General features: G+C 70.6%; 59 protein-coding genes (2 of these 59 cut by a window edge). 35 read left to right on the top strand and 24 right to left on the bottom strand.

The window, feature by feature from the left end:
- The 4 genes from NUT86_RS19210 to NUT86_RS19195 form a co-directional block, all read right to left on the bottom strand.
- On the bottom strand, window positions 1-81 hold the 5' portion of the coding sequence (locus NUT86_RS19210) for a hypothetical protein (RefSeq protein WP_274736658.1). The gene continues 225 nt to the left of window position 1, outside the view; the window shows 81 of its 306 coding nt (coding positions 1-81); it begins with the start codon at window positions 79-81; its stop codon lies off the left edge, out of view.
- Complete coding sequence (locus tag NUT86_RS19205; protein ID WP_274736656.1) at window positions 81-263, bottom strand: hypothetical protein; 183 nt, start codon at window positions 261-263, stop codon at window positions 81-83. The genes NUT86_RS19210 and NUT86_RS19205 overlap by 1 nt, the downstream gene beginning before the upstream one ends.
- A gap of 110 nt (window positions 264-373) precedes the next feature.
- Window positions 374-1,132 carry an SDR family oxidoreductase gene (locus NUT86_RS19200; RefSeq protein ID WP_127151766.1) on the bottom strand — a complete coding sequence of 253 codons (759 nt, stop codon included), beginning with the start codon at window positions 1,130-1,132 and terminating at the stop codon, window positions 374-376.
- A gap of 79 nt (window positions 1,133-1,211) precedes the next feature.
- Entirely contained in the window at window positions 1,212-1,547 is a 336-nt protein-coding gene (locus tag NUT86_RS19195; RefSeq protein WP_018091021.1) for a YnfA family protein, read from the bottom strand.
- Between the two features lie 138 nt (window positions 1,548-1,685).
- Here NUT86_RS19195 and NUT86_RS19190 point away from each other — a divergent pair, with 138 nt between their 5' ends.
- A complete protein-coding gene (locus NUT86_RS19190; RefSeq protein ID WP_266450141.1) occupies window positions 1,686-2,426 on the top strand; it encodes an AAA family ATPase in 741 nt (246 codons plus the stop codon).
- Here NUT86_RS19190 and NUT86_RS19185 read toward each other — a convergent pair.
- Entirely contained in the window at window positions 2,383-3,993 is a 1,611-nt protein-coding gene (locus NUT86_RS19185) for an FAD-dependent monooxygenase (RefSeq protein WP_274740545.1), read from the bottom strand. The genes NUT86_RS19190 and NUT86_RS19185 overlap by 44 nt on opposite strands.
- 149 nt (window positions 3,994-4,142) lie before the next feature.
- Between NUT86_RS19185 and NUT86_RS19180 the strand changes: the two genes are divergently transcribed.
- Complete coding sequence (locus NUT86_RS19180) at window positions 4,143-4,844, top strand: TetR/AcrR family transcriptional regulator (protein WP_274736652.1); 702 nt, start codon at window positions 4,143-4,145, stop codon at window positions 4,842-4,844.
- Window positions 4,845-4,880: 36 nt separating this feature from the next.
- On the opposite strand, the gene NUT86_RS19175 is transcribed toward NUT86_RS19180, so the two are convergent.
- Window positions 4,881-5,687 (bottom strand): helix-turn-helix domain-containing protein, encoded by an 807-nt coding sequence (locus NUT86_RS19175; RefSeq protein WP_274736650.1) that lies wholly within the window; start codon window positions 5,685-5,687, stop codon window positions 4,881-4,883.
- A gap of 91 nt (window positions 5,688-5,778) precedes the next feature.
- On the opposite strand from NUT86_RS19175, the gene NUT86_RS19170 reads away from it, so the two are divergent.
- The 3 genes from NUT86_RS19170 to NUT86_RS19160 all read left to right on the top strand — a co-directional run bounded on the left by NUT86_RS19170 (window position 5,779) and on the right by NUT86_RS19160 (window position 7,974).
- Complete coding sequence (locus NUT86_RS19170) at window positions 5,779-6,483, top strand: TIGR03086 family metal-binding protein (RefSeq protein ID WP_274736648.1); 705 nt, start codon at window positions 5,779-5,781, stop codon at window positions 6,481-6,483.
- Between the two features lie 157 nt (window positions 6,484-6,640).
- Window positions 6,641-7,156 carry a cupin domain-containing protein gene (locus NUT86_RS19165; protein ID WP_159487677.1) on the top strand — a complete coding sequence of 172 codons (516 nt, stop codon included), beginning with the start codon at window positions 6,641-6,643 and terminating at the stop codon, window positions 7,154-7,156.
- The gene (locus NUT86_RS19160; protein WP_274740543.1) at window positions 7,153-7,974 is read left to right on the top strand and encodes an SDR family NAD(P)-dependent oxidoreductase; all 822 of its coding nucleotides are present in this window, start codon (window positions 7,153-7,155) and stop codon (window positions 7,972-7,974) included. The genes NUT86_RS19165 and NUT86_RS19160 overlap by 4 nt, the downstream gene beginning before the upstream one ends.
- A gap of 66 nt (window positions 7,975-8,040) precedes the next feature.
- Here the strand turns inward: NUT86_RS19160 and NUT86_RS19155 are convergent, their stop codons facing one another.
- A complete protein-coding gene (locus NUT86_RS19155) occupies window positions 8,041-8,637 on the bottom strand; it encodes a hypothetical protein (protein WP_093645005.1) in 597 nt (198 codons plus the stop codon).
- 325 nt (window positions 8,638-8,962) lie between these two features.
- Between NUT86_RS19155 and hemL the strand changes: the two genes are divergently transcribed.
- The 7 genes from hemL to ccsB all read left to right on the top strand — a co-directional run bounded on the left by hemL (window position 8,963) and on the right by ccsB (window position 16,715).
- Complete coding sequence (gene hemL / locus NUT86_RS19150) at window positions 8,963-10,270, top strand: glutamate-1-semialdehyde 2,1-aminomutase (protein WP_266450150.1); 1,308 nt, start codon at window positions 8,963-8,965, stop codon at window positions 10,268-10,270.
- A gap of 57 nt (window positions 10,271-10,327) precedes the next feature.
- The gene (locus NUT86_RS19145; RefSeq protein WP_127151759.1) at window positions 10,328-11,008 is read left to right on the top strand and encodes a histidine phosphatase family protein; all 681 of its coding nucleotides are present in this window, start codon (window positions 10,328-10,330) and stop codon (window positions 11,006-11,008) included.
- 146 nt (window positions 11,009-11,154) lie between these two features.
- On the top strand, window positions 11,155-12,378 hold the full coding sequence (locus NUT86_RS19140) for a hypothetical protein (RefSeq protein ID WP_093645011.1): 1,224 nt from the start codon (window positions 11,155-11,157) through the stop codon (window positions 12,376-12,378).
- Between the two features lie 77 nt (window positions 12,379-12,455).
- Window positions 12,456-13,070 carry a TlpA family protein disulfide reductase gene (locus NUT86_RS19135; protein WP_093645013.1) on the top strand — a complete coding sequence of 205 codons (615 nt, stop codon included), beginning with the start codon at window positions 12,456-12,458 and terminating at the stop codon, window positions 13,068-13,070.
- 4 nt (window positions 13,071-13,074) lie between these two features.
- Window positions 13,075-13,836, top strand: a complete 762-nt coding sequence (locus NUT86_RS19130; RefSeq protein WP_093645015.1) for a cytochrome c biogenesis CcdA family protein — start codon at window positions 13,075-13,077, stop codon at window positions 13,834-13,836.
- Between the two features lie 3 nt (window positions 13,837-13,839).
- A complete protein-coding gene (gene resB / locus NUT86_RS19125) occupies window positions 13,840-15,627 on the top strand; it encodes a cytochrome c biogenesis protein ResB (RefSeq protein WP_274736643.1) in 1,788 nt (595 codons plus the stop codon).
- Complete coding sequence (gene ccsB / locus NUT86_RS19120) at window positions 15,624-16,715, top strand: c-type cytochrome biogenesis protein CcsB (RefSeq protein WP_266450160.1); 1,092 nt, start codon at window positions 15,624-15,626, stop codon at window positions 16,713-16,715. Before resB ends, ccsB begins: the two co-directional genes overlap by 4 nt.
- Before the next feature lie 172 nt (window positions 16,716-16,887).
- Here the strand turns inward: ccsB and NUT86_RS19115 are convergent, their stop codons facing one another.
- The 4 genes from NUT86_RS19115 to NUT86_RS19100 all read right to left on the bottom strand — a co-directional run bounded on the left by NUT86_RS19115 (window position 16,888) and on the right by NUT86_RS19100 (window position 20,466).
- Complete coding sequence (locus NUT86_RS19115; RefSeq protein ID WP_274736641.1) at window positions 16,888-18,315, bottom strand: alkaline phosphatase family protein; 1,428 nt, start codon at window positions 18,313-18,315, stop codon at window positions 16,888-16,890.
- 213 nt (window positions 18,316-18,528) lie between these two features.
- On the bottom strand, window positions 18,529-19,185 hold the full coding sequence (locus NUT86_RS19110; protein ID WP_274736639.1) for a DUF4291 domain-containing protein: 657 nt from the start codon (window positions 19,183-19,185) through the stop codon (window positions 18,529-18,531).
- Window positions 19,186-19,277: 92 nt separating this feature from the next.
- Window positions 19,278-19,823, bottom strand: a complete 546-nt coding sequence (locus NUT86_RS19105) for a nucleoside deaminase (protein WP_323182535.1) — start codon at window positions 19,821-19,823, stop codon at window positions 19,278-19,280.
- A gap of 214 nt (window positions 19,824-20,037) precedes the next feature.
- Window positions 20,038-20,466, bottom strand: a complete 429-nt coding sequence (locus NUT86_RS19100; RefSeq protein ID WP_274736637.1) for a PLD nuclease N-terminal domain-containing protein — start codon at window positions 20,464-20,466, stop codon at window positions 20,038-20,040.
- An 88-nt stretch (window positions 20,467-20,554) separates the two neighbouring features.
- Here NUT86_RS19100 and NUT86_RS19095 point away from each other — a divergent pair, with 88 nt between their 5' ends.
- Complete coding sequence (locus tag NUT86_RS19095) at window positions 20,555-22,009, top strand: menaquinone biosynthesis decarboxylase (RefSeq protein ID WP_018091001.1); 1,455 nt, start codon at window positions 20,555-20,557, stop codon at window positions 22,007-22,009.
- Window positions 22,006-22,908: a menaquinone biosynthesis prenyltransferase MqnP gene (gene mqnP, locus NUT86_RS19090; RefSeq protein WP_274736634.1), complete on the top strand. Its 903-nt coding sequence runs from the start codon at window positions 22,006-22,008 to the stop codon at window positions 22,906-22,908. The genes NUT86_RS19095 and mqnP overlap by 4 nt, the downstream gene beginning before the upstream one ends.
- Window positions 22,909-23,211: 303 nt before the next feature.
- Here mqnP and NUT86_RS19085 read toward each other — a convergent pair whose 3' ends face one another.
- Both NUT86_RS19085 and NUT86_RS19080 read right to left on the bottom strand, forming a co-directional pair.
- Window positions 23,212-23,814 (bottom strand): DUF4870 domain-containing protein, encoded by a 603-nt coding sequence (locus NUT86_RS19085; protein WP_274736632.1) that lies wholly within the window; start codon window positions 23,812-23,814, stop codon window positions 23,212-23,214.
- Window positions 23,815-23,906: 92 nt separating this feature from the next.
- Window positions 23,907-24,500, bottom strand: a complete 594-nt coding sequence (locus NUT86_RS19080; RefSeq protein ID WP_093645029.1) for a rhomboid family intramembrane serine protease — start codon at window positions 24,498-24,500, stop codon at window positions 23,907-23,909.
- A gap of 117 nt (window positions 24,501-24,617) precedes the next feature.
- On the opposite strand from NUT86_RS19080, the gene NUT86_RS19075 reads away from it, so the two are divergent.
- Complete coding sequence (locus NUT86_RS19075; RefSeq protein WP_093645031.1) at window positions 24,618-25,346, top strand: UbiX family flavin prenyltransferase; 729 nt, start codon at window positions 24,618-24,620, stop codon at window positions 25,344-25,346.
- Here the strand turns inward: NUT86_RS19075 and NUT86_RS19070 are convergent.
- Window positions 25,343-25,474, bottom strand: a complete 132-nt coding sequence (locus tag NUT86_RS19070) for a hypothetical protein (protein WP_018090996.1) — start codon at window positions 25,472-25,474, stop codon at window positions 25,343-25,345. The two genes, NUT86_RS19075 and NUT86_RS19070, sit on opposite strands and share 4 nt — an antisense overlap.
- A 121-nt stretch (window positions 25,475-25,595) precedes the next feature.
- Between NUT86_RS19070 and NUT86_RS19065 the strand changes: the two genes are divergently transcribed.
- The 5 genes from NUT86_RS19065 to NUT86_RS19045 all read left to right on the top strand — a co-directional run bounded on the left by NUT86_RS19065 (window position 25,596) and on the right by NUT86_RS19045 (window position 30,180).
- On the top strand, window positions 25,596-26,054 hold the full coding sequence (locus NUT86_RS19065; protein ID WP_018090995.1) for an Lrp/AsnC family transcriptional regulator: 459 nt from the start codon (window positions 25,596-25,598) through the stop codon (window positions 26,052-26,054).
- A 157-nt stretch (window positions 26,055-26,211) separates the two neighbouring features.
- Window positions 26,212-27,375, top strand: coding sequence for an aminofutalosine synthase MqnE (mqnE, locus tag NUT86_RS19060; protein WP_018090994.1), 1,164 nt, complete (start codon window positions 26,212-26,214; stop codon window positions 27,373-27,375).
- A gap of 44 nt (window positions 27,376-27,419) precedes the next feature.
- Entirely contained in the window at window positions 27,420-27,944 is a 525-nt protein-coding gene (locus NUT86_RS19055; protein ID WP_274736628.1) for a GNAT family N-acetyltransferase, read from the top strand.
- A 147-nt stretch (window positions 27,945-28,091) separates the two neighbouring features.
- Window positions 28,092-28,382, top strand: a complete 291-nt coding sequence (locus NUT86_RS19050; protein ID WP_093645035.1) for a DUF4229 domain-containing protein — start codon at window positions 28,092-28,094, stop codon at window positions 28,380-28,382.
- A 436-nt stretch (window positions 28,383-28,818) separates the two neighbouring features.
- The gene (locus NUT86_RS19045) at window positions 28,819-30,180 is read left to right on the top strand and encodes a dicarboxylate/amino acid:cation symporter (protein WP_109890664.1); all 1,362 of its coding nucleotides are present in this window, start codon (window positions 28,819-28,821) and stop codon (window positions 30,178-30,180) included.
- 121 nt (window positions 30,181-30,301) lie between these two features.
- On the opposite strand, the gene NUT86_RS19040 is transcribed toward NUT86_RS19045, so the two are convergent.
- The 4 genes from NUT86_RS19040 to NUT86_RS19025 form a co-directional block, all read right to left on the bottom strand.
- Entirely contained in the window at window positions 30,302-30,931 is a 630-nt protein-coding gene (locus NUT86_RS19040) for a hypothetical protein (RefSeq protein WP_274736624.1), read from the bottom strand.
- The gene (locus tag NUT86_RS19035; protein WP_266450173.1) at window positions 30,928-31,992 is read right to left on the bottom strand and encodes a WXG100 family type VII secretion target; all 1,065 of its coding nucleotides are present in this window, start codon (window positions 31,990-31,992) and stop codon (window positions 30,928-30,930) included. Before NUT86_RS19035 ends, NUT86_RS19040 begins: the two co-directional genes overlap by 4 nt.
- Window positions 31,989-32,306 carry a DUF2563 family protein gene (locus NUT86_RS19030; protein ID WP_018090988.1) on the bottom strand — a complete coding sequence of 106 codons (318 nt, stop codon included), beginning with the start codon at window positions 32,304-32,306 and terminating at the stop codon, window positions 31,989-31,991. The genes NUT86_RS19035 and NUT86_RS19030 overlap by 4 nt, the downstream gene beginning before the upstream one ends.
- A gap of 244 nt (window positions 32,307-32,550) precedes the next feature.
- On the bottom strand, window positions 32,551-33,429 hold the full coding sequence (locus tag NUT86_RS19025) for an alpha/beta fold hydrolase (protein WP_274736621.1): 879 nt from the start codon (window positions 33,427-33,429) through the stop codon (window positions 32,551-32,553).
- Between the two features lie 164 nt (window positions 33,430-33,593).
- Between NUT86_RS19025 and NUT86_RS19020 the strand changes: the two genes are divergently transcribed.
- Window positions 33,594-34,298 carry a TetR/AcrR family transcriptional regulator gene (locus NUT86_RS19020; protein ID WP_274736619.1) on the top strand — a complete coding sequence of 235 codons (705 nt, stop codon included), beginning with the start codon at window positions 33,594-33,596 and terminating at the stop codon, window positions 34,296-34,298.
- Window positions 34,299-35,352: 1,054 nt separating this feature from the next.
- Window positions 35,353-37,305 (top strand): AMP-dependent synthetase/ligase, encoded by a 1,953-nt coding sequence (locus NUT86_RS19015; protein WP_446750769.1) that lies wholly within the window; start codon window positions 35,353-35,355, stop codon window positions 37,303-37,305.
- Window positions 37,306-37,629: 324 nt separating this feature from the next.
- Here the strand turns inward: NUT86_RS19015 and NUT86_RS19010 are convergent, their stop codons facing one another.
- The 3 genes from NUT86_RS19010 to NUT86_RS19000 form a co-directional block, all read right to left on the bottom strand.
- Window positions 37,630-37,941 (bottom strand): hypothetical protein, encoded by a 312-nt coding sequence (locus tag NUT86_RS19010; RefSeq protein ID WP_018090984.1) that lies wholly within the window; start codon window positions 37,939-37,941, stop codon window positions 37,630-37,632.
- Window positions 37,942-37,957: 16 nt separating this feature from the next.
- A complete protein-coding gene (locus NUT86_RS19005) occupies window positions 37,958-38,095 on the bottom strand; it encodes a hypothetical protein (RefSeq protein ID WP_158686046.1) in 138 nt (45 codons plus the stop codon).
- Between the two features lie 487 nt (window positions 38,096-38,582).
- A complete protein-coding gene (locus NUT86_RS19000) occupies window positions 38,583-38,786 on the bottom strand; it encodes a cold-shock protein (RefSeq protein WP_003984261.1) in 204 nt (67 codons plus the stop codon).
- Between the two features lie 249 nt (window positions 38,787-39,035).
- Between NUT86_RS19000 and NUT86_RS18995 the strand changes: the two genes are divergently transcribed.
- The 5 genes from NUT86_RS18995 to NUT86_RS18975 all read left to right on the top strand — a co-directional run bounded on the left by NUT86_RS18995 (window position 39,036) and on the right by NUT86_RS18975 (window position 43,215).
- A complete protein-coding gene (locus NUT86_RS18995; protein ID WP_078518690.1) occupies window positions 39,036-39,938 on the top strand; it encodes a menaquinone biosynthetic enzyme MqnA/MqnD family protein in 903 nt (300 codons plus the stop codon).
- 123 nt (window positions 39,939-40,061) lie between these two features.
- Window positions 40,062-40,496: a hypothetical protein gene (locus NUT86_RS18990; protein WP_274736611.1), complete on the top strand. Its 435-nt coding sequence runs from the start codon at window positions 40,062-40,064 to the stop codon at window positions 40,494-40,496.
- Between the two features lie 195 nt (window positions 40,497-40,691).
- Window positions 40,692-41,891 (top strand): cyclic dehypoxanthinyl futalosine synthase, encoded by a 1,200-nt coding sequence (gene mqnC / locus NUT86_RS18985; RefSeq protein ID WP_018090981.1) that lies wholly within the window; start codon window positions 40,692-40,694, stop codon window positions 41,889-41,891.
- Window positions 41,892-41,898: 7 nt separating this feature from the next.
- Complete coding sequence (locus tag NUT86_RS18980) at window positions 41,899-42,450, top strand: hypothetical protein (protein ID WP_127151718.1); 552 nt, start codon at window positions 41,899-41,901, stop codon at window positions 42,448-42,450.
- 63 nt (window positions 42,451-42,513) lie between these two features.
- Window positions 42,514-43,215 (top strand): demethylmenaquinone methyltransferase, encoded by a 702-nt coding sequence (locus NUT86_RS18975; RefSeq protein WP_159487707.1) that lies wholly within the window; start codon window positions 42,514-42,516, stop codon window positions 43,213-43,215.
- 150 nt (window positions 43,216-43,365) lie between these two features.
- Here NUT86_RS18975 and NUT86_RS18970 read toward each other — a convergent pair whose 3' ends face one another.
- Window positions 43,366-43,881 (bottom strand): GNAT family N-acetyltransferase, encoded by a 516-nt coding sequence (locus NUT86_RS18970; protein WP_018090978.1) that lies wholly within the window; start codon window positions 43,879-43,881, stop codon window positions 43,366-43,368.
- Between the two features lie 73 nt (window positions 43,882-43,954).
- On the opposite strand from NUT86_RS18970, the gene NUT86_RS18965 reads away from it, so the two are divergent.
- A complete protein-coding gene (locus NUT86_RS18965; protein ID WP_371874921.1) occupies window positions 43,955-45,301 on the top strand; it encodes a geranylgeranyl reductase family protein in 1,347 nt (448 codons plus the stop codon).
- Window positions 45,302-45,406: 105 nt separating this feature from the next.
- Here NUT86_RS18965 and NUT86_RS18960 read toward each other — a convergent pair whose 3' ends face one another.
- A complete protein-coding gene (locus NUT86_RS18960; protein ID WP_266446513.1) occupies window positions 45,407-46,243 on the bottom strand; it encodes an ATP nucleotide 3'-pyrophosphokinase in 837 nt (278 codons plus the stop codon).
- A gap of 289 nt (window positions 46,244-46,532) precedes the next feature.
- Window positions 46,533-47,333, bottom strand: a complete 801-nt coding sequence (locus tag NUT86_RS18955; protein WP_018090975.1) for a C40 family peptidase — start codon at window positions 47,331-47,333, stop codon at window positions 46,533-46,535.
- A 724-nt stretch (window positions 47,334-48,057) separates the two neighbouring features.
- Here NUT86_RS18955 and NUT86_RS18950 point away from each other — a divergent pair.
- The 7 genes in view from NUT86_RS18950 to NUT86_RS18920 are tightly spaced (at most 9 nt apart) and all read left to right on the top strand, a layout consistent with a single transcriptional unit that may run on beyond the window.
- Window positions 48,058-48,417, top strand: a complete 360-nt coding sequence (locus NUT86_RS18950; protein ID WP_018090974.1) for an NADH-quinone oxidoreductase subunit A — start codon at window positions 48,058-48,060, stop codon at window positions 48,415-48,417.
- A gap of 9 nt (window positions 48,418-48,426) precedes the next feature.
- On the top strand, window positions 48,427-48,981 hold the full coding sequence (locus NUT86_RS18945; protein ID WP_018090973.1) for a NuoB/complex I 20 kDa subunit family protein: 555 nt from the start codon (window positions 48,427-48,429) through the stop codon (window positions 48,979-48,981).
- Window positions 48,978-49,751 (top strand): NADH-quinone oxidoreductase subunit C, encoded by a 774-nt coding sequence (locus tag NUT86_RS18940; protein ID WP_093640251.1) that lies wholly within the window; start codon window positions 48,978-48,980, stop codon window positions 49,749-49,751. Before NUT86_RS18945 ends, NUT86_RS18940 begins: the two co-directional genes overlap by 4 nt.
- Window positions 49,751-51,127 carry an NADH-quinone oxidoreductase subunit D gene (locus NUT86_RS18935; RefSeq protein ID WP_174876377.1) on the top strand — a complete coding sequence of 459 codons (1,377 nt, stop codon included), beginning with the start codon at window positions 49,751-49,753 and terminating at the stop codon, window positions 51,125-51,127. Before NUT86_RS18940 ends, NUT86_RS18935 begins: the two co-directional genes overlap by 1 nt.
- Window positions 51,124-52,017, top strand: a complete 894-nt coding sequence (gene nuoE / locus NUT86_RS18930; RefSeq protein WP_371874864.1) for an NADH-quinone oxidoreductase subunit NuoE — start codon at window positions 51,124-51,126, stop codon at window positions 52,015-52,017. The genes NUT86_RS18935 and nuoE overlap by 4 nt, the downstream gene beginning before the upstream one ends.
- Window positions 52,017-53,399 carry an NADH-quinone oxidoreductase subunit NuoF gene (gene nuoF / locus NUT86_RS18925; protein WP_018090969.1) on the top strand — a complete coding sequence of 461 codons (1,383 nt, stop codon included), beginning with the start codon at window positions 52,017-52,019 and terminating at the stop codon, window positions 53,397-53,399. The genes nuoE and nuoF overlap by 1 nt, the downstream gene beginning before the upstream one ends.
- Window positions 53,396-55,243: the 5' portion of an NADH-quinone oxidoreductase subunit G gene (locus tag NUT86_RS18920; RefSeq protein ID WP_159487713.1), read on the top strand. 660 nt of this gene lie beyond the right edge of the window; the window shows 1,848 of its 2,508 coding nt (coding positions 1-1,848); its start codon is at window positions 53,396-53,398; its stop codon lies off the right edge, out of view. The genes nuoF and NUT86_RS18920 overlap by 4 nt, the downstream gene beginning before the upstream one ends.

Here is a 55,243-nt window from a genome sequence, read left to right as displayed (position 1 = left end):
GGACGTGGCGCCGGCGATGTCGTGCCCGGCGGCCAGGGTGTCGCCCGCGTAGGAGACGGGGGCGGTGAGCTGGGCGGCCATCAGGTGCTCGGGCGGGTGCGGGTGCCGGTGGTGGCGGGGTGGGTGCCGGTGCCGGTGCCGGTGGGGCGGGTGTGGGTGCCGGTGGTGGCCGGGTGGTTGCCGGTGCCCGTGGTGGCGGGCCGGGCCCCGTCGGCGGCGGCCCGTGCGGGGTTCCCCGTGCGTGGTGGAGGCCATGGGTCCACTGTCGCGAGCGGAGCGCACCGGGACACGGGGCCCGGGCACCCGGTGGGGGGTGTACCCAGGCCCCGTGTTCAAGGGGGCGGCGGCTCGGTGGGGACGGCCACCCGGTTCCTCAACTGCTGCGGTGGACCTTGGAGTTGGAGGCCTGGGCGCGCGGGCGGACCACCAGGAGGTCGACATTGACATGGGAGGGGCGGGTGATCGCCCAGGTGATGGTGTCGGCGACGTCCTCCGCGCTGAGCGGCTGGTCGACGCCCTCGTAGACCTTGGCGGCCTTGGTGGTGTCGCCGCGGAAGCGGGTGGTGGCGAACTCGTCGGTCTTGACCATGCCCGGGGCGACCTCGATGACGCGCACCGGCTCGCCGCACAGCTCCAGCCGGAGGGTCTCGGCGATCACATGCGCGCCGTGCTTGGCGGCGACATAACCGCCGCCGCCCTCGTAGGTGCCGTGGCCCGCGGTGGAGGAGAGCACGACGACGGTGCCGTCGCCGGAGGCGGTGAGCACGGGCAGCAGCGCCTGGGTCATATGGAGCACGCCCAGCACATTGACCTCGTACATGGTCCGCCAGTCGGCGGGGTCACCGGTGGCGACCGGCTCCGCGCCGAGGGCACCGCCGGCGTTGTTGACCAGTACGTCGACGGACGGGTAGCGGTCGAGGGCGGCAGCGAAGGCGTCGACGGCGGCGCGGTCGGTGACGTCGAGGGCGTAGGCCTCGGCGTGCGGCAGCTCGGCGGCGAGCGCTTCGATGCGGTCCTTGCGGCGGGCGGTGAGCACCACGTGGTAGCCGGCCGCGGCCAGCGCTCGCGCGGTGGCGGCGCCGATGCCGCTGCTCGCTCCGGTGACGACGGCGGTACGGGCCTCGGCGGTCATGCGCTCTCCTCGGGCGATGGGTCCCCCCGCTCCGCACGAGCCGGGGGAGGACGGTCCGCGGCCAGGATATGCAGGCGGGTCAACGTCCCCTGGGGGCGTACATGATCACTGCCATGCCGGCCAGGCAGACCAGCGCGCCGATCACGTCCCAGCGGTCGGGGCGGTATCCGTCGGCGACCATGCCCCAGGCCAGCGATCCGGCGACGAAGACACCGCCGTACGCGGCGAGGATCCGGCCGAACGCGGCGTCCGGCTGGAGCGTCGCGACAAAGCCGTAGACACCGAGCGCGAGCACTCCGGCGCCGATCCAGGCCCAGCCCTTGTGCTCGCGGACGCCCTGCCAGACCAGCCAGGCTCCGCCGATCTCGAAGAGGGCGGCGACGGCGAAGAGGGCGGCGGAGCGGGCGATCAGCATGGGGGAAGCGTACGGAGCTGGGGCCCGGCTCCCGTGCGGGCGGGGCGACTGTCAGCGGGGTGGCTGCCAGTGGGGCGGCTGTGAGCGGGGTGGTTGTGAGCGGGGTGGCTGTCAGTGGGGTGTGAGAGCTTCGGGGGCATGCTGATCGAACGGGCTTACGTGGACGTTCCGGAGGGAGCGGGGGCGGCCGAGGACGGCTGGCCCTGGACGGTGCCGTGTGTGCGCCAGATGGCCAAGGAGGGGCTGGCCTTCCGCGCTCCGGTCACCTTCCTGGTGGGGGAGAACGGTTCGGGGAAATCGACCCTGGCCGAGGCGCTGGCGGAGGGTTTCGGGCTGGATTCCTACGGCGGCTCGGCCGGATACAAGTACGCCAGCTCACGGGAGGCGTCACTGCTCGGCGGACTGATGCGGTTCGACCCGACGCAGGAGGGGCGCCGGATGGTGCGCGGGCCGCGGGTCCGCCGACGGGGGTTCTTCCTGCGGGCCGAGACGGCGATGGAAGCGCTGAACCGGGAGCGGAGCGCGCTGAAGCTGTCGCGGTCCCCGGACGACATGAGCCATGGCGAGGGCTTTCTGATGGCTTTCCGGGAGCGGTTCTCGCAGCGGGGCCTGTATGTGATGGACGAGCCGGAGGCGGCGCTGTCCTTCTCCTCCTGCCTGGAACTGGTGGGGCTGATGGATGAGTTGGGGAGCGGTGGCGCGCAGATCATCTGCGCCACCCACTCCCCGCTGCTGACGGCGCTGCCCGGCGCCGAGATCGTCGAGGTCGGCGAGCACGGGATGCGGCGCGTGGAGTGGGCGGAGCTGGGGCTGGTCGACCACTGGCGGCGCTATCTCAACGACCCGCGGGCGTATCTGCGGCATGTGCTGGAGGGGTGAGGGCGGTGGCTATGGGGGCCCCGTCCTCGACCCCGGTCCAGTGGGCGAGGGCGCCCCGTAGCGCCGCGGCGCGCTCGGCGGGGGCGGTGGCGTCGGTGGCCCAGGCGATATAGCCGTCGGGGCGGACGAGAAGGGCCGTGCGGCGGGGGCTCCGCCAGAAGGCGGTCACCACGCGGCCGTCGCCCGGGTGAGGGGAGTCCCCGCCGCCCGCCGGAGCCTGGGGGACGCCGGGCTCGCCGGCGGGGGTGATGAGGACGAACCGGCCCTGGCGGAGGAGCTCATAGAGGCGGCCGCCGCCGGCCAGCCGGATGTCGGGGGCGCGGTGGCCCGCGAGGGGATGGGCGCCGGGCCCGGCCGGATAGGCGATGCCGATGCCGGAGATGGTGCGGATCGCCCGGCGGGACAGCGGCCGCAGACGGTTGACGACCTGGGTGGCGAGGGTGCGCACGGCGCGCCCGGGGCCGGTCGGCAGCAGGGCGACCCGGATGAGGGCGCCGCTGCTGCGCAGGGCCTGCTTGCCCACCGGGTGGCGCTCGGTCTGATAGCTGTCCAACAGGCTGTCGGGGGCGTGGCCCTGGAGCACGGCGGCCAGCTTCCAACTGAGGTTGGCGGCGTCCTGCAGGCCGGTGTTCATGCCCATGGCGCCGGCGGGGGAGTGCACATGCGCGGCGTCGCCGGCGAGGAAGACGCGGCCGACCCGGTAGGCGGGGACCTGGCGCTCGTCGCTGTGGAAGCGGGAGACCCAGCGGGCGTCATGCATGCCGTAGTCACTGCCGAGGGCGAGCCGGGTCAGCTCGCGGATCTCGTCGAGGTCGGCCGGGGCGTCGTCGTCGGCCTGGTGGTGGCGGTTCCAGCCGATGACGCGGTACAGGCCGCCGCCGAACGAGGCGATCAGCGCGAACGCCTCGCCGTTGGCATTGACCATCAGCGGGGAGTCGGGCTCCTGGGCCAGCCGGACATCGGCGAGCACCAGGGAGCGGATCACGGACTTGCCGGGGAAGGGCAGGCCGATCGCCTCGCGGATGGTGCTGCGGACGCCGTCGGTGCCGACGACATGGGCGGCGCGGATGGCGCCGAGCCCCTCGGCGGTGCGGAAGCGCACCGTCACACCGTCGGCGTCCTGGTCGAGACCGAGCACCTCGGAGTCGTGGCGGAAGGTGACACCGGCCCGGCGGGCCCGGCGCTCCAGCAGCCGCTCGACCTCGAACTGGGGCGTGACCAGCACGAAGGGGAAGCGGGTGCGGAGCCGGGTCGGGTCGATGGTGACCCGGCCGAAGAGACGGAGGCCGGTGAGCGGATGGCCGCCGGCGACCAGCTCATCGGCGAGACCGCGGGCATCGAGCTGCTCCAGGGTGCGAGCATGCACGACCAGGGCGCGGGTGAGGTTGCTGATCTCGGCGGGGCGTCGCTCCAGGAGCGTGACGCCCAGCCCCGCCTCGGCGAGGTCTCCGGCGAGCAGCAGGCCGGTCGGTCCGGCGCCCACGACGATGACGTCCGTGTCGCGCGCCTCGCGGGCCGGGCCGGCCCCGCTCTCGCTCCGGCCGGTCCTGCGGTTCATGGCGTCCATGGCTTCCGCCTCCTGTGCCTGCTGTGACGGTGACTGCGGCTGTGGGCTGTGGCTGATGGTCATGCCAACGCATGTTGGTCAACGCTTGTTGGCAAGCGTAGGGCGGCCGGGCCTGGCGTGTCAACAGCCGTTGGCCTACAGTTGTTGGCATGGTCGAACATGCCCCCTCCACCACGGATGCCGTGCCGGACACCGCCCCCGCCGCGGCATCCGCCGCGATGTCCGATGCCGCCGCGGACCACGCCGGCGCCCCCGACGCCGAGGGCCCCGCGCCCGGCGAAGCGGCCGACCCCGCCCGCCCCCGCCGCTCCGCCGCGACCCGGGCCGCGATCCTCGCCGCCGCCAGGGACCGCTTCGCCGCGGACGGCTACGAGCGCGCCACCATCCGCGCCATCGCCAGGGACGCGGACATCGACCCGTCGATGGTGATGCGCTACTACGGCAACAAGGCCGGCCTCTTCGCCGCCGCCTCCGAGATCGAAGTGCACGCCCCGGACCTCACCCACTTCCCGCGCGAGGAGGCCGGTGCCCGGCTCGTCCGCCATTTCGTGGAGCGCTGGGAGTGCGACGAGACACTGACGGCGATGATGCGCGTCGGCGTCACCAACGAGGCGGGCGCGGAGCGGATGCGCGGCGTGTTCGCGGAGCAGATCAAGCCGGTCCTCGCCGCGGTCTGCCCGGTGCCCGAGGAGGCGCCGACCCGCGCCGCGCTGATCGCCTCCCAGATACTCGGCATGGCGCTGTGCCGCTATGTACTGCACCTCCCGCCGGCCGTCGGCCTCAGCCACGACGAGGTCATCGCCTGGCTGGCGCCCACCGTCCAGCGCTATCTGACGGCCGAACACCCCTGACCGCCACCGGGGCCGGGCGGCCTCCCCGGCGGTCGCTCACCGCGCGTACGCGGTCGGCGGGACCCCGACGGTGGCGGTGACATCGCGGACCAGATGCGCCTGGTCGCTGTAGCCCAGCTCGGCGGCGAGCGCGGCCCAGTCGACCTCCGCACCGGAGGCGGCGCGCTCCAGGGCCTCGTGCACCCGGTAGCGCAGCAGCACCCACTTGGGGCTGACCCCGACATATCCGGCGAAGAGCCGCTGCAGGGCCCGTACGGACAGGCCCTCGGCCCGTGCGAAGTCCGCGACCCGGCGGATCGTACGGTCCGTGCGGATCCGGTCGGCCAGCCCCATGGCGAGCTCGGCCTGGGCGAGAGTCCGCGGCCCGGCCCGCAGCAGCGGGATCAGAAAGGCGTCGAGCGCGGCCACCCGGGCGTCCTCGCCGTCCGGCTCCAGTACGGCGGCCGCGGCGTCGGTGGGCCCGAAGGCCGCGGCCAGCGGCAGCCGGCGGTCCGTCCAGTCCGTGGCCGGCCGCTCCGGGGTGAACGGCCGGAAGCCACCGGGCCGGAACTGCACCCCGCACACCCGCCCGCGCCCCGCCAGCTTCTGCTCGAACAGCTCCAGCCCCACGCCCGCGACCTCGCCGAACCCGGGCCGGTCGGCGTATCGCTGGAAGACGAGGTTCACGCACGGATGCGGGACGACATGCGTGGCGTACGGCTCGGACAGATCCCAGTCGATCAGCCAGTAATGCTCGACATAGGGGCGCAGCGGTTCGGCGGGCGTGCGGCGGCGGAAGCGCACCCGCGTGAAGAGACCGGGGGCGTCCACGATGCCCCGGGTGTCGCGCCGTGGAGCGGCCATGCCTGGAATCGTAAGACGGACCGCGCGGTCGCGAGAGGCCCTGTCGCGATTTTTCAATCCGCCGTCGGCGGCGGCCCGTAGCGTCATCGGTATGAGCGACAGACGAGACATCTCGGACGAAACACACAGCGGTGCACCGGCTCACCCGGCACAGCCAGCACGGACGCCACAGACAGCACGGACGCCACAGCCGGCACAGGCAGCCCATGCGACCCGCCCGGCCCCACCGATCAGCGCGCTGCTCGACGCGGCGGCCAGGGCGGCGCTCCCCGTACTGCGCGAGGTCCGCGACGACCAGCTGGGGTGGCCGACACCCTGCGCCGAGTACGACGTCCGCGCGCTGCTCAACCACCTCTTCCAGGTCGTCGTCGCTTTCCGGTCGCTGGCCGCCAAGAAGGACGTGGACTTCAGCAGCACCCCAGACCGGCTCGGCGAGTACGGGGCGCAGTGGCCCGACCGGTTCGCGGACGCGTCGGCGCAGCTGGTCGAGGCGTGGGCGGCGCCGGGCGCGGAGGACGGGCTGACCGGCGGGATGCAGCTGCCGGCCAGGACCGTCGGCGCGATGGTGCTGCTGGATCTGACCGTGCACGCCTGGGACCTGGCGCGGGCGACCGGCCGGCCGTACACACCGGCCGAGGGCTGTGTGGCCGAGCTGCGGACGCTGGTCGCCCAGATGGCTCCCACGGCCCGCAAGATGAACGTCTTCGCCGAACCGGCCCCCGTACCGCCCGGCGCCTCCGACCTGGAGGTGCTGCTGGCGGAGACGGGCCGCGACCCGCACTGGACGGCCGGCTGACGGGGCGTCGGCCGGAGCATCACCGGGGCGTTGGCCGGGGCAATCGCCGGAGCATCCGCCGGCGCTTCGGACTCGTCCGATTTTGCCCGCCTCACGCGGACTTCGTGCCTAGGCTGAACCAACCGGCAGTCGCAGACGAGGCGGAGGCAGCCCGCAGATGGATGAGCACCGCACCTCCCGTGACCGCCTCCCCGAGGCGCTGATCGACTTCTACGGGCTGGTGCCGCTGCCCCAAGAGGGCGGGCGGTACCGGCGTACATGGGCAGGCCCCGAGCGTGCCGACGGGCGGCCCGAGGGGACGGCGATCGTGATGCTGCTGACCGCCGAGCCGGGCGACTTCTCCGCGCTGCACCGGCTCCCGTCCGACGAGATCTGGCACTTCTACCGGGGCGATCCGCTCACCCTGTTCCTCCTCCGGGAGGACGGCGGCGGGGACACGGCCCGTACGGTCGTCCTCGGGCCGGACGTCCTGGGCGGGCAGCATGTCCAGTTCACGGTGCCGGCCGGTACCTGGATGGCCGCCGAGGTCGCCGACGGCGGCTCCTGGACGCTCTTCGGCTGCACGATGGCGCCCGGTTTCACCTTCGAGGACTACGAGCACGGGGACGCCGCCGTACTGGCCGCGCGCTTTCCCCGGGAGGCAGCGTGGATCACCGCCCTGAGCCGGCCATGACCGACACCCCGTCCGACACTCCGTCCGACACCCCGTCCGACGCCCCCCGCCACCCCGGCCTCCCCGACCTCCGGGGCCAGGTCGCCCTCGTCACCGGCGCCGCCGGCGTCCTCGGCCGGGGTATCGCGCTGCGGTTCGCCGCCGCGGGCGCCGCCGTCGTCGCGCACTACCGCACGGGCGCCGACGCGGCGCGGGAGCTGGTCGCGCAGATCGAGGCGGACGGCGGGAGCGCGCTGGCGCTGCGCGCCGATCTGGCCGTCGAGGAGGAGTGCCACCAACTGGTGACGGAGGCGGCCGGCTGGCGCGGGCGACTGACCGCGCTGGTGAACAACGCGGGCGTGCAGCCGACCCAGGAGCTGGCGGCGATGTCGCTCGCCGACTGGCGGGCGGTGGCGGACCCGAATGTGCACAGCGTCTTCGCCTGCACCCAGGCCGCGGCGGCCGTGATGCGGGCGGCCGGCGGCGGCTCGGTGACCCATATCGCCTCGATCGAGGCGGACCGTCCGGCGCCGCGGCATGCCCACTACTGCGCGTCGAAGGCGGCGGTGGTGATGCATGCCCGCGCGGCGGCGCTGGAGTACGGGCCGGACGGTATCCGCGTCAACAGCGTCTCGCCGGGCCTGATCGACCGGCCCGGCCTGGCGGAGGACTGGCCGGAGGGGGTGCGGCGCTGGCAAGCGGCGGTGCCCGCAGGGCGGTTGGGCACCCCCGAGGACGTGGGCGACGCCTGCGTCTTCCTCGCCTCGCCGATGGCGTCCTGGATCACCGGTCACGAGCTGGTCGTGGACGGCGGTGTCTCGGCCCGCCCCACGTGGTGACCGGCGGGGCCCGGCGAGCGGCCCGGCGCCGCCCCCTGCGCAGGCCGCCGCGCCCGCGCTGAACCGTTACGGCCAGACCAGGCAGTACGCCTGGTGCCCCGCCTCGTGCAGCCGGTGGCTGAAGTCCTGCCACTCGTGCAGCAGCTGGTAGACGGTGAAGGCGTCCCGCGGGCCCCCGCGGTCGGGGACGGTGGACCAGATGAAGGCGGCCGCACCGACCGACTCCTCGCCGACCCCGCGCAGCGGATCGACCACGGTCATGGGGAGCTTGACGACGGCGTAGTCGGGGTGGAGGACGACGAGTTCGAGCGGCGGAACCTTATGGAGCGGTATGCCCTCTATACCGGTGAGGACCATGGCGGCCATCGTCTCCGGCTTGATCTTGCTGAACATGCCGCCCATGCCGAGCTCGTCACCGCCGAGCTCCTCGGGACGCATGGAGACCGGCACCCGGGCCGCGGTCGCACCGTTGGGCGCACCGAAGTACCTGTACGTCACCCCCATGCGGCCGCCTCTGATTTCCCCGCCTGTGGTCCTGTTGCCCGTGGATTCCGCGCGCGTGGTCCTGTCGCCCGTGGTGTCCTCGCGCCGGTGACGGCCGCGCTGGGCGCGCTCGGGACCCCGGTCATTGGTTCCCTCGCCCAGTTCGCCACCGCGATGCATATCTCCACCCGACCACTCGCAGCCCCAGCCGCGCAACCCGATCATCGTCTCAGAGACCTCCCCCGTCACCGGCGCGTGAAACGCCCGGCCGCACGCCCCCGTGCGCCTCTGAGACCATTGCTTGCGTGACTTACTCGTACGTCTCCACAGTTTCGCAGACGAGTGGGGGCTGACGCCCGGTCGAAAGCGAGAGGAATCAAAAAAGGATCGAGAATGAACCGAGCGGCGCCCGGAGGCGTACCGCGAGGGGATTCCCGCACCGATGTCAGCCGGGCCGTGTCCACGCGCCGCTGCCCTCCCTCCGTTTATGCAGGTCAGGATCACCGTGTCTTTTCCGTATGAAGCCCCTGTTTCGCAGTCGCTGTTCGACCGTGCGTCCGCCGTGACGCCGGGCGGCGTCAACTCTCCGGTGCGGGCGTTCCGCGCCGTGGGTGGTACGCCCCGGTTCATGGTGTCCGGTACCGGTCCGTACCTCACCGACGCCGACGGCCGTGAGTATGTCGACCTCGTGTGCTCGTGGGGACCGATGATTCTCGGTCACTCGCATCCCGAGGTGATCGCCGCGGTCCAGGAGGCCGTCGCCCGCGGTACGTCCTTCGGTACGCCGGGCGCGGGCGAGGTCGAGCTGGCCGAGGAGATCGTGGCCCGGATCGAGCCGGTCGAGCAGGTGCGGCTGGTCTCCAGCGGCACCGAGGCAACGATGTCGGCGATCCGGCTGGCCCGCGGGTTCACCGGCCGGCCGAAGGTGATCAAGTTCGCGGGCTGCTACCACGGGCATGTGGACGCGCTGCTGGCCGCGGCCGGGTCGGGCGTGGCGACCTTCGGGCTGCCCGACACGCCGGGGGTCACGGGCGCGCAGGCCGGCGACACCATCGTGCTGCCCTACAACGACCTGGAGGCGGTGCGGGCCGCGTTCGCCGCGCACCCGGGGGAGATCGCCTGTGTGATCACGGAGGCGTCGCCGGGCAACATGGGCGTGGTGCCGCCGCTGCCGGGCTTCAACCAGGGCCTGAAGGATCTGTGCTCCGCCGACGGCGCGCTCTACATCTCCGACGAGGTGATGACCGGCTTCCGCGTCAGCAAGGCCGGCTGGTACGGCATCGACGGTGTACGTCCGGATCTGATGACCTTCGGGAAGGTCATGGGCGGCGGCTTCCCGGCCGCGGCCTTCGGCGGCCGTGCGGACGTCATGGCGCACCTCGCCCCGGCCGGCCCGGTCTACCAGGCGGGCACCCTGTCCGGGAACCCGATCGCCACCGCCGCCGGTGTCGCGCAGCTGCGGCTGCTGGACGACGCCGCCTACGAGAAGGTCGACGCGGTCTCGGCGGAGGTGCGGGGCCTGGTCACCGCGGCGCTGGCGAAGGAGGGCGTGGCGCACCGGGTCCAGGCCGCGGGGAACATGTTCACGGTCTTCTTCACGGACGCCGAGGTGACCGACTACGAGGGGGCCAAGGCGCAGGAGGCGTTCCGTTTCACCGCCTTCTTCCACTCGATGCTCTCGCAGGGCGTCTACCTCCCGCCGTCCGCCTTCGAGTCGTGGTTCGTCTCGACCGCGCACGACACGGCGGCCGTCGAGCGGATCGCCGCCGCCCTGCCGGCCGCCGCGCGCGCCGCGGCCGGTGCGACGGCCTGAGACGGCTGCGGGCGCACGGGCCGGCGACCGCTTGAGACGACTGAATGAATGGGTGACATGAGCAGCGAAGACATCACCGTCGTGCATCTGATGCGGCACGGCGAGGTGCACAACCCCGACGGCGTGCTGTACGGGCGCCGCCCCGGCTACCACCTCTCCGACCTGGGGCGGAAGATGGCCGACCGGGTGGCGGAGCATCTCGCGGAGCGGGACATCACACATGTCGTCGCCTCGCCGCTGGAGCGTGCGCAGGAGACCGCGGCGCCGGTCGCCGGTGCGCACGGTCTGGAGCTCGCCACCGACGAGCGGCTCATCGAGGCGGGCAATGTCTTCGAGGGGAAGACCTTCGGGGTCGGCGACGGTGCGCTGAAGAAGCCGGGGAACTGGAAGTACCTGACGAACCCGTTCCGGCCGTCCTGGGGTGAGCCGTACATCGAGCAGGTCGTACGGATGATGGCGGCGCTGGGCGCGGCGCGCGATGCCGCGCGGGGCCACGAGGCGGTGGCGGTCAGCCATCAGCTGCCGATCTGGATCGTGCGCAGCTTCGCGGAGCGGCGGCGGCTGTGGCACGACCCGCGGAGGCGGCAGTGCACGCTGGCCTCGCTGACGTCGTTCACCTTCCACGGCGACAAGATCATTTCGGTGGGGTACAGCGAACCGGCGCGCGACCTGGTTCCCTCCCATCTTCTGGCGGGCGCCAAACCCGTCAAGGGAAAGGCCAAGGCCTTCGGGGCCTGACGGTGCATCACTTGGCGCAACGTCAAAAGCCCGCAGAATGAAATACCTGAGCGATTGAACCCGGATCCCCCGACGCTCAACATGCCCTCCACTCGGTTGTCCGTTTATATGGATATTGAGTTCGGCGAGCACGAGGGGACGAGGGTATGCGCGCGATCAGCCGGCGAAACCTGCTGGGTATGGGAGTTGGGGCAGCCGCGGCGCCGGTCGTCGCCGGCTGCTCCTCGCCGGACCCGGACGCGGGAGCCAACAAGCAGCGCGTGAAGAACTCCGTCCAGGCCCGCCCCAAGCTCATCGGTGACGGCTCGACAGCGAATTCCGGAGCCCAGCCCCATCAGCCGAAATCCCCCGAACGGCTGGAGCCCGGTCAGACCCCGCCGCAGTTCGTGGTCTTCTCCTGGGACGGTGCGGGAGAGGTCGGCAACGGCCTCTTCCCCCGCTTTCTCAAGCTCGCCCGGGACCATGGCGCGGCCATGACCTTCTTCCTCTCCGGGGTGTATCTCCTCCCGGAATCCCAAAAGCACCTCTACGAACCGCCGAACAATCCGCGGGGCGCCTCCGACATCGGCTACCTCAGCGATGCCCACATCAAGGAGACCCTCAGGTACCTGCGGGAAGCCTGGCTGGACGGCCATGAGATCGGCACCCACTTCAACGGGCACTTCTGCTCCGGCTCGGGCGCCGTACGGCACTGGTCCCCGCAGGAGTGGCAGTCCGAGATCGACCAGGCGATGGACTTCGTCACCAGGTGGCGGACCAACACCGGATTCACCGATCTGGAGCCGCTGCCCTTCGACTACCGGAGAGAACTGGTCGGCAGCCGTACGCCATGCCTCCTCGGGCAGAAAAATCTGCTGCCCACCGCCAGGGAACTCGGCTGGCGCTATGACGCCAGTTCACCCGGTGGAGTGCAGATGTGGCCGAAGAAGAAAATGGGCCTCTGGGACTTCCCGCTCCAGCAGATCCCGTTCCCGGGGCACTCTTTCGAGGTCCTCTCGATGGACTACAACCTCCTCGCCAATCAGTCGAAGCACTCCACGAAGGCCCCGCCGGTCAACTACCCGGGCTGGCGGCAGCAGGCCACCGACGCATATATCTCCGGATTCCGCCGGGCGTACGAGACCAACCGTGCGCCCTTCTTCGTCGGCAATCATTTCGAGCAGTGGAACGGCGGCATCTATATGGACGCCGTCGAGGCCGCGATCAAGCACATTGCCAATGAGCAGAACCGGGATGTCCGTCTGGTGTCGTTCCGGCAGTTCACCGACTGGATCGACGCACAGGACCCGGAGGTGCTGCGCAAGCTCCAGAGGATCCCCGTCGGACAGCGGCCGTCCGGCGGCTGGAAGTCCTATCTGACCGCGGCCTGACAGGTCCCTTCGCGCGGGGACGCGGCCGGTGAGGGGGGCGTGGAAGATCCGGAAATGGCCCATGCGAAACTTTTCACATGAGTGCCTGCCGCGCCCCACGCCGCCTCACGAGCCGCCGCCGCGTCGCCCTGCTCGCCGCAGGGGCCGCGGCCGCCGCGCTGACCTTGAGCGCCTGCGGCGACGGCGCCTCCGGCGGCTCCGCCCAGACCCGCTTCGTCCAGGGCAAGAACGGTGTCGACACCGTCAAGAAGAGCGAGCGGCAGCCGGCGCCCGAGCTCTCCGGTGAGAGCACCACCGGCAAGAAGCTGGACGTCGCCGACTACAAGGGCAAGGTCGTCATCCTCAACGTCTGGGGATCATGGTGCGGCCCCTGTATCGCCGAGGCGCCGAACTTCTCCAAGGTCGCGAACGAGACCAAGGACAAGGGCGTCCAGTTCCTCGGGATCAACACCCGCGACTCCGAGAAGTCGCAGGCCACCAGCTTCGAGGAAGAGCACAAGGTGCCCTACCCGAGCCTGTTCGACCCGACCGGCCGGCTGATGCTGCGCTTCCCCAAGGGCAGCCTCAACCCGCAGTCCATCCCCTCCACGATCGCCATCGACCGGCAGGGCAAGATCGCCGCGCGCTCGATCGGCCCGCTCGCGGAGGACGATCTGCGCAAGATGGTCGAACCGCTGATCGCCGAGAAGTGATCACGTGACCCTGCTCGCCGCCGCCGCGGAGAACCAGACCGTCCTCAACGGCACCCTCCTCGCCGCCGCCCCCATCGCGCTCCTCGCCGGACTCGTCTCGTTCTTCTCGCCCTGCGTCCTGCCGCTGGTGCCGGGCTATATGTCCTACGTCACCGGCGTCACCGGCACCGACCTCGGCGAGGCCCGGCGCGGCCGGATGCTGGCCGGCGCCGGCCTCTTCGTCGCCGGCTTCACCGCCGTCTTCGTCTCCGGCGGCGCGCTCTTCGGCTTCGTCGGCCGGGACCTCCAGGAGTACAAGGACGTCATCTCGCGCGTCCTCGGCGTGCTGATGATCCTGCTCGGGCTGGCCTTCGCCGGCGTCCTCAAGAACTTCGGGCAGCGCGAATTCCGCTTCCACAAGAAGCCCGCCATGGGCCTGGCCGGCGCGCCGGTACTCGGGGTGCTCTTCGGCGTCGGCTGGACGCCCTGCCTGAGCCCCACCTTCGCCGCCGTCAGCACGCTCACGTTCTACGATGCCAGCGCCGGCCGCGGCGCCCTGCTCACCGTGGCGTACTGCCTGGGCCTGGGCCTGCCGTTCATCGCGGTCGCGCTGGCCTTCCGCCGGGTGCTCGGCGCCTTCGGCTGGGTCAAGCGGCACTACGTGTGGGTGATGCGGCTCGGCGGCGGCATGATGATCGCGCTCGGCATCCTCCTCGTCACCGGCGTCTGGGACAGTCTGATGTCCGAGGTGCAGGCCTGGACGCAAAGCTCCACCGTTGGGATCTGATTGATGTCCACCAAGACCGGCACCCCCCGCGACGAGGGCCCCGCGGCCGACACGGGCAGCGATCTCGGCGCGGCCGGGTCCCAGCTCTCGACCGCGCCCACGGAGGATGTCACCCTCCCCTCGCTCGGCCCCCTCGGCTGGGCGCGCTGGTTCTGGCGGCAGCTGACCTCGATGCGGGTCGCGCTGCTGCTGCTCTTCCTGCTGTCCGTCGGCGCCATCCCCGGCTCGCTGATCCCGCAGACCAGCATCGACCCGGTCAAGGTCGACCAGTTCAAGAGCGAGCACACCACCCTCGCCGACATCTACGACAAGCTCGGGATGTTCCACGTCTACAGCTCGGTGTGGTTCTCGGCGATCTACCTGCTGCTGTTCATCTCGCTGATCGGCTGCATCGTGCCGCGCAGCTGGCAGTTCGTCGGACAGCTCCGCGGCCGCCCGCCGGCCGCCCCGCGCCGGCTGACCCGGCTGCCCGCGTACACCACCTGGCGCACCGACGCGGCGCCCGAGGAGGTCCTCGGGGCGGCGCAGCGGCTGCTGAAGAAGCGGCGGTTCCGGGCCCACCTGGACGGCACCGCCGTCGCCGCCGAGAAGGGCTATCTGCGGGAGGTCGGCAACCTCGTCTTCCACCTCGCGCTGATCGTGATGCTGGTGGCGTTCGCCGTCGGCAGCCTGTGGAAGTCCGAGGGCGGCAAGCTGATCACCGAGGGCGACGGCTTCGCCAACAGCCTCACCCAGTACGACGACTTCAAGTCCGGTGCCTTCTTCGACACCGACACCCTGGAGCCGTTCGGCTTCACGCTCAACAAGTTCGAGGCGACCTACGAGCGGTCCGGCCCGCAGAAGGGCACCCCGCGGATCTTCCGCGCCCACATCACGTACTTCTCCGGCGCGGACGGCAAGGAGCACAAGACCGCGATCGAGGTGAACACCCCGCTCGACATCGCCGGCTCGAAGGTCTACCTGCTCTCGCACGGCTACTCGCCGGAGGTCACCGTCAAGGACGGCCGCGGCAAGGTCGTCTACAAGGGCGCGGTGCCCTTCCTCCCGCAGGACCCCAAGAACTTCACCTCGACCGGTGTGGTGAAGGTGCCCGGCGCGCAGACCGAGGACGGCAAGCGCAATCAGCTCGGCTTCCAGGGCTTCTTCGTGCCGACGTTCGGCGGCAAGGGCTCCGGCTCGATGTTCTCCCAGTTCCCGGCGCTGGACTACCCCGTGCTGACGCTCACCGCCTACCACGGTGACCTGGGCGTCGGCTCCGGGCTGCCGCAGAACGTCTACCAGCTCGACAAGAAGCGCCTCAAGCAATACAAGGACAAGGGCCGCCCGGTCGCCAAGATGATGCTGCCCGGCGAGACGATGAAGCTGCCCAACGGCGACGGCAGCATCGAGTTCACCGGCATCAAGAGCTGGGCCAGCTTCAAGATCAGCCACCAGCCCGGCAACGGCCTCGCGCTGACCGGCGCGGCCGCCGCCCTGGTCGGCCTGGCCGGCTCGCTGTTCATCCAGCGGCGCCGGGTGTGGGTCCGCGCCGAAGCGGACGCCGACGGGCACACCGTCGTCGAGCTGGCCGGACTCGGCCGCAGCGAGTCCGCCCGGCTGCCGGAGGAGCTCGCCGAGCTCGCGCTGGCACTGGAGCCCGACGCCCCCCTCGCCCCGGCCACCGACGACGACGGCCCGGCACCCGACCCGAAACCCGGACCGGCCCCGGACACCGGCCCCGACTCCGAAGACCCCGCGGAGCCCACTGACTCTGACGGACCTGCTGACCCCTCTGAAGGAGCGCGCGCGTGAACCTCGCTGCCGCAGCCAACGAGACAATGGCGCACAACAGCAACATGCTGGTCTATTCGGCGATGGCGGTCTACACGCTCGCCTTCCTCGCCCACATGGCCGAGTGGGTGTTCGGCAGCCGCAGCAAGGTCGGCCGCACCGCCGCCGCCCTGACCGTCCAGGCCAAGGCGCCCGCGACGGCGTCCGCCCGGGCCGGTGCGAGCGGCTCCGCCGGAACCGCCGTACTGGAGCGCCCCAAGGTCATCAGCAGGTCCGTCCCCGGCAGCCGCGACGTCCCCGACGGGCCGGGCGCCGCGGGCGGCACCGAGAAGGGCGACCTCTACGGGCGGATCGCCATCTCGCTGACCGTGCTGGCCTGGGCGCTGCACGTGGGCGGCGTCGTCACCCGCGCCCTGTCCGTGCAGCGTGCCCCCTGGGGCAACATGTACGAGTTCTCCACGACCTTCGCCGCGGTCGCGGTGGGCCTCTTCCTGCTGCTGCTCGTGCTCAAGAAGAACGTCCGCTGGATCGGCCTCCCGCTGGTCACCAGCGTCCTGCTGGACCTCGGTCTGGCCGTCTCGGTGCTCTACACCGCCAGCGACCAGCTGGTGCCCGCGCTGCACTCGTACTGGCTGTGGATCCACGTCAGCTGCGCGATCATCTCCGGCGCGGCGCTCTACCTCGGTGCCGTCTCCACGGGGCTGTTCCTCTTCCGCGACCGCCACGAGGCCAAGCTCGCCGACCCGACGGGCAAGCAGCCCGGCGCCTTCGCCACCTCCGTGCTGGAGCGGCTGCCCTCGGCCGCCTCGCTGGACAAGTTCGCCTACCGCATCAACGCCACCGTCTTCCCGCTGTGGACGTTCACCATCATCGCGGGCGCCATCTGGGCCGAGGCCGCCTGGGGCCGCTACTGGGGCTGGGACCCCAAGGAGGTCTGGTCCTTCATCACCTGGGTCGCCTACGCCTGCTATCTGCACGCCCGCGCCACCGCCGGCTGGAAGGGACGCAAGGCCGCCTGGCTCGGCCTGATCGCCTTCGCCTGCTACCTGTTCAACTACTACGGCGTGAACATCTTCGTGACGGGCCTGCACTCGTACGCGGGAGTCTGACCGCAGCAGTCCCGCCGCCGGCGTGATCCACGGCGGTGCGAACCGCCACCCCGGTGCCGTACGGGAGGCCTCGTCCTGAGGCCCCCGTACGGCACCGTCGTTTCACGGGGAACGGCGCGCCCGGCCCCGCGCCCTCAGCGCCAGGCCCGCGCCCCCGGCGCCGACCGCGCCCTCAGCGCCGCCGGCGCCGGCCGCGCTCCTGGCGCGGCGGCCGCTGCCCGCCGCCCGGCAGCGTCGGCTTCGGCAGATGCGCCACCTCCCACTGCGCCTCGACCAGCTGCCGCGCGGTGTCGTCCGGCAGCCACGGCGGCCGGCGCGCCGCATGCCGGAAGCCGAACGCCGAGGTCAGATCGCCGAAGGCGGACCGCCGCCAGTCACTGATGTTCGGCTCAGCGACGCCCGTCCAGCGCTCCAGGAACTGCAGCACCGAGGTGTGGTCGAAGGGGTCACCGGCGGCCCAGCCGCCCACCGTCCACGGCGACACGATCAGACACGGCACCCGGAAGCCGCCGCCGATCGGCAGGCCCCGGACGAACTCGTCCTTCGTCCCCGGGGGCGGCACCGGCGGCGGCACATGGTCGAAGAGACCGTCGTTCTCGTCGTAATTGAGGATGAAGACCGTCTTGGCCCACACCTTCCGGTTGGACGCGATCGCCTCGATCTTCTTGGCGACATAGTCGGCGCCCGCGGCCGGCAGATAGTCCGGATGCTCGGACTGATGACTGGTGGGGATCAGCCAGGACACCGCCGGCAGCCGGTCGGCGCGGGCGTCGTCCTCGAAGGCGCCGGCCGGCTGCGCCCGCATCCCGCGCTCGTAGAGCGGCTCCCCGGGCTTGGCGTCCCGGAACGTCTGGAACTGCTCCAGGAGATTGCAGCCGTAGTCGTCCTCCTCCTGGTAGACCTTCCAGCTGATGCCCGCCGCCTCCAGCCGCTCGGCGTAGGTCGTCCAGCGGTACGGCCGGGGCGCGGTGTTGTTCAGCACCGGCCCGCCCAGGGTGCCGCCCGGGTCGAGGGTGCCGGTCATCCAGTAGAGCCGGTTGGGCCAGGTCGGGCCGAAGACCGAGCAGAAGTAGTTGTCGCAGAGGGTGAACGTCTCGGCGAGGGCGAACTGGAAGGGGATGTCCGCACGGGTGTGATAGCCCATCACGTACGGCCCGTTGATGCCGTCGGCCTTGCGGTGCGCGGGCAGCCAGCGGTCCATCTTCCCGCCGTTCCACGCCTCGTGCTGCACCGACCAGGCATGGCTGGTGGACGGGATGGCCTGCGCGCTGGTGGTGTGCGTGTTGAGGCGGAACGGCAGCAGATAGCCGTCCGGGTTCTGCGCGTCCGGCTGATGGAAGACGGACCGGCCGTCCGGCAGCGTCAGCGCGTCCGGGTCGGCGAAGCCACGGACGCCGCGCAGGGTGCCGAAGTAGTGGTCGAACGAGCGGTTCTCCTGCATGAGCATCACGACGTGCTCGACGTCGTGCAGTGAGCCGTGACGTGCTGGTCCGGCGGCGACGGCCTTCTGGACGCTGGGCGGCAGCAGCGACAGCGCGGCGGCGCCGCCGACCGTGCCGGCCGCGGAGCCGAGGAGTCTTCGTCGGGTCATGTCAGGCATATGTGCCACTCTCCCTGAGTCGCGGGAGCCCTCAGTGGGCCGACTTGACTGTGGCGGCGGCCGAGTCTCCCGGGCAGGGGGAGGTTGCTGAATGACGCGTCAATTGGCTGTGAACGGCGCTGAGTTGGCCGGACCTCGCTACGTCCCGTACGCCACACGAAGCAGCGCACGGCGGACCGCGCGCCACCCCCACTACGTGTTTATGACGCGACGTCAGGACACGCGGCCCAGGCCCGGAGTTCCCTCGGGTGCAGGGTAGGGACGCTCCTCGGGCAGCAGCGCGGCGGCCGCCGCGGTCTCCCCGGCACGCACCAGCGCACGGACCTCCTGGGCCAGCGGGGTGACATCCGCGATCCCCACCGTCCACTCGTCCGCATACCGCCGCGACGCCTCCCCCGCCAGCCCCAGCTGCAGCGAACGGTACGGCAGCGCCCGCAACCACAGATCGCGCTCCGGATCCCACTGCACCCGCGCCGGCGACCCCTTCAACTCCCGCCGCCACACCCCGCGGTCGGCGTGCTCATCGGCGTCGAAATGCGACAGACAGGCATTCCCCAGCGCCCAGTCGAACCCGTCCCGCCCGATCTCCACGGCGAGCACCGTCTCCTGATCCGCCTTGGTACCCCACCCGCAGCGGTACATCATCCACAGGAACGACGGCTTGATCCATGTCATCCGCTCCCGCTTCCAGGCCGCGGGGAAACGCCCGTCCCGCGCGGCCGGAACGCCCAGCGCGGGGGAGTAGGCCTGGTAGACGGTGACGGTCCGCTCCGTATACAGCGCGCGGATCCGGCGGTGGGGCTCGGCGGGGTGTGCGGGGTCCACGGGGGCGTGCGCGGCCTGTACGGGGACGTCGGGGCTGGTGCTCATGACGGCTCATCCTGGCGGGAGCGCGGGGGCGGGAGCCAGCGAATTGTGGGGTCGGTGGGCCTGAACGGGCGCGATGGCCCGCCCTCCGCCCCTCACTCGTCCCCGATGTCCTCCCGCCACAGCTCCGGGCTCGCCCGGATGAAGTCGCGCATCATCGACGCGCACTCGGTGTCGTCCAGGAGCACGATCCGTACGCCGTGCCGGGCCAGCCAGTCGTGGCCGCCGTGGAAGGTGCGGGCCTCGCCGATGACCACCCGGGAGATGCCGAACTGGCGGACCAGGCCGCTGCAGTACCAGCAGGGGGAGAGGGTGGTGACCATCGTCGTGCCGCGGTAGCTGTGCCGGCGGCCGGCCGCGCGGAAGGCCGCGGTCTCGGCGTGCAGGGTGGGGTCGCCGTCCTGGACGCGGCGGTTGTGGCCGCGGCCCAGCAGGGTGCCGTCCGCTCCGTAGAGCGCCGCGCCGACTGGGATGCCGCCCTCGGCCAGTCCGGCGCGTGCCTCGGCGACCGCCGTCGCCAGCATGGCGCGGGCCTGCTCCTGCAGATGGTCGGGGTGCCCGGTCGGGTCGCTGTGGCCGTCGACGCTGCCGTGCAGCCGGAACTCGTCGCGGTCCTGCCCCCAGTCCTGCGTGCGGTCCATGAGGTCACGGTACGCCGGGGTGACCGCCGGTGCGGCGTCGTACGGGCCGATTTCGTGCCGTATGGCTGACTGTGCCGCACGGCTGACTGTGCCGCATGACTGACTGTGGCGTGCGGGGGCCGTGGCGTACGACTGGACGGTGACGACGGGCCATGGCCTCCTACGGACGGCCGCGTGGGCGGTCGAAGGTAGGGGCCGGGGGGGAGAGAAGCGGCTAGCCCTTGGTGGGCGGCTGGGGGGCGTCCGGGCCGTTCGACTCGCCCGGCTTCGTCTCCTTGCGGCGCAGCTCGTCCTCGCGGCGGCGCAGATCGGCCTCCCAGTCCTTGAGCAGCGCCTCGTCCTTCGTGTTCTCCTTCTTGAGGGACTGGAGGAACTCGGGGTTGTCGTCCGGTGCGACGAACTTCGTACGGTGCCTGCGGTGCCATTCCGACGGCGTGCTGCCGCCGCCCTTCGCCGGCTGCCGCTGCTTGCCCGCCACCAGCCAGGCGACCGGCCCGACCAGTACCTCGCCGAAGAGCAGGATGATGAGGACCCAGACCACCTTGGGCAGACCGCGCACCTGCGATTCGGGGGTGTTCAGGCAGTCGATGAACGCATAGATCCACAGCGCCAGCACCAGTAGGAACGGCAGATACCTGAGCATTGCGGAACGGGCCCCCTGCGCGCGACGGCGGGCCCTCGGCGGGGCCCGGTGACCCGTCCAGGGTAGTGCGTACCCGATACTGGAACGCATGGCTTACGACGATCTTCGTTCGTTCCTGCGCGCACTTGAGCGGGAAGGCGACCTCAAGCGCATCAAGGCCGAGGTCGACCCGTATCTGGAAGTCGGCGAGATCGTGGACCGGGTGCAGAAGTCCGGTGGTCCCGCGCTGCTCTTCGAGAACGTCAAGGGCTCGGCGATGCCGCTCGCCATGAATGTCTACGGCACCGACCGCCGGCTCCTGAAGGCGCTCGACCTGAAGTCCTACGAGGACATCAGCGGCAAGATCGGCGGGCTGCTCAAGCCGGAGCTGCCGCACGGTTTCGTCGGCGTGCGCGAGGCGTTCGGAAAGCTCGCCGGGATGACGCACGTCCCGCCGAAGAAGGTCAAGGAAGCGCCCGTACAGGAGGTCGTGCTCCGCGGCGACGACGTCGACCTGGACCGGCTCCCGGCGCTGTTCACCTGGCCCGAGGACGGCGGCTCCTTCTTCAACCTGGGGCTGACGCACACCAAGCACCCGGAGACCGGGGTGCGCAACCTCGGCCTGTACCGGCTGCAGCGCCACGACAAGCGCACCATCGGTATGCACTGGCAGATCCACAAGGACAGCCGCAACCACTACCAGGTCGCCGCCAAGCGCGGGGAGAAGCTGCCGGTCGCCATCGCCTTCGGCTGCCCGCCGGCCGTGACGTACGCCTCGACCGCGCCGCTGCCCGGGGACATCGACGAGTACCTCTTCGCGGGCTTCCTCCAGGGCAAGCGGATCGAGATGGTCGACTGCAAGACCGTCCCGCTCCAGGTCCCGGCGAACGCCGAGGTCGTCATCGAGGGCTGGCTGGAGCCCGGCGAGATGCTGCCCGAGGGCCCGTTCGGCGACCACACCGGCTTCTACACGCCGCAGGAGCCGTTCCCGGCGCTGACCATCGACTGTGTGACGATGCGTAAGCGGCCGCTGCTCCAGTCGATCGTGGTCGGCCGGCCGCCGACGGAGGACGGCCCGCTGGGCCGGGCGACGGAGCGCTTCTTCCTCCCCCTGCTCAAGATCATCGTCCCGGACATCGTGGACTACCACCTCCCCGAGTCCGGCGGCTTCCACAACTGCGCGATCGTCTCGATCGACAAGAAGTACCCCAAGCACGCGCAGAAGGTCATGCACGCCATCTGGGGCGCGCACATGATGTCGCTGACCAAGCTGATCGTGGTCGTGGACGCGGACTGCGATGTGCACAACCTCCACGAGGTCTCCTGGCGGGCGCTCGGCAACACCGACTACGCCCGCGACCTCACCGTCGTCGAAGGTCCCGTCGACCATCTCGACCACGCCTCCTACCAGCAGTTCTGGGGCGGCAAGGCGGGTATCGACGCGACGAAGAAGTGGCCCGAGGAGGGCTACACGAGGGACGGGGGCTGGCCGGAGATGGTCGAGTCCGACCCGCGGACGGCGGCGCTGGTCGACCGCCGCTGGAAGGAGTACGGCCTCTCGTGAGCAGCGCATCCGCAGCGGTCCCGCAGCCGGGCCGCACCAAGGCCTTCCTGCGCCTGGTGATGATCGAGCACTCGGTCTTCGCGCTGCCCTTCGCCTACATCGCTGCGCTGACCGCGATGTACGAGGGCGGCCGGCACATCCAGTGGGGCCCGCTGCTCCTCGTCACCGTCGCCATGGTCGGCCTGCGCACCTTCGCGATGGCCGCGAACCGCATCATCGACCGCGAGATCGACGCCCGGAACCCGCGCACCGCGCAACGGGAACTGGTCACCGGCGCGGTCTCGGTGAAGTCCGCGTGGACGGGCGCGCTGATCGCGCTCGTCGTCTTCCTGGGCGCCGCCGCCCTGCTGAACCCGCTGTGCCTGGCGCTCGCGCCGTTCGCGGTGGTGCCGATGGTGGTCTATCCCTACGGCAAGCGGTTCACCAACTTCCCGCAGGCGATCCTCGGCCTCGCCCAGGCGATGGGCCCGATCGGCGCCTGGCTCGCGATCAGCGCGACCTGGTCCTGGGAGGCGGTGATCCTCGGTCTCGCGGTCGGCATCTGGATCGGCGGCTTCGACCTGATCTACGCCTGCCAGGACGTGGAGACGGACCGCGAGATCGGCGTGCTGTCGGTCCCGGCCCGCTTCGGCATCCCGGCCGCGGTCTGGGGCGCGCGCGGCTGTCACCTCGTCACGACGGCGCTCTTCGCCTGGTACGCCGTGGCGACCGGTGCGGGGGTGTTCCTCTGGCTGGGCCTGGTGATCGTGGCGGCGGCGTTCCTGTACGAGCACACGATCGTCAAGCCGCATGACCTGACCCGCCTGAACCGGGCGTTCTTCCAGGTCAACGGGTTCATCGGGATCGCGCTCTTCGTCTGCGCGCTGCTGGACCTGCTGGTGCGGGGGCTGACGGTCTGACGGTTGATGGTCGGCCTCTGACGGTTGCTGGTCGGCCGCTGTCGGTGGTCGGCCGCGCCGTAGAGCGGGCGGACCGCGCCGTGCTGCACCGCCACCCCCTCCATGCTGTTCCGCCGCCCACCCCGTGCTGTTCCGCTGTCCGCCCCATGCTGTCCCTCCGTCCGGGCCGGGTGTGCTGCCTCCTCTTATCCGGCAACGATTACGGAGAGTGATCGGTTCCTTGCGGTGTGCTGCGGGCCGCGGCGGTGAACCGTGCGGGGCGACGCCGAGCCCGGACGTCCCTCAGCCCTTGCTGAACGTCCCTCAGCCCTTGCTGAGGGGCCAGGCGATCAGGCGCGGATAGGTCCAGAGTTCGCCGCGGGTGGCCTTGACCGTGCCGATGACGGCGCAGACCACGCCGGACAGGGCGTAGGCGCCGAAGATGACGATCACGGTCAGCAGCGGGACCGCGAGGCCGGAGCTGTTGCGCTGTTCCTCCGTGGCGGCCGCCGCGAAGATGAGGGCGCTGGCGACGTACAGGACCAGTCCGAGGGCCGCCATGATGGCCTGGGTGATGCCGTAGTTCACCGCCTGGGTGGCGTGGTGGCGGATGTACGGGTCGTGCTTGTGGCGCTCGTTGCCGCGCAGGGACAGCGGGTAGATCCAGCCGAGGAAGGCGCCCAGGCCGCAGCACATCATTGTGCCCGCGGTGACGGTCAGCAGCGCGCCGAGGTGGGACCACATCGCGGGGCCCGAGGAAGGCGTGGGCGGCTGGCTGCCGTAGCCGGGCTGCGGCGGCGTGCCGGGGTAGCCGTAGCCGCCCGGCTGGCCGGGTGCGGCGCCGGGCCAGCCCTGCTGCGGTGTCCCGTACGGCTGCTGCGGCCCGCCGGGCGGTGGACCGTAACCGGGCTGGTAGTGGTCGGACATGCTCTGCTCACCCCGTAAGTGCTGCGTCTCGCGCGTCGCGGCGCGCGGTGCGGGGCCGTGTGCACGGCCCGCACCTCCCGTTCGGCCCGAGGCTACGTGATGGGCCGGACATCGGCGGCGGTCAGGTGGCCGGGAGCGCGCACCCGGAAGACGAAGGCCGCCAGCACCCCGCCTATGAGCCCGAACAGATGCCCCTGCCAGCTGATGCCGCTGTCGGTGGGCAGCGCGCCCCACAGGATCGAGCCGTAGAGCACGCCGACCACCAGGCCTATGCCGATGTCGAGGAGCTTGCGCTCGATGAAGCCGCGCACCAGGAGATAGCCGAAGAGCCCGAAGACGACACCGGAGGCGCCCGCGGTGTTGCTGTCCGGCGCGGCCGTGAACCAGACGCCCAGCCCGCTGGTGAGGATGATCAGCAGGGTGACGGCGAGAAAGCGGGGCACCCCGCTGCGCAGCGCGGCGACCAGGCCGAGCAGCAGCAACGGCAGGGTGTTCGCCACGAGATGGCCGAAGCCGAAGTGCAGGAAGGCGGCGGGCACCACATCGGCCAGCTCGGCGGGCTCGCGCGGGGCGATCCCGAAGGTGTCCAGCGCGCCGCCGGTGGCGAAGTCGACGCCCTCCAGCAGCCAGAGCAGGGCCACCCAGCCCAGCATCAGGCAGACCGCGGGCTTCGCGCGTGATGTCATCTCCGGCCGTCCCTTTCTCGTCCCCCGGTGGGGCGGCCCTCGGCGGGGCTGCGCGAGGGGCGCACACGTAGGAACGGCCGTGAGGGGGTCCATGGTTCCGCCGGATAGGCTCGATGCGTGGAGCCGCCGCACAACGACACCAGTAAGCAGGGCCCCGGCCGACGCCGGCCGTGGGTCGTGGGGATCTCCGGCGCGTCCGGGACGCCGTATGCCGCGTCCGTCCTGCGCGGGTTGCTCGCCGCCGGGGAGGCGGTGGACCTGATCGTCAGCCGGGCGTCGCGGCTGACCCTCCTGGACGAGACGGGCATTGCCTTCCGGGATGCTCATTGGCGCGCTGACCTGCGGGAATGGCTGGCGCGTGGAGCCGATGGCAAACCGGCGACGTTTCCGGTGACGGAGGCGGACCTGGCGGATGTGCGGTACTGGCCGGCCGGGGATCTGGCGGCCGGGCCCTCGTCGGGCTCGTATCCGGTGAAGGGCATGCTGATCGTCCCGGCGAGCACGGCGTGTGTGGCCGGAGTGGCGCTCGGGCTGTCGAAGGATCTGCTGCAGCGGGTGGCGAGCGTGACCCTCAAGGAGCGGCGGCGGCTGGTGGTCGCGGTGCGCGAGACGCCGTTGAACGGTCCGACGCTGAAGCATCTGGTGACGCTGGACGAGGCGGGCGCCGTGGTGCTGCCCGCCTCACCGGCGTTCTATGCGGGGGCGACGCACATCCAGGATCTGGTGGACTTCGTCGCGGGCCGGGCGCTCGATGCGGCCGAGGTGCCGCACGGGCTGTACCGGCGGTGGGAGGGGGAGCTGCGGGGTGGCTCCAAGGATGCGGAGGAGGCCCCGGAGGCTCCTTAGCGCTTCTTCGCCGCGGCGCGGCCGAAGAGGCGCCGGGCCCGCGGTGCCGCGGACCGGTGGGCACGTGAACGATTGGCCTGGTCCTGCAGCTCGCGCATGCGGGCGTAAGCCATCTCGATCGAGTACACGGTGACAACTCCTGTGAGATCGTCTTTGATCGTCTGAAAGATTCGCAGGGTGGAAGCCCTGTATGCCTTAGATTCTACATGCAGAACCCGAATATGCGTAAAGATTGGAAGGCTTGAGGGCATGGACGCGGTGGATAGGCAGCTCATCCAGGCACTTCGCGAGAACGGGCGGGCCTCGTATGCGGAGCTCGGCCGGCTCGTCGGCCTCTCCGGGCCCAGCGTCACGGACCGGATCAACCGCCTCGAAGCGGCCGGTGTGATCACCGGCTACCGCGCGACGGTGGACGCCGCCTCGCTCGGCCTCGGTGTCACCGCGCTGGTCGGCATCTCGCTGTCGGACGCCACCGACCACGAGGACGTCGCGCAGCGCCTGCGCGCCCTCGAAGAGATCGAGGACTGCTGGTTCATCGCCGGCGACGACTCCTACATGCTCAAGGTGCGGGTGGGTGACGTGGACGGTCTGGAGCGCACCATCCGGCGGCTGTCCGGCACCAAGGGCGTCTCCCGTACGCGCACCACGATCGTGCTCTCCACCAAGTGGGAGAACCGCGTCGGCCAACTGCCCGAAGAGGCCGAATAGGCCACCGGGCGCCGGCGGGACACACCGGAGCGGACGGGTGGCCAGGGGGCCCCGTCCGCCCTCATTACGGGGGAGTACGCTCGACGAAGCCCGTTTCGGGCTCCGAAGAACGGCACCGATACGGCAGAGACTGGGAGGCGACCGGATGGCTGCGTCGATGGATGTGGGCCTCAAGCGCGAGCTGGAGGCGAAGGTCCACGCCGGGGAGCGGCTGACCCGCGAGGACGGTATCGCCCTCTACGAGTCCGACGACCTGGCATGGCTGGGCGGCCTCGCCCACGAGGTGCGCACGCGCAAGAACGGCGACGTCGTCCACTTCAACGTCAACCGTCACCTCAACATGACCAATGTGTGCACCGCGTCGTGCGCCTACTGCTCCTTCCAGCGCAAGCCGGGCGAGAAGGACGCGTACACGATGCGCATCGAGGAGGCCGTCCGCCTCGCCAAGGCGATGGAGAACGACAACCTCACCGAGCTGCACATCGTCAACGGGCTCCACCCCAACCTGCCGTGGCGCTACTACCCCCGCTCGCTCAGCGAGCTGAAGAAGGCCCTGCCGAACGTCTCCCTCAAGGCCTTCACCGCCACCGAGATCCACCACTTCGAGACCATCTCGGGCCTGTCCGCCTCCGAGATCCTCGACGAGCTGATCGACGCCGGCCTGGAGTCGCTGACCGGCGGCGGCGCCGAGATCTTCGACTGGGAGGTCCGGCAGCACATCGTCGACCACCGCACCCACTGGGAAGACTGGTCGCGCATCCACCGCCTCGCCCACGAGAAGGGCCTCAAGACCCCCTCGACGATGCTCTACGGGCACATCGAGGAGCCCCGCCACCGCGTCGACCACGTGCTGCGGCTGCGAGAGCTCCAGGACGAGACCGGCGGCTTCCAGGTCTTCATCCCGCTGCGCTACCAGCACGACTTCGTGGACATGCAGGACGGCAAGGTCCGCAACAAGCTCCAGGCCCGGACGACGATGGCGACCGGCGCCGAGGCCCTGAAGACCTTCGCGGTCTCCCGCCTCCTCTTCGACAACGTCCCGCACATCAAGTGCTTCTGGGTCATGCACGGTCTGCAGACCACCCAGCTCGCCCTGCAGCACGGCGCGGACGACATGGACGGCTCGGTCGTCGAGTACAAGATCACGCACGACGCGGACAACTACGGCACGCCCAACAAGCTGACCCGTGAGGACCTGCTGGACCTGATCCGCGACGCCGGCTTCCGCCCCGTCGAGCGCAACACCCGCTACGAGGCCATCCGCGAGTACCCGGGCCCGGACCCGGACCGCCGCGAATCCCCGCAGCCGATGCGCGTCTGACCTGCGCGGGAGCACCGCCGACGGCGAGAGTTAGGGTCCGGGTCATGAACGTGCGTTTCGACCTGGCCCCTTCCCTCACCCCCGAACTCCATGACGGAATATGCGCGTTGTGGGCCGATGTCTCCAACGCCGGGGGCGCGGTCGGATTCGTCCCGCCGGTGACCCGTGAGGACGTCCGCCCGGAGCTCCTCAAGCACCTGACGGCCATGGCCGAGGGCCGCCAGCACCTGGTGGCCGGCCGCGACACGGACGGCCGGGTCCTGGCCACGGCGTTCCTCACCACCAACAGCCACCGTCTGATGAAGCACTGGCTGTGGGTCTACACCGTCATGGTCCACCCCTCCCTCCAGGGCCGGGGCACCGGCCGCCGGCTGATGACGGCGGTCGCCGACGCCGCCCGCTCCGTCGAGGGCATCACCGCCCTCCGTCTCACCTGCCGCGGCGGCTCCGGCGCCCGCCCCTTCTACGAGGCCTGCGGCTACCAGGAGGTCGGCCGGGTGCCCGGCGCGATCCGGGTGGCCGACGACGACTACCGCGACGACATCACCATGTGGCTGGATCTGGGCTGACGGGCCGGCCGCCGGGCCGGGCGGGCCGCCGAGGGGCCGGGCCCGCGCCAGGGCCGGGCTGCGGCGGGGGCCGCGAAGATCGCCCGAAGCGCTGTGCTTGACTGGATGCAGACCCTTTAGGTTGCCGTTGAGGAGAAGGTCCCATCCGTGAGTAGCCACAACTTCGCCACGCTCCGCTACACCGCCCTTCGCATCGGCCTCTTCGTCGCCTCGTTCGCCGTGGTGTGGGTGCTGGCGTACTTCCGGATCATTCCGCTCGCCATCGGCGCCGCCAACACCGTGTGGATGCTGCTGCTCGCCATCGTGATCTCCGCGCCGCTCAGCTTTGTGCTGCTGCGCAAGCAGCGGGACGCGATGTCCGAGCAGATCGTCGCCAAGGTCGACCGCCAGCGTGAGCGCCTCGCGGCCAACGCCGGCCAGGAGGACGGCCTGCTCTGAAGGCCTGGACCTTTATGTAAGACGCCTCACAGCCGCACCTCCGCGACAGGCGCCCGTCGCCGTGGACTTTGCTCCACGGCCGGGCGCCTGTCGCGTTTCTGACGGAGACTCCGGCGCACGGCCCTCCCGGGAACCCAAAGATTTTCTTTGGGTTCCTCAAAGTTCAAGTGTTAACGTGCTCGTCATGAAGACAGCAGCCGCGCCCCCGTCCCCCATGAGCACTCCGCTCGTGGCGCGCCTGCATGTCGATCTCTGCCGCTGTATGTCCGCGGCCTGTTGCCGCCGCTGACCTCTCTTCTCCAGCGGCCGGAGATCCTTCTCCCCACCCCTCCGGGCGGGAGAGGCCCGCAACGCAGCTGCTCCGCAGCCGCTCGAGTTCCCGGCGCTTCTTTTCGCCGTCCCCTGACGTCCCTCACCTGTCCCCGGAGTGTGTCCGTTGTCCACGTCTGCCGAGACCACCGAGTCTTCACAGGCCCCGCAGAGTCCCCGGTCCTCCCGCATACCCAAGATCCCGTTCTGGGCGCAGATCCTGGCCGGTCTCGCCCTGGGCGTGCTGCTCGGCTGGATCGCCAAGAGCGGTGACGTCGGCTGGCTCACCACCACGCTGCAGCACATCGGCGATCTCTTCGTCCAGCTGCTGAAGCTGGCCGTGGCGCCACTGGTCTTCTTCGCGATCCTGGTGTCGATCACCAATCTGCGGCAGGTCAACAACGCCGCCCGGCTCGCCTCCCGCACCCTGCTGTGGTTCATGGTCACCTCGCTGATCGCGGTCGCGATCGGCCTGGCGATCGGCCTGCTCAGCAACCCCGGCGCGGGCACCGGCCTGACCCCCAAGGACGGCAAGGCCCCCGACGAGGCCGGCTCCTGGATCGACTTCCTGACCGGCATCGTCCCCACCGACATCATCACGCCGTTCACCGAGCTGAACGTCCTGCAGATCGTCTTCATGGCCGCCGTCGCCGGTATCGCCGCGCTGCAGCTCGGCGAGAAGGCCGAGCCCGTCCTCACGATCAGCCGCTCGGTCCTCGAACTGCTCCAGAAGGCCCTGTGGTGGGTCATCCGCCTCGCCCCGATCGGCACCGTCGGCCTCATCGGCAACGCCATCGCGACGTACGGCTGGAACCTGATCGGCAAGTACGCGACCTTCACCGTCGACATCTACGTCGGCTGCGCCCTGGTGCTCTTCGGGGTCTACCCGCTGCTGCTGTCGACCGTCGCCAAGGTCAACCCGCTGCAGTTCTTCCGCGGCGCCTGGCCCGCCATCCAGCTGGCCTTCGTCTCCCGCTCCTCGGTCGGCACCATGCCGGTCACCCAGCAGGTCACCGAGCGCCTCGGTGTGCCCCGTGAGTACGCCTCCTTCGCGGTGCCGTTCGGCTCGACGACCAAGATGGACGGCTGCGCCTCGATCTACCCGGCGATCGCCGCGATCTTCATCGCGCAGATCTTCGATGTCCACCTGGGCATCGGCGACTACCTCCTCATCGCCTTCGTCTCCGTCATCGGCTCCGCCGCCACCGCCGGTCTGACCGGCGCGACGGTCATGCTGACGCTGACCCTGTCCACACTGGGCCTGCCCCTGGAGGGCGTCGGCCTGCTGATGGCCATCGACCCGATCCTGGACATGATGCGGACGGCCACCAACGTGGCCGGTCAGGCGGTCATCCCGATCCTGGTGTCCGCCCGGGAGAAGATCCTCGACCGCGACGCCTACAACGGAGCCCGGAGCATCAGCGTGGAGACGGCCGGTGCCGAGGGCACGGACGAGAAGGTTTCCGTGCCGGTGCCGACTCCTGCGTAGTTCTCGGCCTGCCACACCGATGCGCCCCGGTCCTTGGATCCAAGGACCGGGGCGCATCCGTACGTACAGCCTCGCCGGGAGACCGGAGGCCGGTGGCGCCCGCCCCGCTAAGGCCGCCCCGCTAACGCCGTCCCGCCTCCGCCCGGGGAAAGCACTCCGTGAAGTACACGGCGTGCTGGCTCGGCAGATTCACCCGGGCCCAGGAGCCGTCCGTGAAGCCGAATTCGAAGCTGTCGGCGTCGATGTCGGTACGGTGCCGGACCCAGGCCACCTGCTCCGGCGCCGCGCTCCAGCCCGGCTCGACGGCGCCCAGTTCTCCGCGGCGGCGGCCCCGCTGGACATAGCTGACGTGCAGTCGGCGGTCGGTGAGCTGGAGCACCGGCAGCGCGTCCGTGGTCGGCACGCGCGGCCACAGCGCGGTGGCCAGCCCGCCCGCCAGGCTTCCCCAGCCGCCCTTGAGCGCCTTGCCCTTCGGGCGCCGCCCCCCGAAGAAATCGGGGATCGGTTCGAGGATCGCGTCGATACGCCAGTAGACCGACCAGAAGGCCCGCTTGGTGCCTTCCCAGCGGTCGCCCGGGAGACGCCGGCCGGCCAGGACGCGGGGGCGGTTCCACCGCCACGGCTTGGGCAACTTCCGCCCGGGGAGAGCGACTTCGCTCTGTACGAGACGCTCCCCGGCCGGCAGCGCCTGCGCCGCGCGCTCCCTCGCCTCCTTGTACGGCACCCTCCCCCAGGCGACCCGCAGACTCATCCGAAGACCTCCCGGACGGGCTTGGACCGCGCTGCGCTGTCGGCCAGGCGGTCGGTGAAGCGCTCGGAGTCGGGCCGGTCGGCGTACTGCTTCTGCTGCTCGGTCGGCTGCTCGGCCTTCGGGGCGCTCGGGCCGACGGGGGTCTGATGCTCGACGTCCCAGCTCTTGTCGCCGATGTGGACCTCTTTGAGGCCGGTGGTGTCGTTGATCGCACGCTCGGCCGCGTTACCCGCCTCCTGGGCCTTCTCGGTGACACCGGCGGTCTTCTCGGAGACCCACTCGCCGACGTCGACGCCGGTGTGGTGTTCGAGGACGCTGTTCGCCAGCGGCCCCGCATCGATGACGGCACCGACCGCCTTGGCGCCCACCACCTTGTTGCCGATGCGCTTGAGGTTCTTGTTGATCTTCTTGCGGGCGTTCTTGTTCCGCCACAGCGCCTTGGCCTTGATACGCGCCCGCCGCAGCTTTTGCACCGCCCGCATCCGGTCGGCGAGATCCTTGAGCTTGTCCGCCAGCTTCGCGGTGATCCGTACGGCCTTCATCGCACGGTGCGCGGCCCCCGCGGCGCCGATGAGCGGACCGATCGCGGCGCCGACACCAGCGGTCAGAATCGCGACGATCGCCGCCGTCGCGGCCGCGACCAGCAGGGCCTCGACGATCTCGGTGATCAGCTCGATCATCGTGTTCTCGGCCTCGGTGCACGCCTCGGCGGCCATTTCCAGGAGTTCGGCGACCGTGTTCATGTCTTCGGCCTCGGCCTTGAGGGCCTTTTCGAACTCCGTCATGGTGGCGCCGAAGGCTTCCGATGCCTCGCCGGTCCATGACCGCTGCAACGTCTTCCGCTCGGCCAGCAGATCCTCGAGGACGCCGTTCATGTCACGGGCGGCGGCTCGCCATTCCCTGGCGGTTTCGAGCAGCTTCTCGTTGTCGCCGCTGACCTTTTCCAGATACTCGTCGAGGCCGAGGTCCTTGATGGCCCCCCGGATGACGGAATCGAGCGCACCCGCCAGCGGGTTGCTCCAGTCGACGTCGAACCCGATGCGCTCCAGTGCCTGGCTCACGAGGCTCCCCCGCCGAGGGCGTAGACCTGGTCATCCTCGTTGTTGTCGTACGCTTCGGCCGTCAGACGGATCCCGTCGGCGATGGCGCCCAGCGATTCCTTGACGTCGTGGAGGTCGTTCACCGCCTCCTCGGACTGCGTGTCGTAGTCCGACTTGAGGCTGTCGGACTCCGCCAGCTGTCCGAACACACCGCTGGACAGCTGCAGTTTGCCGACCCGGTTCCGGATCTTCTCCACTTGGTCCGCCGCGTGGTCCGCCGCGTTCGCATAGCGACGTAGAGCCGTGCTCTCTACGTCGTACCCCGTGCCGCCCATTCGCCCCGTCCTCCCGTTGACCTGCCGCGTCCCCCTGTGCCCGCGCCATCCCAAGTCTTTGCGGAAACAGGGTGATTACTTGGCCTGCACTGTACCTAAGGGGTCAGTGGGGCAGCCCAGCCGAGTGGTGGGTCCGCCGCGGGCGGAGACGGTCCAGGGGCCGGGTGGTGGCGCTGTCTGTGTCCGCGTGGCGGCGTCGTTTCCGGGCCGGCCAGCCGGCCGCCGGGCCCGGTGGGGACCGGTCTCAGCCCGTCACCGCTCCCGTGCGGGCCAGGATCGCCGTGGCCAGCGGCGCGTGTACGGCGGGCGGCAGCGCATGCCCCATGCCCGGGATCTCGACGAGCTCCGCGCCCCGGACGCACTGGGCCAGGTGCTGGGGGTGCGGCGGCGGGAAGACGGGCTCGGCGGGCGCGCTGACCACCAGGGCCGGCACCTCGTTCTTGGCGAGCTGGTCGGTACGGAGCATGCCGTCGTCCGCCGCACGGCCGTGCGCGGTGCCCACCCGGTGGTGCCCCGTGTGCGCGATGACGCGCTGCTCGAAGGCACGGAAGTAGTCCTCGTCGAAGGGGAGCCGGCCACCGGCGAGTACGCGCCAGTGTTCGATCCGGCGCTCCACCTCGGCCGCCGCACCGTGGTCCTCGGCCGGACGGGCCCACAGCTCCAGGACCTCGGGTGCGATGCCCGGCAGCGCGTCGGGCGGGACCGTGCTGCCGTCGGGGCGGGTGTAGGGGGTGGTGCTGAGGGCCATGGTGCCGATGAGAGTGGCGCTGAGCAGTCGGTCGGGGTGGTCGGCGAGGACCATCTGGGCAAGCATGCCGCCCAATGACATGCCGACGATATGTGCCCGGTCGATGCCCAGCCCGTCCAGGACCGCGATCACGTCATCGGCGAGATCGGCGATCCGGTAGGGCTGCTCGTCGAAGGACCAGGTGGAGCGGCCGGTGTCGCGGTGGTCGTAGCGGATCACCCGGTGGTGCGCGGCCAGCGCGTCGACCAGCGGCTCCGGCCAGCCGAGGCCGGACGCCTGGGCACCCATGACCAGCAGCAGCGGAGCCGCGTCGGCGGCGCCGCGCTGCTCGGTCCACAGGCGGATGCCGGGGGCGGCGTCGATGAACTGCTGCATGGGGTGGTCCTCCAAGTGATGCGGACGAGGGCGTCGCACCACGGAGCAGCGCGACGATACGTATCGTCTCGCTATGGGCGCGAACGCGTCAAGGGATGAGGGGCAGGAAGCGAAGATCGTAAACTTACTTTGCAGTAAAGGGGCGGGATGGAGGGACATTCAGGGTGGGAGCTGTGAAGAGCAAGCGGGTGCCGCGCGCCGTCCGGGAGCAGCAGATGCTGGATGCCGCGGTGCTGACGTTCGCACGGCGTGGATACCGGGCGGCCTCGATGGACGAGATCGCCGAGCTGGCCGGAGTTTCCAAGCCGCTGGTCTATCTCTACCTGAATTCGAAGGAAGACCTGTTCAATACGGTGATCCGGCGGGAGTCGGAGGCGCTGGTGGCGGCCGTGACGGCGGCCGTCGAGCCGGGGGTGGCGGCCGACCGGCAGCTGTGGAGCGGCCTGAAGGGCTTCTTCGCGCACACCGCCGAGCATCCGTACGGCTGGGCCGTACTCCACCAGCAGGCGCGGACGCACGGTGAGCCGTTCGCGCGTGAAGTGGCCTCGATGCGGGCGGGGATCGTCGAGTTCGTCACGGAGTTGCTGGGTGCAGCAGCAAAGGAGGCGGGCTGCGTCGGCGAGCTGGCCGAACGCGAGGTCGCCGGGCTCGCACACGCTCTTGTCGGCGCGGCCGAGTCGCTCGCCGAGTGGGCCAATGTCCGTACGGACGAAGGTGCTTCGGGCGAACCCGAGCATCCGTCGGCCAAGGACACGGCGGCCACGATGATGAACTTCGCCTGGACGGGCCTCGGCCGCCTGATGGGCGGGGACCGATGGCCGCCGAGCGGCCTCGTCGGCAACGAGAGCCCCTCCTGCGCCAGGCGTTGACGCGGCCTGCCCGCCGACTGCCGCCCCGGTCCCCGTCCGTCGGGGGCCGGGGCGGCGGCTTGAGGGGGTCGCCCTTCCGGCGGGGTCGGTACGTGGGGAGGGTGTGGCGGTAGGTAGCGGAGAGTGTGCCCGGTACGTGGAACACGGTCGATGTGGGTGCGTCCGCCGCGACCCTGGCCGGAATTGCCCGAACGAAGGTGGCGCGCGGGCATTGGCCAACTACCGGTCCTCGCGTAAATTTACGCCGAAGTAAGGTTACCGTCGGGTCAGGAGCTGGGTCGAGGATGCGTGCCACGGATTCCCCCGCCGCCGCCGCGAGCGAGCCGTCCGCCGCCGGTCGCCGTCACCGTCGCCGTGCCGGCACAACTCGCCCAGCCCAAGCCGGTGTTCGGACCCGACGAGGCCGACACCGCGATGACGTGCGGTAGTTCGACGCCGCCGAGGGGTGGGCTTCGGGGTCCATCTGCCGCCCGGCGGGGGCTTGGGCCGTGTGGGGTGCGTGTTAGCCGTCCGGCTTCGTGGGGGCTGGGGTTTTGCGGGTTGTGTGGTTGCCGCGGGGGTCGGAGGGGACGCACCGGTACCCTCCCCCAGCCTTCGGCCGGGAGGTGCCCCCATCGGCGCGGGCGACGCGGGTCCATGGGATTGATTGCCCCGGCGTTCGCTCCAGTCCTGCGGGCGGGCACCGGTACATCCCCTCCAACCGTTCAGCGTTGCCGGCTGCCGGCCGGTGACACCGTCCGTTACGGCCCAGACCCTGGCCGCGTCCCATCTGCGGGCGGCCCGGCCAGGTCCCTGCCAAGGGGTGGCGCATGGGTTGGTGACGGTGATCGGTACGGCGGGAGAGCCGCCCACGTACGGCGGTCGGAGGGGATGTCCGGTGAGCCGCCCGCAGGACCCGGAGCGAACAACGGGGCTCCCAACCTCCGGGACCCGCGTCGCCCGCGCCGAGGACGGGTTACCGGGCGTCCCCTCCGACCCCACCACCCACACCCCGTAGGCGAAACGGCGCCAGCCCACGGCAACCCGCACTCCACAGGAAAACGAGGAGCCGCTCGTGTCCCACCAGGAAAGTGCACCCACCGGACCACTCACCGCACCCACTCCCACCTCCGCCCCCACCCACACCTCCGCCCCCACCCTCACCGAGCCGCAGAAAACCGTGGTCAACGGCACGGTCCGCGAGGTCTACGTCCCCCCGCTGGCCCCGCCCGTACGCAGTGGCTCGCTCGGGGACCTTCCCTTCCTCAACGCCGACGAGGCCCCCGCCGACGTCGTGCTCGCCCGTAAGCAGCCCAGCGGCATCTGGCGTGATGTGACCGCCGCGGAGTTCGCCGCCGAGGTGCGCGCCGTCGCCAAGGGCCTGATCGCCCACGGCCTCCGTCCCGGCGACCGGCTCGCGATCATGGCCCGTACGACCTACGAGTGGACCCTCGTCGACTTCGCTGCCTGGGCGGCCGGCCTGGTCACCGTCCCCATCTACCCCACGTCCTCCGCCCACCAGGCGCAGTGGATCCTGCACGACTCCGGCACCCGCGCCTGCGTCGTGGAGGGCGTCGACGAGACCCGCCTGATCAGCGGCCTCCGCACCGAACTCCCCGCCCTCGACCACCTCTGGCAGTTCAACACCGGCGCCGTCTCCCAACTCGTCTCGGCGGGCCGCGACGTGCCGGACGAGGCGGTGGACGAGCGCCGCGCCGCCACCGGCCCGTACGCCCTCGCCACCCTCATCTACACCTCCGGCACCACCGGCCGCCCCAAGGGCTGCGCGCTCACCCACGCCAATTTCTTCGCCGAGGCCGACAACGCCGTCGAGCTGCTGCACCCGGTCTTCAAGTCGGTCAGCGAGGAGCCCGCCGCCACCCTCCTCTTCCTCCCGCTCTCCCATGTCTTCGGCCGTATGGTCGCCGTCGGCTGTCTGCGCGCCCGCGTCCGCCTCGGCCACGCCCCCAGCATTCGGACCGACGACCTGCTCGCCGACCTGGCCGGCTTCCGGCCGACCTTCCTGCTGGCCATTCCGTACGTCCTGGAGAAGGTCTTCAACACCGGACGGGCCACCGCGGAGAAGATGGGCCGCGCCGCCTCCTTCGACCGCGCGGTCCGTATTGCCCGTTCCTACGGCGAGGCCGTCGAGGCCAAGGAACACGGGACGGGCCCGGGCCCCGGCGTGGCCCTCAAGGGCGCCCGCAAGCTCTACGACCCCCTCGTCTACCGCCGTATCCGCGCCGCCCTCGGCGGCAAGGTCCGCCATGTCCTCTGCGGCGGTTCACCCCTCGGCCGCCGCCTCGCCGCCTTCTACACCGGCGCCGGTATCGAGATCTTCGAGGGCTACGGCCTGACGGAGACGACCGCGGCCACCACCGTCACCCCGCCCCTCCGGCCCCGTATCGGCACGGTCGGCTGGCCCCTCCCCGGCACCGCCGTCCGCATCGCCGACGACGGCGAGATCCTGATCCACGGCGACCACGTCTTCTCCGGCTACTGGGACGCGGCCCTCGGCGCGGCCCGCCCCGTCACCGACCAGGGCTGGTTCGCGACCGGCGACCTCGGAGCCCTCGACCCGGACGGCTACCTCACCATCACCGGCCGCAAGAAGGAGATCATCGTGACGACGGGCGGCAAGAACGTCGCCCCGGCCCCTCTGGAGGACCGCCTCCGCTCGCACCCCCTCGTCGGCCAGTGCATGGTCATCGGCGACAACCGCCCCTACATCACCGCCCTGCTCACCCTGGAGCCGGACGGTCTCGCGCACTGGCGCCAGATGAACAAGAAGCAGGACCTGCCGCCCGAGCGGCTGGTCCGCGACGCGCGCCTGCTGGCCGACCTCCAGCGCGCCGTCGACGACGCCAACGAACTGGTCTCCCGCGCCGAATCCATCCGCCGCTTCGCCGTCCTGCCGGTGGACTTCACCGAGGAAACCGGGCATCTCACCCCGTCCCTGAAACTCCGCCGTGCCGCGGTCGCCCGCGATTTCGCCAAGGAGATAGCGGACCTCTACGAAAGCAGATGACCCCCGGTCTGGAGCAAAAGCCTTTGACGCGTCAAACTGGAACCCCGTGTCACCTCTGTGGGGGAGGTGGCACGGGGTCTGACGTGCAATGCCGTGGTGCCGCATCTGGCTGACTTCACACCGGGCGGCTGCGGCTGCCTCCGCCGTACGCTCCCGCCTTCTACGGCGCCGAGTGGCGCCGGAAGCGGAAGGCGGCGGGCCGCATGCTCCAAGAGACCGTCAAGGGCGGTTGCTGCGGGGTGAGTTGTCCAAGGGGAGCCGGGCGGGCGGCGCCGAGCGCGCGGACCGACGGCGGCTTCGTCCCGCCCCGCGATGCGGGGCTTCTCACCGCGGTGGCAGGGCCACCGCCGTCTGCATGTCGCAGGTGTTGCACCAGAACGCCCAGCCGTTGGCGTCAACGGACCGCGAACCGCAGGCAAGACACGGGTCGCCCACGAAATTCGCGGCGACCCAGGTGCCTGCCGTTGCCGCGCGCCGGCCGGCGGCCGCACATTCGTCGGCGTAGCAGGGGATGCACAACCCGCCCTGCCGGCCGGGCAGTTTCATCGACCGTATCCCGCAGGTCGAGCACGGCAGCTTGCCGACGTACTGCTCGTCCAGGCCGACCGGCTTACCGTTCCTACTGGAGGCCGCCATCTTGCCTCTGCCTCCTCTATGCCAGGACGGTTCCGGTGCCGCCACAACCGGAGCACTGTGTGGTGACGCGCTCGCCGGTCGGCGTCTCCCAGTCCACGGTGCCTCTGCCGGCGCAGTCGGGGCAGGGCTTCTGCGGGGGCAAGTGCTCGCTCATTCTGCCCACGGTAGGCCGGGTCATGTTCCGATGTGACCACTTTCCGTGATCGCTTCGGTACACAGTTGCGCGGGGCGTCGGTCGCGCCGGGGGCCTGGGGCGGGCGGCTCGCTCGCCCTCGGTATGGCCGGCCGCGTGCCGTTTCCGACGGCGGCTGGGGAGGGGAGGTTTTTGGCCGTGCCGAGTGGGGTCTTTCGGCCGACCGGGGCGGTAAGTCTGTACGGATTTCCCTTGCCTCCACGGGATCGCCTCGGCCAGCGTCGAGGTGAGCCGTGGATCGGGGTGTCATTGGCGGGGGAATTCCCTATTGCGTGCGGCATTCGGGTGTGTCATGTGCCGGACGACGAGAATTCATGTGGCCGCCATTCGTGTCGGTGCCGGTGGCGGCGGACAAAAGGCAGGAGCCCCGCTCGCCACCGGAGTGGCGGAGCGAGGCTCCTTAGGTACTGCTTAGGGGCGACCTGGAAGGAATTCCGGGCCGGGCAACTTAGACCGGCGTAACGTTCTCCGCCTGCGGACCCTTCGGGCCCTGCGTGACGTCGAAGTTCACCTGCTGGTTCTCCTCCAGGGAGCGGAAACCAGAGGCGTTGATCGCCGAGTAGTGGACGAAGACATCCGGGCCGCCGCCGTCCTGGGCGATGAAGCCGAAGCCCTTTTCAGCGTTGAACCACTTGACGGTTCCGGTAGCCATAAGCCCTCCTTGGGCCAAAGGGTTGCCCTGCTCCAGAACCTGCAAAGAAGTCTGAAACTACAAGAGCCTGCGGGGTCACATGCTCCGCAGGCTCTGTACTGCAAGGGAAACCAAACTGCAACTTGCGCTGAGCGTAGCATGTGCTGCTCCTGAGGCGGAAGAGCCAAAGATCACGTTTAACCGACCGCACTAACGTCCATACGGCGACCCGCTGCGCTGCCCCAAGGGAGACAGGTCTAGCCTCCGCATGTGGACAATTCAACCTTCGGAGACGCACCCGCGGGAGCCGACGCCGGCCGCCGTCGCAGCCGGCCGCGAGTGGGCCACATCCAGTTCCTGAACTGCCTGCCCCTTTACTGGGGCCTTGCCCGTACGGGCACCCTGCTCGATCTGGATCTCAGCAAGGACACGCCGGAGAAGCTCAGCGAGCAGCTGGTCCGCGGGGAACTCGACATCGCGCCGATCACCCTCGTGGAATTCCTGCGGGCCGCCGACGACCTCGTCGCGTTCCCCGACCTCGCCGTGGGCTGTGACGGCCCGGTCATGTCCTGCGTGATCGTCTCGCAGAAGCCGCTGGACCAGCTGGACGGTGCCCGGGTCGCGCTCGGCTCGACCTCGCGGACGTCCGTACGGCTGGCCCAGCTGTTGCTGGCCGAGAAGATCGGGGTGCGGCCCGAGTACTACAGCTGCCCGCCGGACCTCGGCCTGATGATGCAGGAGGCGGACGCGGCGGTGCTGATCGGCGATGCCGCGCTGCGCGCCAATCTGCACGACGGGCCCCGGCTGGGCCTGGAGGTGCACGACCTCGGCCAGATGTGGAAGGAGTGGACGGGCCTGCCGTTCGTCTTCGCCGTCTGGGCGACCCGGCGCGAGTACCTGGAGCGCGAGCCGGCCGTGGTGCAGAAGGTGCACGAGGCGTTTCTCGCCTCGCGTGATCTGTCGCTGGAGGAGGTCACCAAGGTCGCCGAGCAGGCGGCCCGCTGGGAGACCTTCGACGAGCCGGTGCTGGAGCGGTACTTCACCACGCTGGACTTCCGCTTCGGGCCCGCCCAGCTGAGAGGCGTCACGGAGTTCGCCCGGCGGGTCGGGCCGACGACCGGCTTCCCGGCGGATGTGACGGTGCAGCTGCTGGAGGCGGCGGCCGCCCGGTAGCGAGCGGCCGCGCGGCCCGGTTCACCGGCCGGTGCCGGGCGGCGCACGGGGGGCGCGTTCGGGCAGGATGGGGGCGGTCTTGCGAGCGCGCAAGGATCTTGGCCATGTGCAACAGGGGGACCCATGAGACGACGTACGCGTGCCCTTGCCGCCCTGGCGGGTGCCGTCGCGGTGCTTGCCTCGGTGTCGGCCGGACCGGCCGGTGCGGCGGGCGTCAACACCGCCGACTGCCGCACGCCGGGCGGCGGTGCGGGCGGCACGCTGAACTGGGGTTACACCGGCAAGACCAAGCTGGGCCTGGTGGGGCTCAGCGCGCACGATCTGACGGCGGACGGCGCCTGGGTGCGGGTGCGTCTCGACATCGTCACCGGCTCCGGGAAGCGGGTCACCTACTCCTGGCGTGCGAACCGCGACGGAGCCGGCACGACCAAGCGGTGGAAGACGTACGCCTCGGAGAGCTCGGGCATCGTCAGCGCCCGGGTCGAGGCCCAGAAGGTCAAGGGCAGCAGCCCGGTCTCCTCGTGTTACAGCAGGAAGGCGTACAACCCGTACTACTGAGGAGGGCGGTTGATGAGGGTGGTGAAGGGGTGCGTCCCGCACTTCCGAACCCCTGAGGCCGTCCGGCGGCGCTCTCCCCTCGGCTGACGGCGGGAGGCCGCCGCCCGGGCCCCGGTCCGGCCGCGAGCGAGGCTGTCGTACCCCTGACGTACGCTGGTTCAGTTCGTGATGCCCGCCTGCGAAAGGGACGCCCCGGTGACCGAGAACGCCGACCTCCAGTCCGTACTCGACCGCGCCGCGCAGGGCGGCCGCATCACGCCGGAGGAAGCGCTCGACCTGTACCGCTCCGCTCCGCTGCACGCGCTGGGCAAGGCCGCCGACGCCGTACGCCGCCGCCGCTACGCCGGCACCGAGCACATCGCGACGTACATCATCGAACGCAACATCAACTACACCAATGTGTGCGTGACGGCCTGCAGGTTCTGCGCCTTCTACGCCGCGCCCAAGGACACCGCCAAGGGCTGGACCCGCGACCTCGACGACATCCTGCGCCGCTGCGCGGAGACCGTCGAACTGGGCGGCACCCAGATCATGTTCCAGGGCGGCCACCACCCGGACTACGGCGTCGAGTACTACGAAGAGCACTTCTCCGCCATCAAGAAGGCCTTCCCGCAGCTGGTCATCCACTCCCTCGGCGCCTCCGAGGTCGAGCACATGGCCCGGATCTCCAAGGTGTCCGTCGAGGAGGCGATCCAGCGCATCCACGCCGCCGGCCTCGACTCCTTCGCGGGCGCCGGCGCCGAGCTGCTGCCGGCGCGCCCCCGTAAGGCCATCGCTCCGCTGAAGGAGTCCGGTGAGCGCTGGCTGGAGATCATGGAGGCGGCCCACGAGCTGGGCGTGGAGTCGACCTCCACGATGCTGATGGGCACCGGCGAGACCAACGCCGAACGGATCGAGCATCTGCGGATGATCCGTGACGTCCAGGACCGTACGGGCGGCTTCCGCGCCTTCATCCCGTACACCTACCAGCCGGAGAACAACCACCTGAAGGGCCAGACGCAGGCCACCCTCTTCGAGTACCTGCGCATGATCGCCATCGGGCGGCTCTTCTTCGACAACGTCGCGCACATCCAGGGCTCGTGGCTGACCACCGGTAAGGAGATCGGCCAGCTGTCGCTGCACTACGGCGCGGACGACCTCGGCTCGATCATGCTGGAGGAGAACGTGGTCTCCTCGGCCGGCGCCAAGCACCGCTCCAACCGCACGGAGATCATCGACCTGATCCGCAAGGCGGGCCGGGTCCCGGCGCAGCGCGCGACCACCTACGAGCACCTGGTCGTGCACGACGACCCGGCCAACGACCCGGTCGACGACAAGGTCGTCTCGCATCTGTCGTCCACGGCGATCGAGGGCGGCACGGCGCATCCGGAGCTGAAGCTGGTCGAGGCCAACTGAGCCGCGGATGCTGACACTTCACCGCGTCCGCGGTGTCCGGCTCAGCCATGAGGGGGAGCCCGCTCCCGGGCATGCGGTCGTCGTCGACGGCGCCCGGATCGCCGCCATCGGCCCGTACGAGGAGCTGTGGGCGGCCTACGGCGACCGGGCGCGGGTCCGGGAGTGGGACGGCGTGCTGACGCCCGGCCGGTACGAACCCGAGGGCGCCGCGCTGTTGGAGGCCGCCTACCACCCCGACCCGCGCGAGGCCGATGAGCTCGGCAGCGAGCCGATCACGGGCGAGGCGCTCGCCGCCCTCGGCATGACCGAGACCCGCTGGGGCGCCGGCGCCCGCCGTGGCCTGCAGCGCCTGCTGGCCACCGGGACGACGGCGCTGACCGGGCCGTTCACCCGGCCCGCGGTCCGTACGGCCGTCCAGCGGTCCGGGCTCGCGGAGCCGCCCGGCGGCCGCCCCCGTGAGCTGACCGTCGGCGGCGCGGCCGATTTCGCGGTCTTCGCCGAGGACGGCAGCTGCCTGGCCACCGTCCTGGCCGGCCGTCTGGTGTACCGCCGCCGCTGACGGCGGGCGTGCCGGGCCGTGCCCGGTGCGTTCCCCGGCGCCGGCACGGTGGACAATGGCCGGGTGACCCGAGCATCCCTGGACAAGCAGCCGCACGAAGTCGCCGCGATGTTCGACGACGTGGCGGCGCGGTACGACCTCACCAACGACGTGCTCTCCCTGGGGCAGGCGCGGCTGTGGCGCAAGGAGGTGGAGCGTGCGGTGGCCGCACGGCCCGCCGAGCGGGTGCTCGACCTCGCGGCCGGTACCGGCACCTCCTCGCTGCCGTTCGCCAGGACCGGTGCGTACGTGGTGCCGTGCGACTTCTCCGTCGGCATGCTGGGGGAGGGCAAGAAGCGGCACCCGTGGCTGCCGTTCACGGCCGGTGACGGTACCCGGCTGCCGTTCGCGGACGAGGTGTTCGACGCCGTCACCATCTCCTTCGGGCTGCGCAACATCCAGGACACCGATGCCGCGCTGGCGGAGCTGTACCGGGTCACCAAGCCCGGCGGCCGGGTCGTGATCTGTGAGTTCAGCGAGCCGACCTGGGCGCCGTTCCGGACCGTCTACACCGAGTACTTGATGCGGGCGCTGCCGCCGGTGGCCCGCGCGGTCAGCAGCAACCCGGACGCCTATGTCTACCTCGCCGAGTCCATCCGCACCTGGCCCAACCAGCCCGAACTCGCCGCCCGGCTGCAGGGCGTGGGCTGGACCGAGGTGGCCTGGCGCAATCTGACCGGCGGCGTGGTGGCGCTGCACCGGGGGCGCAGGCCGGCCGGGGACTGACGTCGGCCGGGGGCTGACGCCTGCCGCTGACGGCGGAGCCGGAACCGCCCGTGCGGCTCGGCCCGGACCCGGCGTCGTCGGCGGCCGCGCCGCGCTGCCCGATGGGCGCTGCGGGAGGAATCCGCAGCGCCCTCTCCGTTCGCGGCAGCGTCACAGATCCAGCCGGTGGCAGTACGCCTTCCGGTCCTTCGGCGTGATCACCGTCTCCGCCCGCCGCATTCCCAGCCGCCGGGTGACCGCGATCGACCGCTCGTTCGCGGCGGCCACCATCGCCACCACGTGCCGGACCCCGGCCGCCCGTACGGAATCCAGTGCCGCCTGCGCCGCAGCGGTGGCGTAGCCCTTGCCCCAGTAGGCGCGGCCGAGCCGCCAGCCGATCTCGATCTCCCCGGCCGGGCCCCAGTCGTGCGGCCAGGGCTGGGCTCCGGTGAAGCCAATGACCGCGCCGTCCGCCGGGTCGACCAGGGTGTACAGGCAGAAGCCCAGCTCCGCGTGGTGCCGGCGCTGACGGGCGGTGAGTTCCTCGTACTCCGAGAGTTCGGCGGGGGCGCCTCCATGGAACTCCATGACGTCCGGGTGGTCGAAGGCCCGGTGCCAGTGCAGCGCGTCCTCCTCGGTGGGCACGCGCAGTTCGATTGCGGGGAGCGGTGTGTGCACAGACTTCATCGGGACAACCCTTCAGGTTCTGATCACCAAGGCCCCCATAGACTGCACATGCCCAGTGCCGGTCGGCACCCAGATATCCAGATATCGACTTCCGGGAGACAGCGCCGTGACCGAGTCCGCGTCCGTGACCGATTCCGTGACCACCGCCCGATCGGAGCACAGCGCGGATGTGATCGTTGTCGGTGCCGGGCCCGCCGGCTCCGCCACCGCCTATCACCTCGCCAAGTCCGGTCTGGACGTGCTCCTGCTGGAGAAGACCGCGTTCCCGCGCGAGAAGGTCTGCGGCGACGGGCTGACCCCGCGCGCCACCAAGCAGCTGGTCGCGATGGGCATCGACATCTCCGAGGAAGCGGGCTGGCTGCGCAACAAGGGCCTGCGGATCATCGGTGGCGGCTCCCGGCTCCAGCTGGATTGGCCGGAATTGGCCTCGTACCCGGATTACGGACTGGTCCGTAAGCGCGACGACTTCGACGAGCAGCTGGCCCGGCAGGCGCAGAAGGCCGGGGCGCGGCTCCACGAGCGCTGCAATGTGGGCGCGCCGATCGTCAACGAGCTGACCGGCCACATCACCGGCGTCCACGCCAAGCTCGGCGAGGAGAAGACCCCGGTCACCTTCCACGCCCCGCTCGTCGTCGCCGCCGACGGCAACTCCACCCGGCTCTCGCTGGCCATGGGCCTGCACCGGCGCGAGGACCGCCCCATGGGCGTGGCCGTCCGTACGTACTTCACCTCGCCCCGCCATGACGACGACTACCTGGAGTCCTGGCTGGAGCTGTGGGACCGCCGCGGCGCCCAGGACCGGCTGCTGCCCGGTTACGGCTGGATCTTCGGTATGGGCGACGGGACGAGCAATGTCGGCCTCGGCATCCTCAACTCCAGCTCCGCCTTCAAGGAGCTGGACTGGCGCGAGATCCTCAAGGCGTGGTGCGCCTCGATGCCCGCCGACTGGGGCTACACACCGGAGAACATGACCGGCCCGATCCGCGGCGCCGCGCTCCCCATGGCCTTCAACCGCCAGCCGCACTACACCAAGGGCCTGCTGCTGGTCGGTGACGCGGGCGGGCTGGTCAACCCGTTCAACGGCGAGGGCATCGCCTACGCCATGGAGTCCGGTGCGATCGCCGCCGAGGTCATCGTGCAGGCGCACGCCCGCGCCACGTACGCGCAGCGCGAACTGGCCCTGCAGCGCTACCCGAAGATCCTCAAGGACACCTACGGCGGCTACTACTCCCTGGGCCGCGCCTTCGTGAAGCTCATCGGCAACCCCAAGGTCATGAAGATCGCCACCCAGCGCGGTCTGACCCACCCGCTGCTGATGCGCTTCACCCTCAAGATGCTCGCCAACCTCACCGACCCCACGGGCGGCGATGCGATGGACCGCATCATCAACGGGCTGAGCAAGGTCGCCCCGAAGGCGTGACGCAGCGGAGGCCGGCCCCGGACGGGATGTCCGGGGCCGGCCCCGTTCGTGCCTCCGGTGCCGCCGCCCGGCCGACGCGGGCGGGCTGCCCGGTGGCCGGCCCGGTCAGCCGACGGGGGCGGGGGCCGGTGCGGGGAGCCGGCGCGCCGGGTCCGGGGACGGCAGTCGGCGTGCCGGGGCGGTCAGCCGCTCGGCGCCCGGCGGGACCGGCACCGCCGCGAAGATCGCGTCCTGCTGCTCCTGGAGCTCCCGGACCCTCTCGGGCGGGGTGCCGGGCAGCCGCTGCTCCTCGTACAGCTTGTGCGTCTCCAGCTGCGCCGCCTTGCTCTCGGGGGTGTGGAACTGGACCTCGAAGAGCTGACCGGAGCGGGGCGCGCGCCAGGCGGAGTTGATCGCCTTGTAGCCGGTGGGCCGGTTCCAGGTGTTGGCCCAGCGGGTGGAGTCGTTGCCCCATGCGGACAGCAGCCCGGCCGCGGTGCGGACGCCCTGGCTGTACGTGCCGGCCGGCCACTGCAGGGTGAAGCGGACCGCGTCGTTGATCTTGCGGAGCGATGCGTCCACGGTCTGTCCCGGTGACTCCAGCATCCAGGTGGCGACCTTGCGCTTGAGCGAGTCCGGCGACTTCAGCCGCTGGTCGAAGCCGACCAGTTCGGCATGGCTGATCCTGGCGGCCGCCCGGACCCCGGGGCTGATGGCGCGCTCGGCCCGCCGGGCGCGGGCGACGAAGCCGTTCACCTTCTTGTTCTCGGCGGCCGTCAGATGCAGCCCGTTCTGATGCCAGCCACCGTCGGGGCCGGGCGCCGCGGGCCGGACGGAGAGCGGTGCGGCGGACGGGGCCGAGGCGGTGGCGGTGTGGACGGCGCCCAGGCCGAGCGCGGTGGCCAGGGCGGCGGCCGTCGCGGCCCGGCTGACGAGGCGGTGAGCGGTGCGATGGGTGTTCATCGAAGCGCGGTTCCCTCTCTCTACGGATGCCGCACGCCGCATAAGCGGTATGTGCGGCATATGGCGAGAGGTGCAACGGCGCGTACCGCCCGTCGGTAGCTCGACGGGCGGCCTCCGGCCCGTACCTGGCTTGATCGTGGCGCTGAGCGGCGCGAATCATCCGTCGGACGTCGGACGACGGGTGGCGGGGGCGACCCGGACGGCCCGGAGACACCGCACACGAAAAGGACCGTCCCTCCCGAGCGGCGAGAGGGGCGGTCCTTTTGCGGTGTCGAAGGGTGCGGCGGTCCTAGAGGACGCGCACGGCGCCGGTCGGCATGTCGTAGTCGAGCGGGCGCTCGACGATGCCGGTGCTCGAGTTCTGGGCGCCGATGAACTTGCCGTCGCCTATGTAGACGCCGACGTGGTAGGCGCTGCCCGCGCTGCCCCAGTACAGGATGTCGCCGACCTGGAGGTTGTCCAGGCCGACCTGGGTGCCCTGGGTGGACTGGTCCTGCGAGACCCGCGGCAGGTCGATGCCGATCTGGCTGAACGCGGCCTGCGTCAGACCGGAGCAGTCGTACGAGGAGGGGCCGGAGGAGCCCAGCACGTAGGCCTTGCCGAGCTGCGCCTTGAGGAAGGAGACGAGCGTGGCGGTGCTGCCGGTGGCGTTGGACGACGACGGGGCGGACAGGGTCGAACGCTCGGAGGAGCGCGAGGCACGGGCCTCGGCGGCCTCCTTGGCCTTACGGGCTTCCTCGGCCTTCTTCTTCGCCTCGGCCTTGGCCTTCTTCACGGCCTCGGCCTTGTGCTTCTCCGCGGCCTTGGCGGCGTGCGAGAAGGCGCTGTCCTGGAGCGCCTGACGCTCGTAGGTGAACGCGACCTGCTCGGCCGTGTCGGCGCTCCTGGCGGCGCTGGTCGCCAGCGCCGTCGTGATCGTCGGCATCTCCTGGGTTTCGGAGACGGGCTTTTCCGCGGCGTTGGCCGGCACGGTCGCGCCGGTCACCGCGAGGGTGAGGAAGCCACCGGTCACGCCCGCGCGCAGCGCCCGCGAGGACGCGGAAGGACGGCGGGGCTTCCGGTGGCTGGGTATGAGTGCGTTCGGGGACATGGCAATAACGGCTATCAGGAGCCGCCGGTTGCTGCCAAGAAAGGTGCAGTGCGCCACACTTGACGCGTACGCGACGAACAAAACGGACTTTTGTCCGCCCGTCGCGCCGGCGGCGGGATGTCCGAATTTCGCGATCATGTTCCTACGCATGGCATTTGCTGCTCCACGCGGGCCCGGCGGGCTCCTACCACTTCCTCATCCGCCGCGCCAAGGCTTCCCGGGCGTCAAGCGCTTAGTGGTGGAAATAGCGTGGGATAGGTCACTCTTGAGTGTCCGTTATGTTCCCGTGACCTGGCGTCGGCCGGCCGCTCGTGAACGGAAGCACGTACCGACGATCACGAGCGGGTCACGAGAGGGGCGCGTCACGCGGTCTGCCGCATATAGCAGTTGGCCGTGTCCAGCGCCAATTTGCCTGTAGCGGTAACCACTTGATATTGGCCAGCACGCGCTGACCAGCGGTAACACGCACGAATGTCACCTCTCGTGATCACTCGCGCGCTTCGCGTATGAAGATCACCGCTCATCCGACTTCATGATCCTTCGCCGGGTGGTGGAGATCACAAAGGCGTTGTTCACCCCCGTGTCGCAGATCACAGACCAGCGGGCATAAGATGCAGGCGCTCGGGCTTGTGAACTGCCTCACATAGGCACGATCTCCATGGGGCAGTCGGAGGGCCCGGGTGGACCGCCATCCAGTCATCGTCGACTGAAGGGAGCGAGGACGGTGAACGCTTACGCGCCCATCCTCGTACTGGGAGCCCTCGGGGCAGGCTTTGCGATCTTCTCCGTCGTGATGGCCACCCTCGTCGGGCCCAAGCGCTACAACAGGGCCAAGCTCGAGGCCTACGAGTGCGGAATCGAGCCGACGCCACAACCGTCCGGTGGCGGTCGCTTCCCGATCAAGTACTACCTGACGGCGATGCTCTTCATCGTCTTCGACATCGAGATCGTCTTCCTCTATCCCTGGGCCGTCACCTTCGACGCCCTGGGGCTTTTCGGGCTCGTCGAGATGCTCCTCTTCGCGCTCACCGTCTTCGTCGCCTACGCCTATGTCTGGCGTCGTGGCGGCCTGGAATGGGACTAGGGGTCACACATGGGACTTGAAGAGAAGCTGCCGAGCGGCTTTTTGCTGACCACTGTCGAGCAGGCCGCCGGCTGGGTGCGCAAATCCTCGGTCTTCCCCGCGACCTTCGGGCTGGCCTGCTGCGCCATCGAGATGATGACCACCGGTGCCGGGCGCTACGACCTCGCCCGCTTCGGCATGGAGGTCTTCCGCGGGTCGCCGCGACAGGCGGATCTGATGATCGTGGCCGGCCGGGTGAGCCAGAAGATGGCGCCCGTGCTGCGGCAGGTCTACGACCAGATGCCGAACCCGAAGTGGGTGATTTCCATGGGGGTTTGCGCCTCGTCAGGCGGAATGTTCAATAACTACGCGATTGTGCAGGGCGTTGACCACATTGTTCCCGTTGACATCTATTTGCCGGGTTGCCCGCCGCGTCCCGAGATGCTGATGGACGCCATTCTCAAGCTCCACCAGAAGATCCAGAACACCAAGCTCGGGGTCAATCAGGAGCAGGCCGCCCGCGAGGCGGAGGAAGCGGCGCTCAAGGCCCTGCCGCTGATCGAGATGAAGGGGCTGCTGCGGTGAGTGAGCAGAAGAACCCCGAGCGTCCCGAGCCGAACGGCCAGAACGGCCAGGAGGAAGCCGTTCCCGCGCAGCGCGAGGACACCGGCGAGGCGATCACCACCCGCCGTGGCATGTTCGGCGCCAACAACGGCGGCGACACCAGTGGCTACGGCGGCCTCGTCCGCACGGTCCGGCTGCCCGGCGCCACCCCGCGGCCGTACGGCGGACCGCGCGGCACGGAGGACGGGTACGGCGAGTTCGACGAGATCGCCGACGAGCTGGAGGGTGCCCTCGACGAACAGGGGCTGGTCCCCGAGAACGTCATCGAGAAGACCGTCGTGGACCGCGACGAGCTGACCTTCCACATCGAGCGCAGCTATCTGCCGGCCGTCGCCAGGATCCTGCGCGACGACCCGGCGCTGCGCTTCGAGCTGTGCACGGGGGTGAGCGGGGTGCACTTCCCCGGCGACGGGGGCCGCGAGCTGCACGCCGTCTACCACCTGCGCTCGATCACCCACAACCGGCTGATCCGGGTGGAGGTCTCCGCCCCGGACGCCGACCCGCATGTGCCCTCGCTGGTGGACGTCTATCCGACCAACGACTGGCACGAGCGGGAGACCTACGACTTCTTCGGAATCGTTTTCGACGGCCACCCGGCGCTGACCCGGATCATGATGCCGGACGACTGGCAGGGCTTCCCGCAGCGCAAGGACTACCCGCTCGGCGGCATCCCCGTCGAGTACAAGGGCGCCCAGATTCCGGCTCCCGACCAGCGGAGGTCGTACAGCTGATGACTACTGCACCGCACTCCCACTCCTCGTCCGGCCACCGTACGTCGAGCGACTTCGACACCCGGGAGTCGCTGGCCCGCGAGACCACCGAGGGCACCGTCTACAACGTGTCCGGTGGCGACTGGGACGAGATCGCCGCGGCCGCCGTGAAGGCCGACGACGAGCGGATCATCGTCAACATGGGTCCGCAGCACCCGTCCACCCACGGGGTGCTCCGGCTGATCCTGGAGATCGACGGCGAGACCGTCACCGAGGCCCGCTGCGGGATCGGCTATCTGCACACCGGCATCGAGAAGAACCTCGAATACCGGACCTGGACGCAGGGCACGACGTTCGTGACGCGGATGGACTACCTGACGCCGTTCTTCAACGAGACGGCCTACTGCCTGGCCGTGGAGAAGCTGCTCGGCATCACCGACCAGATCCCCGACCGGGCCTCCGTCATCCGCGTGATGCTGATGGAGCTCAACCGGATGTCCTCCCACCTCGTGGCCATCGCCACCGGCGGGATGGAACTGGGCGCCACCACGATCATGATCTACGGCTTCCGCGACCGTGAGCTCATCCTCGACCTCTACGAGCTGATCACCGGCCTGCGGATGAACCACGCCTACATCCGGCCCGGCGGCCTCGCCCAGGATCTGCCTCCGGGCGCGGTCGACCAGGTGCGTGAGTTCGTCAAGAAGATGCGCAAGAACATCGGCGAGTACGACAAGCTCGCCACCGGCAACCCGGTCTTCAAGGCCCGGATGGAAGGCATCGGCTATCTCGACCTGGCCGGCTGTATGGCCACCGGTGCCACCGGGCCCATCGTGCGCTCCGCCGGACTGCCGCACGATCTGCGCAAGACACAGCCGTACTGCGGCTACGAGGACTACGACTTCGAGGTGCCGACCGCCGACACCTGCGACTCCTACGGCCGGTTCCTGATCCGGCTGGAGGAGATGCGCCAGTCGCTGCGGATCGTCGAGCAGTGCCTGGACCGGCTGGAGCCCGGCCCGGTGATGGTCGCCGACAAGAAGATCGCCTGGCCCGCCCAACTGGCCCTCGGCCCGGACGGTCTGGGCAACTCCCTCGACCACATCAAGAAGATCATGGGCACCTCGATGGAGGCCCTGATCCACCACTTCAAGCTGGTGACCGAGGGCTTCCGGGTCCCGCCGGGGCAGGCCTACTCGGCCGTCGAGTCACCCAAGGGCGAGCTGGGCGTGCATGCGGTCAGCGACGGCGGCACCCGCCCCTACCGGGTGCACTTCCGCGACCCGTCCTTCACCAATCTGCAGGCCATGGCGGCGATGTGCGAAGGCGGCCAGGTCGCCGACGTCATCGTCGCCGTCGCGTCCATCGACCCCGTGATGGGAGGCGTCGACCGGTGAACGCCACTCCGGCAAACCAGGACGTGCAGCTGGGAATGCCCGCACTCCCCGCCCCCGACTACCCGGCGGACGTACGGGCCCGGCTCGAAGCGGACGCCAAGGAGGTGATCGCCCGCTACCCCGGCGCGCGCTCTGCGCTGCTGCCGCTGCTGCACCTCGTACAGGCCGAGGAAGGGCACGTCACCCGCACCGGCGTCCGCTTCTGCGCCGAGATGCTCGACCTCACCACCGCCGAGGTCACCGCCGTCTCGACCTTCTACTCCATGTACCGCCGCAAGCAGAGCGGCGACTACCAGGTCGGGGTCTGCACCAACACGCTCTGCGCGGTGATGGGCGGCGACGCCATCTTTGAGGAGCTCAAGGAGCACCTCGGCGTCGGCAACGGCGAGACCACCGAGGACGGCGCGGTCACCCTCGAACACATCGAGTGCAACGCGGCCTGCGACTTCGCCCCGGTCGTGATGGTCAACTGGGAGTTCTTCGACAACCAGACGCCGGAGACCGCCCGGCAGCTGGTCGACGACCTGCGGGCCGGCCGGGCCGTCGCGCCCACCCGCGGTGCGCCGCTGTGCACGTTCAAGGAGACGGCCCGGATGCTCGCCGGCTTCCCGGACGAGCGGCCGGGCGCCGTCGAGGCCACCGGCGGCGCCGGCCCCGCCTCGCTGATCGGGCTGCGGCTGGCCAAGGGCGAGGCTGCTCCCGGCCGCGGCGCCGACCATGTCGTCTCCCCGCGGACCACGACCGACGGCCCGCCCTCCGACGAGCCCCCGTCCGGCCACCCCGCCGAGGAGGCCCCCTCGGGCCACCCCAGCTCCCACGACGCACCGCAGCAGACGTCGGCCTCGGATCACCAGCACCCGGCCGGCCCCACAGCAGAGGAGGGGGAGTGATGACAGTGGCAGCCGAACACGGGGGTGCCTCCCGGCCGGAGGCCGGCGGGGACACCAACCCCGAGAAGCTTCTGACGCCCGTCCTGTCCGCCTTCTGGGACCAGCCCGCGTCCTGGACGCTGGAGACCTACCGCCGGCACGAGGGCTACGAGGGCCTGCGCAAGGCGCTGGCGATGCCCCCGGACGAGGTCATCGCCTACGTCAAGGACTCCGGGCTGCGCGGCCGCGGCGGCGCGGGCTTCCCGACCGGGATGAAGTGGCAGTTCATCCCGCAGGGCGACGGCAAACCGCACTACCTGGTCGTCAACGCCGACGAGTCGGAGCCCGGCACCTGCAAGGACATCCCGCTCCTCTTCGCGAACCCGCACTCCCTCATCGAGGGCATCGTGATCGCCTGCCATGCGATCCGGTCGAACCACGCCTTCATCTATCTGCGCGGCGAGGTCGTGCCCGTCCTGCGGAGGCTGCAGGAGGCCGTGCGCGAGGCCTATGCGGCGGGCTTCCTCGGGAAGAACATCCTGGGCTCCGGGCTCGACCTGGATGTGATCGTGCACGCGGGCGCGGGCGCGTACATCTGCGGTGAGGAGACCGCGCTGCTCGACTCACTGGAGGGCCGTCGCGGACAGCCCCGGCTGCGTCCTCCCTTCCCGGCGGTGGCGGGCCTGTACGCCTGCCCCACTGTCGTGAACAACGTCGAATCCATCGCGTCGGTTCCCGCGATCATGAACCGGGGCAAGGACTGGTTCCGGTCGATGGGCAGCGAGAAGTCCCCGGGCTTCACGCTCTACTCGCTCAGCGGGCATGTCGCCAACCCCGGCCAGTACGAGGCCCCGTTGGGCATCACCCTGCGCCAGCTGCTGGACATGAGCGGCGGTATCCGCCGCGGCCACCGGCTGAAGTTCTGGACGCCGGGCGGCTCCTCGACGCCGATGTTCACCGACGAGCACCTCGACGTCCCCCTCGACTACGAGGGCGTCGGCGCGGCCGGCTCGATGCTCGGCACCAAGGCGCTCCAGTGCTTCGACGAGACCACCTGTGTGGTCCGGGCGGTCACCCGCTGGACCGAGTTCTACGCACACGAGTCCTGCGGCAAGTGCACGCCCTGCCGTGAAGGGACCTACTGGCTGGTGCAGTTGCTGCGCGACATCGAGGCCGGCAAGGGGCAGATGGGCGACATCGACAAGATCGACGACATCGCCGACAACATCAACGGCAAGTCCTTCTGCGCCCTCGGCGACGGCGCCGCCTCGCCGATCTTCTCCTCGCTCAAGTACTTCCGCGAGGAGTACGAGCAGCACATCACCGGCAAGGGCTGCCCCTTCGACCCGGCCAAGTCGACCTTGTGGGCCGACAACGACGCTCACCTGGGGGTGAATGCATGACCGTCACGACCAATGCTCCCTCGGGAGGCGGCGAGGCGGCGATCCCGCCGGAGGACCTCGTCACCCTGACGATCGACGGCATCGAGATCTCCGTCCCCAAGGGGACGCTGGTCATCCGCGCCGCCGAACTCCTCGGCATCGAGATCCCGCGCTTCTGCGACCACCCGCTGCTGGACCCGGCGGGCGCCTGCCGGCAGTGCATCGTGGAGGTCGAGGGCCAGCGCAAGCCGATGGCCTCCTGCACCATCACCTGCACCGACGGCATGGTCGTCAAGTCGCAGCTGACCTCCCCGGTGGCCGAGAAGGCCCAGCGCGGGGTGATGGAGCTGCTGTTGATCAACCACCCGCTGGACTGCCCGGTCTGCGACAAGGGCGGCGAGTGCCCGCTGCAGAACCAGGCGATGCAGGTCGGCGACCCGGAGTCGCGCTTCGAGGGCAAGAAGCGCACCTTCGCCAAGCCGGTGCCGATCTCCACCCAGGTGCTGCTGGACCGTGAGCGGTGTGTGCTGTGCGCGCGCTGCACCCGCTTCAGCAACCAGATCGCCGGCGACCCGATGATCGAGCTCCTGGAGCGCGGCGCCCTCCAGCAGGTCGGGACCGGAGAGGGCGACCCCTTCCAGTCGTACTTCTCCGGCAACACCATCCAGATCTGCCCGGTCGGCGCGCTCACCTCCGCCGCGTACCGCTTCCGCTCCCGCCCCTTCGACCTGGTCTCCTCGCCGTCGGTGTGCGAGCACTGCGCGGGCGGCTGCGCGACCCGTACGGACCACCGGCGCGGCAAGGTGCTGCGGCGGCTGGCGGCCGACGACCCCGAGGTCAACGAGGAGTGGATCTGCGACAAGGGGCGGTTCGCCTTCCGGTACGCGCAGCAGCGCGACCGGCTGGATCACCCCCTGGTGCGCAACCCGGAGTCCGGCGAACTGGAGCCGGCGAGCTGGCCCGCGGCCCTGGAGGCGGCGGCCCGCGGACTGGCCGCGGCCAAGGGGCGTACCGGCGTCCTGACCGGCGGCCGGCTGACCGTCGAGGACGCCTACGCCTACGCCAAGTTCGCCCGGATCGCGCTGGGCACCAACGACATCGATTTCCGGGCCCGGGTGCACAGCGCCGAGGAGGCCGACTTCCTCGCGTCCCGGGTCGCCGGCCGCGGCCGTGACCTGGACGGCCGGGGAGTCACCTACACCGCGCTGGAGAAGGCACCGGCCGTTCTGCTGGCCGGCATCGAGGCCGAGGAGGAGGCCCCGGGCGTCTTCCTCCGGCTGCGCAAGGCGCACCGCAGGAGCGGACAGCGCACCTACGGGCTGGCCGGTTACGCCTCGCGCGGGCTGATCAAGGCCGGCGGCACGCTGCTGCCGTCCGCGCCCGGTACCGAGACCGAATGGCTGGACGCGCTCGCGGGCGGGGTCGGCCTGGAGGGCGAGGGCCGTTCCGCGGCCGAGGCGCTGCGGGCCGACGGCTCGGTGATCGTCGTCGGTGAGCGGCTGGCGGCGGTGCCCGGTGCGCTGACCGCCGCGATCCGCCTGGCGTCGGCCACCGGGGCCCGTCTGGTGTGGATTCCCCGGAGGGCGGGCGAGCGCGGCGCCGTCGAGGCGGGTGCCCTGCCCGGTCTGCTGCCGGGCGGCCGGCCGGCCACCGATCCGCGGGCCCGCGACGAGGTCGCCGCCGCCTGGGGCGTGGCCGCACTGCCGCACCGGCACGGCCGGGACACCGGCCAGATCATCGAGGCCGCGGCGACCGGCGAGCTCAGCGCGCTCCTCGTGGCGGGCGTCGAGGTCGCGGACCTGCCGGACCCGGCCCGGGCGCTGGCCGCGCTGGACGAGGTCGGTTTCCTGGTCAGCCTGGAGCTG

The organism is Streptomyces sp. G7(2002), assembly GCF_028870195.1.
Classification (GTDB): domain Bacteria; phylum Actinomycetota; class Actinomycetes; order Streptomycetales; family Streptomycetaceae; genus Streptomyces; species Streptomyces nigrescens.
The sequence above is the reverse complement of the archived record's forward strand: the minus strand, read 5'-3'. Positions and strand labels throughout refer to the sequence as shown.

Bases quoted from the DNA above. Each gene is read 5' to 3' on its own strand.
- NUT86_RS19200 (WP_127151766.1), bottom strand. From the start codon at position 1,132: ATGACCGCCGAGGCCCGTACCGCCGTCGTCACCGGAGCGAGCAGCGGC.
- NUT86_RS19195 (WP_018091021.1), bottom strand. From the start codon at position 1,547: ATGCTGATCGCCCGCTCCGCCGCCCTCTTCGCCGTCGCCGCCCTCTTC.
- NUT86_RS19190 (WP_266450141.1), top strand. From the start codon at position 1,686: ATGCTGATCGAACGGGCTTACGTGGACGTTCCGGAGGGAGCGGGGGCG.
- NUT86_RS19185 (WP_274740545.1), bottom strand. From the start codon at position 3,993: ATGGACGCCATGAACCGCAGGACCGGCCGGAGCGAGAGCGGGGCCGGC.
- NUT86_RS19180 (WP_274736652.1), top strand. From the start codon at position 4,143: ATGGTCGAACATGCCCCCTCCACCACGGATGCCGTGCCGGACACCGCC.
- NUT86_RS19175 (WP_274736650.1), bottom strand. From the start codon at position 5,687: ATGGCCGCTCCACGGCGCGACACCCGGGGCATCGTGGACGCCCCCGGT.
- NUT86_RS19170 (WP_274736648.1), top strand. From the start codon at position 5,779: ATGAGCGACAGACGAGACATCTCGGACGAAACACACAGCGGTGCACCG.
- NUT86_RS19165 (WP_159487677.1), top strand. From the start codon at position 6,641: ATGGATGAGCACCGCACCTCCCGTGACCGCCTCCCCGAGGCGCTGATC.
- NUT86_RS19160 (WP_274740543.1), top strand. From the start codon at position 7,153: ATGACCGACACCCCGTCCGACACTCCGTCCGACACCCCGTCCGACGCC.
- NUT86_RS19155 (WP_093645005.1), bottom strand. From the start codon at position 8,637: ATGCATCGCGGTGGCGAACTGGGCGAGGGAACCAATGACCGGGGTCCC.
- NUT86_RS19145 (WP_127151759.1), top strand. From the start codon at position 10,328: ATGAGCAGCGAAGACATCACCGTCGTGCATCTGATGCGGCACGGCGAG.
- NUT86_RS19140 (WP_093645011.1), top strand. From the start codon at position 11,155: ATGCGCGCGATCAGCCGGCGAAACCTGCTGGGTATGGGAGTTGGGGCA.
- NUT86_RS19135 (WP_093645013.1), top strand. From the start codon at position 12,456: ATGAGTGCCTGCCGCGCCCCACGCCGCCTCACGAGCCGCCGCCGCGTC.
- resB (WP_274736643.1), top strand. From the start codon at position 13,840: ATGTCCACCAAGACCGGCACCCCCCGCGACGAGGGCCCCGCGGCCGAC.
- NUT86_RS19115 (WP_274736641.1), bottom strand. From the start codon at position 18,315: ATGCCTGACATGACCCGACGAAGACTCCTCGGCTCCGCGGCCGGCACG.
- NUT86_RS19110 (WP_274736639.1), bottom strand. From the start codon at position 19,185: ATGAGCACCAGCCCCGACGTCCCCGTACAGGCCGCGCACGCCCCCGTG.
- NUT86_RS19105 (WP_323182535.1), bottom strand. From the start codon at position 19,823: ATGGACCGCACGCAGGACTGGGGGCAGGACCGCGACGAGTTCCGGCTG.
- NUT86_RS19100 (WP_274736637.1), bottom strand. From the start codon at position 20,466: ATGCTCAGGTATCTGCCGTTCCTACTGGTGCTGGCGCTGTGGATCTAT.
- NUT86_RS19095 (WP_018091001.1), top strand. From the start codon at position 20,555: ATGGCTTACGACGATCTTCGTTCGTTCCTGCGCGCACTTGAGCGGGAA.
- NUT86_RS19085 (WP_274736632.1), bottom strand. From the start codon at position 23,814: ATGTCCGACCACTACCAGCCCGGTTACGGTCCACCGCCCGGCGGGCCG.
- NUT86_RS19080 (WP_093645029.1), bottom strand. From the start codon at position 24,500: ATGACATCACGCGCGAAGCCCGCGGTCTGCCTGATGCTGGGCTGGGTG.
- NUT86_RS19065 (WP_018090995.1), top strand. From the start codon at position 25,596: ATGGACGCGGTGGATAGGCAGCTCATCCAGGCACTTCGCGAGAACGGG.
- mqnE (WP_018090994.1), top strand. From the start codon at position 26,212: ATGGATGTGGGCCTCAAGCGCGAGCTGGAGGCGAAGGTCCACGCCGGG.
- NUT86_RS19055 (WP_274736628.1), top strand. From the start codon at position 27,420: ATGAACGTGCGTTTCGACCTGGCCCCTTCCCTCACCCCCGAACTCCAT.
- NUT86_RS19040 (WP_274736624.1), bottom strand. From the start codon at position 30,931: ATGAGTCTGCGGGTCGCCTGGGGGAGGGTGCCGTACAAGGAGGCGAGG.
- NUT86_RS19030 (WP_018090988.1), bottom strand. From the start codon at position 32,306: ATGGGCGGCACGGGGTACGACGTAGAGAGCACGGCTCTACGTCGCTAT.
- NUT86_RS19025 (WP_274736621.1), bottom strand. From the start codon at position 33,429: ATGCAGCAGTTCATCGACGCCGCCCCCGGCATCCGCCTGTGGACCGAG.
- NUT86_RS19010 (WP_018090984.1), bottom strand. From the start codon at position 37,941: ATGGCGGCCTCCAGTAGGAACGGTAAGCCGGTCGGCCTGGACGAGCAG.
- NUT86_RS19005 (WP_158686046.1), bottom strand. From the start codon at position 38,095: ATGAGCGAGCACTTGCCCCCGCAGAAGCCCTGCCCCGACTGCGCCGGC.
- NUT86_RS19000 (WP_003984261.1), bottom strand. From the start codon at position 38,786: ATGGCTACCGGAACCGTCAAGTGGTTCAACGCTGAAAAGGGCTTCGGC.
- NUT86_RS18990 (WP_274736611.1), top strand. From the start codon at position 40,062: ATGAGACGACGTACGCGTGCCCTTGCCGCCCTGGCGGGTGCCGTCGCG.
- NUT86_RS18980 (WP_127151718.1), top strand. From the start codon at position 41,899: ATGCTGACACTTCACCGCGTCCGCGGTGTCCGGCTCAGCCATGAGGGG.
- NUT86_RS18970 (WP_018090978.1), bottom strand. From the start codon at position 43,881: ATGAAGTCTGTGCACACACCGCTCCCCGCAATCGAACTGCGCGTGCCC.
- NUT86_RS18960 (WP_266446513.1), bottom strand. From the start codon at position 46,243: ATGAACACCCATCGCACCGCTCACCGCCTCGTCAGCCGGGCCGCGACG.
- NUT86_RS18955 (WP_018090975.1), bottom strand. From the start codon at position 47,333: ATGTCCCCGAACGCACTCATACCCAGCCACCGGAAGCCCCGCCGTCCT.
- NUT86_RS18945 (WP_018090973.1), top strand. From the start codon at position 48,427: ATGGGACTTGAAGAGAAGCTGCCGAGCGGCTTTTTGCTGACCACTGTC.
- NUT86_RS18935 (WP_174876377.1), top strand. From the start codon at position 49,751: ATGACTACTGCACCGCACTCCCACTCCTCGTCCGGCCACCGTACGTCG.
- nuoF (WP_018090969.1), top strand. From the start codon at position 52,017: ATGACAGTGGCAGCCGAACACGGGGGTGCCTCCCGGCCGGAGGCCGGC.